Genomic DNA, 56,709 nt, shown 5'->3' on the forward strand with positions numbered 1-56,709 from the left:
CCGGTGAGGACGCGCTGCGCCGCTGGATCGCCGCCGCCGCGCTGGTCCGGCCGCAGGGTGACGGCGGGACGGTGGTCGTCGTCGCCGAACCGACCCTGCGGCCCGTGCAGGCCCTCGTCCGGTGGGACCCCGCAGGCCACGCCGTGCGGGAACTGTCGGAGCGGGCCGAGCTGGGCTTCCCCCCGGTGTCGCGGATGGCGGCGGTGGCGGGGACCGGGGAGGCGGTCGCCGCGTTCCTCGGCGCCGTCGCGCTGCCCCCCGAGGCGGAGCTGCTGGGCCCCGTCCCCCTGCCCGTCACCCCACCGGGCCGCGCCCGCCGCCCGGGAGCGCCCCCGCCCGGCGAGCACTGGGAGCGGGCCCTGATCCGGGTGCCCCCGGGGAAGGGCGCCGCGCTGGCGACGGCCCTGAAGGCCGCACAGGCGGCCCGGATGGCGGCGCGGGGCGGCGGGGGCGGCTCCGCTGCGGGCCGGGGCGGGAGCGGCGGCAGCGGTGGCGGCTCGGCCGGGGGCGGGGCGGCGGGGCCGGTGTGGGTGCGGATCGATCCACCGGACATCGGCTGAGGGGCCCGCTGGGGGTGGGGCGGGGGAGAGGGTGCCGCTGGGACGGCGGTGATGCTTTGCGGCCTGCGGCCTGCGGCCTGCGGCCTGGGGTGCGGAGTGGAGGGTGCTGCCGTGGGCCGTCCTCGCGCTGCCGGGGGAGGGGGCGCGGTCCCGTACCGGGTGGGTGTGGGGGGCTGGAGGCCGTGCGCGGGCGGAGTCGGCTCGCCCCCGGCGGCTCACTCCTGGCCGCTCATTCCTGTCGGCTTGTTCCCGGCGCGGCTCGCTCCCGTCGGGTCGGCCTCGGTAGTCGGGGCCGACCCGGACGTGGGGGGTGCGGGAGGTCAGCCGTTGCGGGGGCCGGGGAACGCGGTCGGTCTGGTCTCCTCGCGGAGCGACGGGCTGCCCGCCGTGGGCTGGGTCGGCATCGAGCGGGCGGCGGGGACCGTGGGGACGGTGCCCACGGCGACCGTACGGGCGGCGGCCGGTGCCTCGGTCGCGTGGTCGGCCTCCGGGGCGGCGGGGGCCGTGGTGCGGCGGGCGCCGTAGCGGCGGTGGACCGCCTGCTTGGTGACGCCGAGCGCGGAACCGACCGCGTCCCACGAGAAACCGAGCGAGCGGTCGAAGTCGACGGCCGCCGTGACCAGGGTCTCCACGCTGTCCCGCAGCTCCTGGGCGAGGCGGACCGTCGGCGCGGGGGCGCGGCCGTAGACGACGAAGCCCGTGGACGGGCCGGAGCGGCGCGGGCGGTAGACGTTGCCCAGCTGAGCGGTGAGGGTGCGCAGTGCGTCCACCTGCCGGCGGACCCGCTCGATGTCCCGCACCAGCAAGTGCAGGCTGGCGCGGGCCTGGGCGTCGTGGGTTGCGTGGTCGGCCATGAACAAGCCTCTCGGACCGGCGTCGGGGAGATGGTCAGCGGAACGGGGCGGACCGCGGTCGGCGCGGTCCGGTGTGGTCAACTCTTTCTTGACCAACGCGGGTTCGCGCCGCTGGTCACGGTGTGGGGGCGTATGGGCATATGCGTACGCCCCCCGGCCGGGGAGGGGCCGTCCCGGCGGCGGTCGTCGCCCGCCGCCAATAAACTGGTGCGTCGCCCGTCGTCCGCCGCTCCGAGAGGCCCGCCCCACCCATGAAGCTCGTCTTCGCCGGTACCCCCGAGGTCGCTGTTCCCGCCCTGGACGCCCTGCTCGCCTCCGGGCGGCACGAGGTGGCCGCCGTCGTCACGCGCCCCGACGCGCCGGCGGGCCGGGGACGACGGCTGGTCGCCTCTCCGGTCGCCCAGCGCGCCGAGGAGGCCGGCATCGAGGTGCTGCGGCCCGCCCGCCCCCGCGACCCGGAGTTCCTGGAGCGGCTGCGCGCGATCGCGCCGGACTGCTGCCCCGTCGTCGCCTACGGGGCCCTGCTGCCCAAGGTCGCCCTCGACATCCCCGCCCACGGCTGGGTCAACCTGCACTTCTCGCTGCTGCCCGCCTGGCGCGGCGCCGCGCCCGTGCAGCACGCCGTGATGGCCGGGGACGAGATCACCGGCGCCTCCACCTTCCTCATCGAGGAGGGCCTCGACTCCGGGCCGGTCTACGGCACCGTCACCGAGGTCGTCCGGCCCACCGACACCAGCGGCGACCTGCTGACCCGGCTCGCCTTCGCGGGCTCCGGGCTGCTCGCCGCCACCATGGACGGCATCGAGGACGGCACCCTCAAGGCCGTACCGCAGCCCGTCGACGGCGTCACCCTCGCCCCGAAGATCACCGTCGAGGACGCCCACGTCGACTGGTCCGCGCCCGCGCTCCGCGTCGACCGGGTGGTACGCGGCTGCACGCCCGCCCCCGGCGCCTGGACCGTCTTCCGCGACGAGCGGCTCAAGCTCATCCAGGTGCAGCCCGCCCCCGGCCGTGACGACCTCGCGCCGGGCGCCCTCGCCGTCGGCAAGAACAGCGTGCACGTCGGCACCGGGTCGTACGCCGTGGAGCTGCTCTGGGTGCAGGCGCAGGGCAAGAAGCCGATGCGCGCCGCCGACTGGGCGCGCGGGGCGCGCATCGCCGACGGGGACCGCGTCGGGACCTGACCCGCCCGCACCCGCCTCTCCGCCCGCCCCCGCCGTTCCCGGGCCCCGCCCGTCTGTCCGGCGGCACCGCCTCCCGCCGTACGCTGGAGGCCCCGTCACCCTGCCGCCCGCCGCCCTTCTCTCGTCTCCCCTTTCTCGCCTCCCTCTCTTCTCTTCCTTCTCTTCTCCTGTAATCCGGAGCACCTTTTCGTGAGTGACCAGCCCCGTCGTTCCCGTCCCGCAGGCAAGCCCTACCGACGGCCGCAGAAGGACCCCGTCCGCCTCCTCGCCTTCGAGGCGCTGCGGGCCGTCGACGAGCGGGACGCCTACGCCAACCTCGTGCTGCCGCCGCTGCTGCGCAAGGCGCGCGAGGGCGGGACCTTCGACACGCGGGACGCCGCCCTCGCCACCGAGCTGGTCTACGGCACGCTGCGGCGGCAGGGCACGTACGACGCGATCATCGCCGCCTGCGTGGACCGGCCGCTGCGCGAGGTCGACCCGCCGGTCCTCGACGTACTGGCCCTCGGCGCCCACCAGTTGCTCGGGACGCGCATCCCCACGCACGCCGCCGTGTCGGCCTCCGTCGACCTGGCCCGGGTGGTCCTCGGCGACGGACGCGCCAAGTTCGTCAACGCCGTGCTGCGCAAGATCTCCCGCCAGGACCTGGACGCCTGGGTCGCGGAGGTCGCCCCGCCGTACGACGAGGACCCCGAGGACCACCTCGCGGTCGTGCACTCCCACCCGCGCTGGGTCGTCTCCGCGCTGTGGGACTCCCTCGGCGGCGGACGCGAGGGCATCGAGGACCTGCTGGCGGCCGACAACGAGCGGCCCGAGGTCACCCTCGTCGCCCGGCCCGGCCGCGCCACCCCCGACGAGCTGCTGCGCGAGGAGGCCGCCGTCCCCGGCCGCTGGTCGCCGTACGCGGTCCGGCTCACCGAGGGCGGTGAGCCGGGGGCCGTGGACGCCGTACGGGAGGGGCGGGCCGGGGTGCAGGACGAGGGCAGCCAGCTCGTGGCGCTGGCCCTCGCGAACGCGCCCCTCGACGGGCCCGACCGGCACTGGCTCGACGGGTGCGCCGGGCCGGGCGGCAAGGCCGCGCTGCTGGCCGCCCTCGCCGCCGACCGCGGTGCCGTGCTGCTCGCCTCGGAGAAGCAGCCGCACCGGGCGGGCCTGGTGGCGAAGGCGCTCGACGGCAATCCGGGGCCGTACCAGGTCGTCGCCGCCGACGGGACGCGCCCGCCGTGGCGGCCCGGGACCTTCGACCGGGTGCTGATGGACGTGCCGTGCACCGGGCTCGGTGCCCTGCGGCGGCGGCCCGAGGCGCGCTGGCGGCGGAAGCCGAAGGACCTCGACGCCTTCGCGCCGCTCCAGCGCGGCCTGCTGCGGACCGCCCTGGAGTCGGTGCGCGTCGGCGGGATCGTCGGCTACGCCACCTGCTCACCGCACCTCGCCGAGACCCGCGCCGTCGTCGCCGACCTCCTCAAGCAGCACCCGGAGACCGAACTGGTCGACGCGCGCCCGCTGCTGCCGGGGGTCCCCGCCCTGGGCGAGGGTCCCGACGTCCAGCTCTGGCCGCATCTGCACGGGACGGACGCCATGTACCTGGCGCTCATCCGCCGGACGGGCTGACCCGAGGCCGCCCCCGGAGGCCTGCCCGGCCGTACGAGGCCCGCCGAGGCCCGTCCGGGGCGGGCTCGCCTCACCCGGGCCCGTCGCCGCCCGTCGTCGCCGGTTCCGGTGCGGCGGGGCGGTCCGGTGCGCGGGAGAGGCGGTGCGGCCACCACACCTTGGGGCCGACGTCCAGGAACAGCGACGTGACCAGCACCGACCGCACGATGAACGTGTCGATCAGGACGCCCAGCGCGACCGCGAAGCCGATCTCCGCGAAGGCCACCATGGGGAGCGTGCCGAGCGCCGCGAAGGTGCCCGCCAGCACCAGACCGGCCGAGGTGATGACCGCGCCGGTGGCCGACAGACCCGTCACCACGCCCGCGCGGGTGCCCTGTCTCCCCGCCTCCTCCCGGATACGGGTGGTCAGGAAGATGTTGTAGTCGATGCCCAGGGCGACCAGGAAGACGAAGACGAACAGCGGGAAGTCCGTCGCCTCGCCCGCGTAGTCGAAGACGTACCGGAACGCGAGCGCGCTGATGCCGAGGGCCGCCGCGAACGACAGGATCACCGTGCCCACCAGCAGCAGCGGCGCGATCAGCGCGCGCAGCAGGCCGCAGAGGATCAGCAGGACCACCACCAGCACCAGCGGGATGATCACCAGGTTGTCGCGGGTCGTCGCCGTGTCGGCGTCCAGCAGGGCCGCCGTGCCGCCGCCCACCTTCGCGTCCGCGTCCGGCACCGCGTGCACGGCGTCCCGCACCCGCTCGACGGTGTCCTTGGCCGCCGCGCTGTCGGAGGGGTCGGTCAGCGTCGCCTCGAACAGCGCCTTCCCGTCGTGGAACGGTCTGCTGCCCGGCGGCACGGTCAGCGAGTCGGGCACGACGCCCTCGGTGCCGGCGACCGTACGGCGCACCTCCGCCGCCCGCTCCCGGTCGGAGACGATGACGAGGGGATCGCCGCTGCCCGCCGGGAAGTACCGCTCGGACACCTCCTGGCCCTTGACCGAGTCGGGGGTGCCGGTGAAGGCGTCCGCGTTGCTGATGCCCTCGGCGCGCAGCTGGATCAGCCCGAGCGAGCACACCGCGAGGACGAGCGCCGTCGCCACCCACGTCGTCCTCGGCCGCCGCGCGATCCGGCGGCCCGTGCGGGCCCAGACGCCGCTGCCGGTCGGGTCCGCCGAGCCGACGTGCGGGATCACCGGCCAGAAGATCCACCGGCCGAAGATCACCAGCAGGGCCGGGAACAGCGTCATCATCGCCAGCAGCGCCACCGCCACGCCGATCGCGGCGACCGGGCCGAGACCGCTGGTGGAGTTCATCTCGGCCGCCAGCAGGACCAGCATGCTCAGCACGACCGTGGCGCCGGAGGCCAGCACGGCCGGGCCCGCCCGGTGCAGGGCGAGCGCCATCGCCTCGTGGCGGTCCTCGTGCCGGCGCAGCTCCTCCCGGTAACGGGCGACCAGCAGGAGGGCGTAGTCGGTCCCCGCGCCGAACACCAGCACCGTCAGGATGCCCGCGCTCTGCCCGTTCACCGTGAGGCCCGCGTGCTCGGCCAGGAAGTAGATGACCGCCTGCGCGGTGAACAGGGCGGCGATCACCCCGAGGAGCGGCACGATCAGGAGGGTCGGGCTGCGGTAGGTGATCAGCAGCATGACGATGACGACCGCCATCGCCGACAGCAGCAGCGTCGAGTCGATGCCCTCGAAGGCCTCGGCGAAGTCGGCCGAGGTGCCGCCGGGCCCGGTCACATGGACGGCCAGCCCCGCGCCGCCCTTCCCGACCACGTCCCGGATCGAGTCGACGGCCGGGCCGATCCGCTCCCAGCCCTTCTCGTCCATGGTGATCGGGACGTAGATCTGCGCGGCCCGCGGGTCGGCCGGGCGGTCGTAGACCGGGCCGCGCGTCTCGGCGCCGCGGATGCCGTGGTCGGTGAGGGTGCGCAGTGCGGCGGCGTCCTCGGTGATCCGCGCCCGGTCCGCGGCCGTGAGGCCGTCGTCGCGGGCGTAGACGATCACGGCCGGGATCTGCTCGGGCCGGAAGTCCTCGGACAGCTCCAGGACCTGGGTGGACTCGGCGGAACCCGGCAGCCAGGACGCCGCGTCGTTGTCCTGCGCGTCCGTCAGCTTCGACGCGAACGGCGCCGTCAGGAACAGCAGCACCAGCCACAGCGCCAGCACCACCCACTTCGCCCGCCGCCCGCACACCAGGTGCCCGATACCCCGGCCCGCCGCAACCGGAGCACCCTGGCCCGCCGGAACCGGAGCGCCCCGGTCCGCCCCGCCGGTCGGCTCACCGGGGCCGCCCGGACCGCCCCGGCCGCTCGGCGCGCCCGAGTCACTTCGCCCGCCCGGTCCGCCCGGTCCGCCCGGCTCGTCCGGTCCGTCGCCCTGTCCGCTCATGAGCACCCCCGAAGCCGTCGATCGGACCCTGTGTGAGCGTCCGGACGCAACCGGTGAGCGGCGCGGCCGGAGTCGTACGGTGTGCGCCGTGCCGCCGACGGTGTCCGTCGCCGACCGATGCCGCCAACCCCCCGAGGGCATGGCAGGCTTGGGTCATGGCCGCGCAGATCAACCCCAGCATCCTGTCCGCCGACTTCGCCCGCCTCGCGGACGAGGCGCGGGCGGTCGCCGGAGCCGACTGGCTCCACGTAGACGTGATGGACAACCATTTCGTCCCGAACCTCACGCTCGGTGTGCCGGTCGTGGAGTCGCTGGCCCGCGCGACGGACACCCCGCTGGACTGCCATCTGATGATCGAGGCCCCCGACCGCTGGGCCCCGCAGTACGTCGAGGCGGGTGCCTCGTCCGTCACCTTCCACGTCGAGGCCGCCGCCGCGCCGGTCCGGCTCGCCCGGGAGATCCGCGCGAAGGGCGCCCGTGCCTCCATGGCGCTCAGGCCCGCGACGCCGATCGAACCGTACGAGGACCTGCTGCCCGAGCTGGACATGCTGCTGATCATGACCGTCGAACCCGGCTTCGGCGGCCAGGCCTTTCTCGACATCATGCTCCCGAAGATCCGCCGCACCCGCGAGTTGATCAGCAAGCACGGCCTCCAGCTCTGGCTCCAGGTCGACGGCGGTGTCTCGGCGTCCACCATCGAGCGCTGCGCCGAGGCGGGCGCCGACGTCTTCGTGGCCGGATCGGCGGTCTACGGCGCCGACGACCCGGCCGGAGCGGTCCGGGCCCTGCGCTCCCAGGCGGACGCGGCCACCGCCCAGGCCTCCTGGGCGTGCGACCACTAGGGTCTGTCGTTTGGATCATGCCGGCTTCGGGCCTCAGTGCCTGGTGAGTGCCGGTGAGCGGGGTGTGGTGCGTGCAGCTGCAAGGCGGAGGAGGGCGTCGACGCGGAGCGTCGGCAACCGACGACAACGCCGCTGGGGGTGCCCCCTCTGGGGGAGGGCGTGCCACACCCCGCGGCCCAGGCGTGATCCAAACGACAGGCCCTAGGCCACGTCTCCATGAACGCCGCCCATCAGGGCTGATCAAGTACGCCGGATCTGCGAGGATGAACGGCGAGTCCAGAGTGCGAACAGCCCAGAGTGTGAACAGCAGTGAGGAGAGCGCCGTGTCGGGTATGTCGGCGGGCCGGTCAGCCATGCGGATGGGACCCGCTGAGCTGGTGCAGGCGGCGGCCATGGCCCGCCGCTTCTACCTGGAGGGGAAGTCCAAGATCCAGATCGCGGAGGAGTTCGGCGTCAGCCGCTTCAAGGTGGCCCGGGTCCTGGAGACCGCTCTCGAACGGGATCTCGTCCGCATCGAGATCCGCGTCCCCGCCGAGCTGGACGCCGAGCGCTCCGACGCGCTGCGCGCCCGCTACGGCCTGCGGCACGCCGTCGTCGTCGAGTCCCCGGCCGACGTCGAGGAGTCGCCCGACCCCGAGAACCTGGGGGAGGTGGCCGCCGACCTGCTGGGCGAACTCCTCAACGAGGGCGACGTCCTGGGCCTCGCCTGGGGCCGCTCCACCATCCACATGGCGGCGGCCCTCGACCGGCTGCCCCCGTGCACGGTGGTGCAGCTGACGGGCGTGTACGACGCCGGGACCGCCGAGCGCGGCTCCGTCGAGGCCGTCCGCCGGGCCGCGCAGGTCTCCGGCGGCGACGCCCACCCCATCTACGCGCCGATGCTGCTGCCGGACGCGGCCACCGCGACCGCGCTGCGGCACCAGACCGGGATCGCCCGCGCCTTCGAGTACTTCGACAAGGTCACGGTCGCCTGCGTCTCCATCGGCTCCTGGGAGCCGGGCATCTCGACGGTGCACGACATGCTCAGCGACGAGGAGCGCGCGCACTACGCCTCGCTCGGTGTCGCCGCCGAGATGTCGGCGCACCTCTTCGACGCCGACGGCCGCCGGGTCGGCCGCGACCTCGGAGAGCGCTGCATCACCGTCAAGGCCGACCAGTTGCGCCGCGTCCCCGAGGTCGTCGCCATCGCGGGCGGTTCCCGCAAGGCCGCCGCGATCGACGCGGTGCTGCGCTCCGGGCTGGTCACCAGCCTGGTGACCGACACCTCCGCCGCCGACGCCCTCATGGCGGCGGGCCCGGCCCCCCGGCCCGCCCTCAACCGGGCCGACCCGGACGGCAACTGACCGCCCACCGAGGCACCTCGCAGAGAACCGGTACAGACACAGGTACAGGCGGAGCAGGCACAGCGCAGGACGACGCAACGACAGAGCGACGGAACGGGCCGCGGGGCGACCGCGGCCCGTTCCCGTGTCCCGGCCGCGCCGCTGCGGTGCCGGTCGTTCGGACGTTCCTCCGAAGGCCCGGCACCGCTGCCTGGACGATCCTCCCGGATCGGGCACAGCGGCCTCCATGGGACAATGAAGTACGTGCTCTTCCCCCTGGCCGGCCGGTCCGGGGGTCACCTCTGAACGACTGGGATGTGCGGCACGTGCGTTTCCTCAACGACATCCAGCCCGCCTACGACCTGACGTACGACGACGTCTTCATGGTGCCGAGCCGCAGCTCGGTCGGGTCGCGGCAGGCCGTGGACCTCGGCTCGCCCGACGGCACGGGCACCACGATCCCGCTGGTCGTCGCCAACATGACCGCCGTCGCCGGGCGGCGGATGGCCGAGACCGTGGCGCGGCGCGGCGGCCTCGTGGTCATTCCCCAGGACATCCCGATCGACGTCGTCACCGACGTCATCTCCTGGGTGAAGAGCCGCCACCTCGTCCTGGACACCCCGATCGTGCTGGCCCCGCACCAGACCGTCGCCGACGCGCTGGCCCTGCTGCCCAAGCGCGCGCACAACGCGGGCGTCGTCGTCGACGAGGAGCGGCGGCCCGTCGGCGTCGTCACCGACACCGACCTCAACGGCGTCGACCGCTTCACCCAGCTCGCCGAGGTCATGTCCCGCGACGTGCTGCTGCTCGACGCGGACATCGACCCCCGCGAGGCCTTCAACACCCTCGACGCGGCGAACCGCCGCTACGCCCCCGCCGTGGACACCGACGGCCGCCTCGCGGGCATCCTCACCCGCAAGGGCGCCCTGCGTGCCACGCTCTACACCCCGGCCACCGACAGCCAGGGGCGGCTGCGGATCGCCGCCGCCGTCGGCATCAACGGCGACTTCGCCGACAAGGCCAAGCTGCTGCTCGACGCGGGCGTCGACACCCTCGTCATCGACACCGCCCACGGCCACCAGGAGTCGATGCTCCACGCGATCCGCCTGGTCCGCGACCTCGCCCCCGAGGTCCCGATCGTCGCCGGGAACATCGTCTCCGCCGAAGGCGTCCGCGACCTGATCGAGGCGGGCGCCGACATCATCAAGGTCGGCGTCGGCCCCGGCGCCATGTGCACCACCCGCATGATGACCGGCGTCGGCCGCCCGCAGTTCTCCGCCGTCCTGGAGTGCGCGGCCGAGGCCCGCAGGCACGGCAAGCACGTCTGGGCCGACGGCGGGGTCCGCCACCCCCGTGACGTCGCGATGGCGCTCGCCGCCGGCGCCTCCAACGTGATGGTCGGCTCCTGGCTCGCCGGGACCTACGAGTCGCCCGGCGACCTCCAGCAGGACGCGGGGGGCCGTCTCTACAAGGAGTCGTTCGGCATGGCGTCGGCGCGCGCGGTCCGCAACCGCACCGCCGAGGAGTCGGCGTACGACCGGGCCCGCAAGGCGCTCTTCGAGGAGGGCATCTCCACCTCCCGCATGTTCCTCGACCCGGCCCGGCCGGGCGTGGAGGACCTGATCGACTCGGTCATCGCGGGCGTCCGCTCCTCCTGCACCTACGCCGGTGCCGCCTCGCTGGAGGAGTTCGCCGAGAAGGCCGTCGTCGGCGTGCAGAGCGCCGCCGGATACGCCGAGGGCAAGCCGCTGCACGCCAGCTGGAGCTGACCGGGACTTTCCCGCACGCGGGGCCCGCGCACCGCCGTTACGCGGTGGTGCGCGGGCCCCGCGCGGTGGGGGTCCGGCACGGGCGCCGGGCGCGTGTTCTACTTCAGGGAGCGGCCGCCGCCGTACCCGCCCCGCACCACCGAAGTGAAGTGAACGACCCGCCGTGCTGAACCCGCTCGACGAACGCATCGTGCACGCCCTCGCCGAGGACGCCCGCCGCTCCTACGCGGACATCGGGCAGATCGTCGGCCTCTCCGCGCCCGCCGTGAAGCGGCGGGTGGACCGGCTGCGCGCCACCGGGGCCATCACCGGCTTCACCGTGCGCGTCGACCCGGCGGCCCTCGGCTGGAAGACCGAGGGCTTCGTCGAGATCCACTGCCGCCGCAACACCTCCCCGGAGACCATCCGGCGCGGCCTGGAGCGCTACCAGGAGGTCGTGGCCGCCTCCACCGTCACCGGCGAGGCCGACGCCGTCGCCCAGGTGTTCGCCGCCGACATGCGCCACTTCGAGCGGGTGCTGGAGCGCATCGCGGGGGAGCCGTTCGTGGAGCGGACCAAGTCCGTGCTCGTGCTCTCCCCGCTGCTGCGCCGCTTCTCCTCGGGCTCACCGACCTGACGTCCCGGCGGCCCCGGCCCGCCCGCCGCGTCACCCCGCCGTCTTGCGGGCCAGCGCGTTGTTGTCGATCGAGTTGTGCACGCTGAAGCTCACCGCGTCCGAGCGGTAGCGGTCGTCCGACCACTCCACCGGCCGCCCCTCGTACGTCGTCGTCACCCGCCGTACCCGCAGCAGCGGGCTGGTGCGCCGCACGTCCAGCAGCTCCGCGTCCTGGGCCCCCGCCGCCACCGCGTCGATGACGTGCTCGCCGTAGGCGAAGACCAGGCCCGTGTCGTCCAGCAGGCGCTGGGTGACCGAGGGGCAGTCCGGCTCGATCCGCTCGACGGCGGGGGCGATCCAGCCCGCGTACACCGTCCGCTCCAGCAGGACCGGCTCACTGTCCAGGCCACGCACCCGCAGCACATGCAACACCCGGTCGCCCTCCGAGAGTTGGAGACGCACCGCGTCCTCCGCGTCCGCCCGCCGGTGCTCCTGCGCGACCACCCGGCCGGTCGCCTCGCGGCCCATCGCCCGCGCCCACTGCGCGAAGCTGCGCAGCTCCGCGAAGCTCTGGCTGCGTCTGCTGGCCAGCACCACCCGGCGGGCGCCCTGCCGGGAGCCGATCAGGCCCTCCGCGGTGAGCGCGGCCACGGCCTGGCGGACCGTGCCGCGCGCGACGCCGTACCGGGCCGCCAGCTCCGTCTCGGCGGGCAGCAGGGCGCCGACCGCGTACTCCTCGCGGCCGATCGCCCGGCGCAGGGCGTCGGCGATCTCCTCGTGTCGCGCCGTCATGCTTCCCCTCTGAGTCGACTGCTGTGCACAGCGTAATCGGCACAGCCAGGGTAGACGACGGCCGGAGGTGCCTTGGGCCGACCGCGAATGTGCGGGAAAACTGGGGTTTCCGTTTCGGTGGAGTTCATGAACGCGTCATGCGCGCCCGGCGTACTGAGGCCAACTTGTTCAAACAAGTTTCCGCTTCTCCCGAGTGCCCCGCACCTGCCCTCGCACGCGTGCCACTCCCGCAGTCCTCCCGCAGCCCCGCGCCTCCCTTGGAGCAGTCGTGTCCGTGTCCCTGCCGAGAACCGCCGCCCTCGGTGTCGTCGCCGCCCTCGCCCTCAGCGCGTGCGGTGCCGCCCCCGACGATTCGGCCACCACCAGCAGCGGCGGCAAGAACGCCGCCACCGCCACCTCCGCCGCCGACTTCGGCGGCCTCGACGCCCTGGTGAAGGCCGCCAAGAAGGAGGGCACCCTCAACGCCATCGCGCTGCCCCGCGACTGGGCCAACTACGGCGCCCTCATCGACGGCTTCCAGAAGAAGTACGGCATCACGATCAAGGTCGAGAACCCCGACGGCTCCAGCCAGGACGAGATCAACGCCGTCACCTCCCGCAAGGGCCAGGACCGCGCGCCGGACGTCCTCGACCTCGGCAGCTCCTTCGCGCTCAGCGCCGCCCAGCAGGGCCTCCTCGCCCCTTACAAGGTGGCCGCGTTCGCCGACATCCCCGAGGCCCAGAAGGACGCCGAGGGCCGCTGGTTCAACGACTACGGCGGCTACATCTCCATCGGCTGCGACGCCAAGCGCGTCAAGGTCTGCCCCGCCACCTTCGCCGACCTGCTCAAGCCCGAGTACAAGGGCAAGGTCGCCCTCAACGGCAACCCCACCAAGTCCGGCTCCGCGTTCGGCGGCGTCTACGCGGCGGCCCTCGCCAACGGCGGCTCCTTCGACGACATCCAGCCCGGCCTCGACTTCTTCGCCCGGCTGAAGAAGAACGGCAACTACACGCCCGTCGAGTCCACCCCGGCCACCGTCGAGAAGGGCGAGACCCCGATCAGCATCGACTGGGACTACCTCAACGCCGGGTACGCCGAGGAGTTCGCCGCCAAGGGCGTCGACTGGAAGGTGACGGTCCCGGCCGACGGCCAGTTCTCCCAGTACTACTCCCAGGCCGTCAACAAGGACGCCCCGCACCCGGCCGCCGCCCGCCTGTGGCAGGAGTACCTCTACAGCGCCGAGGGCCAGAACCTCTGGCTCAAGGGCTACGCCCGCCCCGTCCTGCTGCCCGCCCTGGAGAAGGCCGGCACCGTCGACACCGCCGCCGCGGCCAAGCTGCCCCAGGTCTCCGGGACGCCGTCCTTCCCGACCGAGGAGCAGCAGAGCAAGGCCAAGACCGTCCTCGCGCAGGGCTGGGCGAAGGCCGTCTCCGGATGACGGCCACCGCCGTACGGGTCGACCCGGTGTCCGCCGCCGCTGTGCGGCGGCGGCGCCGGTCCCTCGGCTGGGTCGCCGTCGTCCCGCTCCTCGTCTTCACCGCCGTCGCCTTCGGCCTGCCCGCCGCCGCCATGCTCGACGGCGCGTTCACCGTCAAGGACCCGGCCACCGGCGCCACCTCGTACACCACGGACAACCTGACCGCCTCCCTCCAGGGCGCCTACCTCACCGCCCTGCTCGGCAGCGTCAAGCTGTCCGCCGTGTCCGCCGGACTCGGTGCCCTCCTCGGACTGCCCCTCGCGCAGGCCGTGGTGACCTCCCGGTTCCGCGCGCTGCGCGAGGCCGTGCTCACCGCGTCCGGCGTCCTCGCCAACTTCGGCGGGGTGCCGCTGGCCTTCGCCTTCGTCGCCACCCTCGGCAACGCCGGTGTCCTCACCCGGCACCTCGGCCTCGACGACACGGGCTGGGACCTCTACAGCTTCTGGGGACTGGTCATCGTCTACCTGTACTTCCTGATCCCGCTGATGGTCCTCACCATCACGCCCGCCCTGGAGGGGCTGCGCGTCCAGTGGCGGGAGGCCGCGCAGAACAACGGTGCCACCGGCGCGCAGTACTGGCGGCACGTCGCCCTGCCGGTGCTGCTGCCCTCCCTCCTCGGCGGCCTGGTCCTCCTCTTCGGCAGCGCCTTCGCCGCCTACGCCACCGCCGCCGCCATGGTCGGCAGCTCCATCCCGCTGGTCACCCTCCAGATCGCCGACGCGATCTCGGGCAACGTCCTCGTCGGCCAGGAGAACGTGGCGCTCGCCCTCAGCCTCGACATGGTCCTCGTCGCGGGCCTGGTCATGGCCGTCTACCTGCCCCTTCAGCGGAGGAGCGCGCGATGGCTCGCCTGACCCCCGGCCCCCGCGCCGCCGCCCGGCCCGCCCTGTGGCGGTGGGGCGTCCTCGCCCTCGCCGGGCTGTACTTCCTCGTCCCGCTGGGCGCGTCCGTGGTCTTCTCCGTCGACGTGCCCGGCCGGGGCGTCACCTTCGACGCCTACACCCGCATCCTCGGCACCGGCGGCTTCACCTCCAGCCTCGCCCTCTCGCTGGAACTGGCCGCCGCCACCATCGGCATCGTCCTGCTGCTGATGGTGCCCGCCATGGTCGCCCTGCGGCTCGGCGCGCCCCGGCTGCGGCCCGTGGTGGAGATCGTCTGCTCCCTGCCGCTGGTCGTCCCGCCGATCGCGTTCGTCGCCGGACTCGGCACCGTCCTGAAGTGGGGCCCCGAACACTTCTCCCGCACCCCGCTGTTCCAGACCTTCGTCGCCGTCCAGAACCCGGACTTCCCCTTCGTCCTCGTCCTGGCGTACGTCGTGATGGCGCTGCCGTTCGTGTACCGCGCCCTAGACGCCGGGCTGCGCGCCATGGACGTCCGCACCCTGGTGGAGGCGGCCCGCAGTTGCGGCGCGGGCTGGCCGCAGGCGCTCGTGCGGGCCGTGCTGCCCAACCTGCGCGGGGCGCTGCTCAACGCGTCCTTCCTCACCCTGGCGCTGGTCCTCGGCGAGTTCACCGTCGCCCAGTTGCTCGGCTTCCAGCCGTTCGCCGTGTGGATCGTCAACATCAGTGGTTCCCAGGCCCAGTTGTCCGTCGCCGTGTCCGTGCTCAGCCTGCTCGTGACCTGGCTCCTGCTCCTCGCGCTCGCCGGAGTCGGCGGCCGTACCCGTCCTACCTCCCGGGGATGAACCCATGACCGTGCCCACGATCGACAAGGCCGCGACGACGGCGGCCACGGTCGAATTCCGCGGCCTGCGCCGGGCGTTCGGCGCGACCGTCGCCCTCGACGGCCTCGACCTCACCGCCCGCCCCGGTGAACTCCTCGCCCTGCTCGGCCCGTCCGGCTGCGGCAAGACCACCGCCCTGCGGATGCTCGCCGGGTTCGAGCACCCCGACTCCGGCGAGGTCCTGCTCGACGGCGCGGACGTCACCCGCGTCCCCGCGCACCGCCGCGACGCCGGGATGGTCTTCCAGTCGTACAGCCTCTTCCCGCATCTCAGCGCGCTCGACAACGTGGCGTTCGGGATGCGGATGCGGAAGGTCGCCACCGCCGAACGGCGGTCCCGCGCGGCCGAGTTGCTGGACCTCGTCGGGCTCGGCGACCGGGGCGCCCAGTACCCGCACCAGCTCTCCGGCGGCCAGCAGCAGCGGGTCGCCCTGGCCCGCGCCCTCGCCCTGCGGCCCCGCGTGCTCCTGCTCGACGAGCCGCTGTCGGCGCTCGACGCCAAGGTGCGGCTCAGCCTCCGCGAGGAGATCCGCCGCCTCCAGCAGGAGCTGGGCATCACCACCCTGTTCGTCACCCACGACCAGGAGGAGGCCCTCTCCATGGCCGACCGGGTCGCCGTGCTGCGCGCCGGACGCCTCGAACAGTGCGCCGAACCCGCCGAGTTGTACGCCCGCCCCGCCACCCCCTTCGTCGCCGAGTTCGTCGGCACGATGAGCCGCGTCCCCGGCCGCACCGACGGCGACGAGGTCGAGGTCCTCGGACAGCGGCTCCCGGTCGACGGCCCGCTGCCCGGTGTCCGCGAGGTCGACGTCCTGGTCCGGCCCGAGGCGGTCGCCGTGCGCGCCGACACCGCCGGGGACGCCCGCGTCGTCGCCACCGCCTTCCTCGGCGCGTCCGTCCGGGTCACCGTCCGCCTCGCCGACGGCACCGAGGTCAAGGCCGACCTCCCCGCCCACGAGGCCGCCGCCCTCACCGCCGGGTCCCCGGTCACCGTGTCGCTGCCGCGGCGCCCGGTCCTGGTGGCGGAACGTGGCGGCGGACGCATCGGCTGACCCCCCACCCCCCCCAGCACCCCGACCCGTCGCCCCTTCTCCTCCCCCCCCCACGAAAGAGACCCTTGCCATGACCTCCCGACTCCCGCTCCAGGCCGTCCTGTTCGACATGGACGGCACGCTCGTCGACACCGAGCGGCTGTGGTGGGAGGCGGTGGAGCAGGTCGCCGGGCGGGCGCTCACCGAGGCCGACCGGCCCGACGTGCTCGGCCGCCCCGTCGAGCACACCGCGGACTGGCTCGCCGCCGCCACCGGCACCCCCGCCGGGGACCTCGCGGCGGCGCTGCACCGGCAGTTCGCCGACCGCGTCCGCACCGGCGCCGCCCCCCGCCCCGGCGCCCTGGAACTGCTCGACGCGCTCACCGCCGAGGGCGTCCCCACCGCCCTCGTCACCGCCTCCCCCCGCGCGGTCGCCGACACCGTCCTCGCCGCCCTCGGCACCCACCGCTTCGCCGTCTCGGTCACCGCCGACGACACCGGCCGCACCAAGCCCGACCCCGAGCCCTACCTCGCCGCCTGCCGTGCCCTCGGCGTCGACCCGGCCGCCTGCGTGGCCGTCGAGGACACCGAGACCGGCGTCGCCTCCGCCGAGGCCGCCGGATGCACCGTCCTCGCCGTGCCCTCCCTCGCGCCGATCCCCGCCGCCCCCGGCCGCGCCGTCCGCGCCGGGCTCGACGAGGTCACCGTCCCCGCGCTGCGCGCCCTGCTGCCGTACGCCCTGCGCGTGATGACCTGGAACCTCTGGCTCGGCGGGACCCCCGTCCACGACCACCGGGCGAAGCAGCTCAAGGTGATCACCGAGACCGGCGCCGACGTCATCGGCCTCCAGGAGACGCAGGGCACCGCCGCCCAGGAACTCGCCGCCGCCCTCGGCTGGCACCACCACCGCGCGGGCGAGAACCTCGGCATCCTCAGCCGCCACCCCCTCACCGCCCGCCTCGGCGACCCCGACCCCGGCTTCTACGGCGCCGCCGGGGCCCGCGTCGCCGTGGCCCCCGGTGTCGAGGCCGACGTATGGACCTCCCACCTGCACTTCACCCCGTACGGGCCCTACGAGGCCGCCTTCGACGGGCTGCCCGCCGAGACGCTGATCGCGCACGAGGAGGTGCGGCTCGGGCAGCTCCGGGACGCCCTCGCCCGCCTCGACCCCGAGCGGCCGGTCGTCCTCACCGGCGACTTCAACTGCCCCTCCCACCTGGACCGGACCGACGTGGACTGGCCGGTCACCCGCGCCGCCGAGGCCGCCGGACTGCGGGACTCCTTCCGCGAGGCGCACCCCGACCCGGTCCGCGAGCCCGGCCACACCTGGTCCCCGGTGCACGCCGCGCACGAGGACGGCAGCGGGCGGCCCGAACCGCAGGACCGCATCGACTTCGTCCTCCACCGCGGCCTGCGCGTCCTCGACTCGCGCACCCACGTCAGCGGCACCCCCCGCGCCTGGCCGGACGTGGCCGGCAACGACTGGCCGTCCGACCACGCCGCGGTGATCACCACCTTCGCGCTGGGCGGCGGGGACACGGCCGGGTGAGGAGCGGGCGCGGGACGCCCCGGCGAGTGCGGGAACCCCCTGGCCACCGTCGCCCCGGCTGCCTAGGATCGATGCCATGACCTGGCGACATTGATCTTCCCGGAGATCCCACGACACCACCGCCTCCCGAGGGCGGGGGCCGCCTCGGACGCCGTCCCCACGCCGTCCGATCCGCCCCTTCGGGAAGGCCCCATGTCTCTCTCACCCCCGCGTACGCCCGACGTCCCCGTCCGCCGCGTCCGACGGCTCACCGGCACGCTCTACGCGTACGCGTTCCTGGACGAGTTCGTCCTGCTCTACCCGCTGTACGCCCTGCTGTTCGCCGACACCGGGCTGTCCGTCTGGCAGATGTCCTCGCTGTTCGTCCTCTGGTCGGCGACCGGTGTCCTGCTGGAGGTGCCCTCCGGCGCCTGGGCGGACGCGTACTCCCGCCGGGCCCTCCTCGTGCTCGGCCCGCTGCTCGGCGCGGCCGGGTTCGCCCTGTGGGTGCTCGTCCCCTCGTACGCCGCCTTCGCGGCCGGCTTCGTCCTGTGGGGCGCGCGCGGGGCGCTCGGCTCCGGCGCGCTGGAGGCTCTGGTCTACGAGGAACTGGACCGGCTCGGCGCCGCCGACCGCTACGCCCGCCTCATGGGCCGCTCCCAGGCGGCCGGGCAGGTCGCCGTGATGGCGGCCATGGCCCTCGCCGGGCCCGTCTTCGCCGCCCACGGCTATCCGGCGGTCGGCGCGGCCAGCGTCCTGGCCTGCCTGCTCTGCGCCGCGACGGCGGCCCGCTTCCCCGAACACCGGACCACCGGGACCGGGGACGGGGCCGGGCGGGCGGCGGGGGAGGCCGGGGACGCGGCGGAGAAGGCCGGTCCGGAGGGCGGGGCGCCTGAGCGCTCGGGCTGGAGCGCAGCCCTGCGCGAAGGCCTCCGCGAGGCCCGCCGCGACCGGTCCGTGCGCCGCGCCCTGCTCCTCGTCCCGGCGGTGACGGCCGTCTTCGGCGCCCTCGACGAGTACACCCCGCTGCTCGCCCGCGAGACCGGTGTGTCCGACGCGACCGTCCCGTACCTGCTGGTGCTGCTCTGGGCCGGGGTCACCGCGGGCAGCCTGCTGGCCGGGCCCGCGGAGCGCCTGGGCCGCCGCGGGTACGCCGCCGTCCTCGCGCTCTCCGCCCTCGCCCTCGCCGTCGGCGCCACCACCGGCACCCCCGCGGGCCTCGCCCTCGTCGCCGTCGCCTTCGGCGGCTTCCAGCTCGCCACCGTGCTGGCCGACGTCCGGCTCCAGCACCGGATCGAGGGCACCGGCCGCGCCACCCTCACCTCCTTCGCGGGCCTCGGCACGGAGCTGGTCACCATCGGGGTGTACGGCGCCTACACGGTCCTCGCCACGGGCGGCGGCCACGGCACGGCGTTCGCCCTGAGCGCCGTTCCGTACCTGGTCACAGCGGTGCTGGTGGCCCGGCCGGAGCGGGACGGCGACGGCTGAGCCCCTCGGAGGGACGGGGCCGAGCCGTCTCGCGGGGCGTGGCGGGTCGGGGCGCGCAACGAATCGCCGCCCCGCCCCCGGCGCACGCAACGAACCGCCCACCCGCGCGCAACGGCTCCGCCTTGTCCGCCCCGGCCGGCCGCCCGTACCGTCTACGTGGCCCCCACACCCATCTCGGGCCGCCCCCGCACCCTGCTCGCACCCGCTGAGGACCCCGCATGCGCATCGCCCTGCTCCAGAGCTCCGGCCGCCCCGGCTCCGTCGCCGAGAACCTCAAGGTCCTCGACGAGGCCGCGGGCCGCGCCGCCGCCGCGGGGGCCGGGCTGATCGTCACCTCCGAGATGTTCCTCACCGGCTACGCCATCGGCGACGACGTCGCCCGCCTCGCCGAGCCCGCCGACGGCGACGCCGCCGACGCCGTCGCCGAGATCGCCGGACGGCACGGCCTCGCCGTCGTCTACGGCTACCCGGAGCGCGCGGGCGACGCCGTCTTCAACGCGGCACAGCTGATCTCCGCCGACGGGTCGCGGCTCACCGGGTACCGCAAGACGCACCTCTACGGCCCCTTCGAGCACCGGCACTTCACCCCCGGCGGCCGACTCGTCGTCCAGGCCGACCTCGACGGCCTCACCGTCGGCCTGCTGATCTGCTACGACGTCGAGTTCCCGGAGAACGTCCGCGCCCACGCCCTCGCCGGCACCGACCTGCTGGTGGTGCCCACCGCGCTGATGCACCCGTACCCCGTTGTCGCCGAGTCGCTGGTCCCGGTGCGCGCCCTGGAGAACGCGCTGTACGTCGCCTACGTCAACCGGGTCGGCGTGGAAGCGGAGTTCGACTTCCTGGGGCTCTCCGTGCTGGCCGGACCCGACGGGGTGGCCCGCGCCCGCGCCGGACGCGAGGAGGAACTGGTCCTCGCCGACGTCGACCCCGCCTTCCTGGCCGCCGCCCGCGAGGCCAGCCCCTACCTCACGGACCGCCGCCCCGCCCTGTACGGGCCCCTGGTCTGAACTCCCCCCGCTCTCCCGCTCGTTCTCGTCCCGCTAGGAGTCCGTACCCCATGACGTCCACCGTGCCCAACGCCGTCGAGCACGCCGACGCGCCGCAGCAGCCGCCGATCACCATGTTCGGCCCGGACTTCCCCTACGCCTACGACGACTTCCTCGCCCACCCGGCGGGCCTCGGCCAGGTCCCGGCGACCGAGCACGGCACCGAGGTCGCCGTCATCGGCGGCGGACTCTCCGGGATCGTCGCCGCGTACGAGCTGATGAAGATGGGCCTCAAGCCGGTCGTCTACGAGGCCGACCGGATCGGCGGACGCCTGCGCACCGTCGGCTTCGACGGCTGCGACCCCTCGCTGACCGCGGAGATGGGCGCGATGCGCTTCCCGCCGTCCTCCACCGCGCTCCAGCACTACATCGACCTGGTGGACCTGGAGACCCGGCCGTTCCCCAACCCCCTGGCGGAGACCACCCCTTCGACGGTCGTCGACCTCAAGGGCGAGTCCCACTACGCCGAGACGGTGGCCGACCTGCCGCAGGTCTACCGGGACGTGGCCGCCGCCTGGAACGCCTGCCTCGAAGAGGGCGCCGACTTCTCCGACATGAACCGGGCGATGCGCGAGCGGGACGTGCCGCGCATCCGGGAGATCTGGGCGCGGCTCGTCGAGAAGCTCGACAACCAGACCTTCTACGGCTTCCTCTGCGACTCCCCGTCGTTCAGGTCCTTCCGGCACCGGGAGATCTTCGGGCAGGTCGGCTTCGGCACCGGCGGCTGGGACACCGACTTCCCCAACTCCATCCTGGAGATCCTGCGGGTCGTCTACAGCGAGGCCGACGACCACCACCGCGGCATCGTCGGCGGCTCCCAGCAACTGCCGCTGCGGCTGTGGGAGCGGGCACCGCAGAAGATCGTGCACTGGGCGCAGGGCACCTCGCTGGCCGGTCTCCACCGGGGCGGCGAGCCCCGCCCGGCCGTGACCCGGCTGCACCGCACCGCGGGCAACCGGATCACCGTCACCGACGCCGACGGCGACATCCGCACCTTCGCGGCGGCGGTCTTCACCGCGCAGTCCTGGATGCTGCTGTCGAAGATCGCCTGCGACGACGCGCTGTTCCCGATCGACCACTGGACCGCCATCGAGCGCACCCACTACATGGAGTCCAGCAAGCTGTTCGTCCCCGTCGACCGGCCGTTCTGGCTCGACAAGGACGAGAGGACCGGCCGGGACGTCATGTCGATGACGCTCACCGACCGCATGACGCGCGGCACGTACCTCCTCGACGACGGCCCCGACCGGCCCGCCGTCATCTGCCTCTCCTACACGTGGTGCGACGACAGCCTGAAGTGGCTGCCGCTCTCCGCGAACGAGCGGATGGAGGTCATGCTGAAGTCGCTCGGCGAGATCTACCCGGACGTCGACATCCGCAGCCACGTCATCGGCAACCCGGTGACGGTCTCCTGGGAGAACGAGCCCTACTTCATGGGCGCGTTCAAGGCCAACCTCCCCGGCCACTACCGCTACCAGCGCCGCCTGTTCACCCACTTCATGCAGGACCGCCTCCCCGAGGACAAGCGCGGCATCTTCCTCGCGGGCGACGACATCTCCTGGACCGCCGGCTGGGCCGAGGGCGCCGTCCAGACCGCCCTGAACGCCGTCTGGGGCGTCATGCACCACCTCGGCGGCACCACCGACCCCACCAACCCGGGGCCTGGCGACGCCTACGAGGACATCGCGCCGGTCGAACTGCCCGACGACTGAGGCGGTCCGACGGTCCGCCGAACCCGCGCGGCCCGCTCGGTCAGCCCGTCCCGTACCCGGCGCGGGGAACGCTCCGCCACTCCGGCAGGGGGGTGAGCAGCATGCGGCCCGCGAAGCCGATCGCCGTGTCCAGGCGGGTGGTGAACTCGGCGGCCAGGTCGGGGAGATGGCGCAGCGCCCACAGGGCGCGGGCGGTGGACCAGCTGGCGTCGCGGGCGCGGTCCAGGGACCAGGCGCCCACCAGGTGGGTGAGGGGATCGGCGAGCTGGAGCAGGTCGGGGCCCGGCATCAGCTCCTCCCGCACCCGTTCCTCCAGCGCGGCCAGCAGATCGCCGACCCGGTCGAACTCGTCCTCCAGGTCGGCCGGCTGGCAGGCGAGGGCGGCGCAGGTGTCCACGACGGCGAGCGCCAGGTCGTGTCCGATGTGCGCGTTGATGCCCGCGAGCGCGAACTGCACCGGCCGTACGCCGGGATGGCCCCGCAGGTGGAACAGCGGGCGCCAGCAGGCGGGCGGGCGGCGGCCGGTGGCGTCCGCGTCCACGGCCGCGAGGTAGCGCTCGGCGAACCGTACGTCCAGGGTGGCCGCGGCCAGGGGATCGGTGAACTCCCCGCCGTCGATGCGCCGGTCGACCTCCTCGGTGACGGTGAGGTAGACGCGGTTGAAGACCGCGACCCCGTCCCCGGGCGGGAGGGCCGCGTCGAGGGCGCGCAGCCGGGCGATCACCCCGTCCACCGGCCCGTCGGACGGCCCGGACCCACCCGGTCCGCCGGGCCCGGAGCCGCCGGGGCGCGGGACGAACTGTTCCAAGTGCGGCATGCGGCAAGGGTCCCAGCCCTAGGCTGACCCGCGGGCCGACGGGCCCGCCGCTTCCCCGGAACGAGGGAACGGGTCCGTCGCGCGCGAGCACCCGAGGGGAGCGTGGTACGTGCGAGGCGTGCGCGAACGGCGTCCGGGCCGACGCGGCGGCATCACCGCCCTCGCCTCGGCCGCCGTCGTCCTGGCCGTCGGCGCGGGGCTGTCGGCCGGATGCGGGGCCTCCGGGGACTCCGGGGACGCCGACGAGTCCGGGGGCCGTCCCGACCGCCGGGCGGTCGGAGCGTCGCGGACGGCACCGTCACCCGCGGCGAGCAGCCCCCTCCCGTCCGCCCCGGTGTCCCCCTCGGCCCCGGCCACGCCCTCCGCTTCCCCCACGCCCACCCGCGCCCCCGCCCGGCTCTACCGCCACCCCGCGTCCCAGATCCGCGACTGGCTCCGGGCCCACCCGGACGACGCACGCCACGCGGTCCTCGCGTCCCGCATCGCGGACCACCCGACGGCCGTGTGGTTCACCGAGACCACGCCGGACGCCCGGGGTGCCGACGCCACCCTCACCGCACGCGTCCGGGCGGTGACCTCGGGCGCGGCCGCGCGGGACCGGGTCGCGGTCGTCGTGGCGTACGCCGTCCCGGACCGCGACTGCGGCGGTGCCTCCGACGGCGGGGCGCGGGACGTCGCCGCCTACGGCCGCTGGATCGACCGGTTCGCCGCCGGGCTCGGCCCCCGCGAGGTGATCGTGCTGCTGGAGCCGGACGCGCTCGCCCAGACGGACTGCCTCTCCGCCGACGCCCTGTCCGCCCGCCTCACCGCGCTGGCCCGCGCGGGCCGCGCCATCCGGGCCGCCGCGCCGAAGGCCCGCGTCTACTACGACGCGGGCCACTCCCACTGGAACCCCCCGGCCGCCCAGGCGGCCCTGCTGGCCCGCGCCGGGGCCCGCGAGGCGTCCGGGATCTTCAGCAACGTCTCCAACTTCCGCCGCACCGCGGACGAGATCGCCTACGACCGGCGGGTACTGGACGCCCTCGGCGGCCCGCCCGGCCTCGGCGCCGTCATCGACACCAGCCGCAACGGCAACGGCCCGCCCGCCGACGACGCCTGGTGCGACCCCGACGGGCGGCGCATCGGCCGCACCCCGACCCTCGACACCGGCGCACCCCGCATCGACGCCTACCTGTGGGTGAAACCGCCCGGCGAGTCCGACGGCTGCAAGGGCGAGGCGGGGACGTTCAGCCCGGCGTACGCCTACGAACTCGCGGGCGGAGCACGGCCGTAGCGCCTCCCTCGGGCCGAACGCCCGTACCGCCGCCCGCGACCGCGCCCCCGGCGGCAGGTCATCGTCCTTGCTCGCCGCCCGTGTCGTAGGCCGACGTGCCCTCGTCCAACAGGGGCCGCTGGTCCTTGAGATGGGGCGGGGCGAAGGCGCGCAGGGCGTGGTAGCCGACGATGACGACGAGGGTGCCCAGCGCGATCCCGCTCAGCGAGAACGTGTCGGTGAACGTCATGGTGACGTCGCCGACGCCGATGATGATGCCCGCCGCGGCCGGGACCAGGTTCAGCGGATTGCGCAGGTCCACCCAGGCGTTGAGCCAGATCTGCGCGCCGAGCAGGCCGATCATGCCGTACAGGATGACGGTGATGCCGCCGAGGACGCCGCCCGGGATCGCGGCGACCACCGCGCCGAACTTCGGGCAGAGGCCGAAGAGGAGCGCGAACCCAGCGGCGGCCCAGTAGGCGGCCGTGGAGTAGACGCGGGTCGCGGCCATCACGCCGATGTTCTCGGAGTACGTGGTGTTGGGCGGGCCGCCGACCGCCGTGGAGAGCACCGAGCCGATGCCGTCGGCGGAGATCGCGGTGCCGAGCTTGTCGTCGAGCGGGTCGCCGGTCATCTCGCCGACCGCCTTGACGTGACCGGCGTTCTCCGCGACGAGCGCGATCACCACCGGCAGCGCCACCAGGATCGCCGACCACTCGAACGTCGGCCCGTGGAAGTCGGGCAGCCCGATCCAGTCGGCGCGTCCGACGGCGGACAGGTCCAGCCGCCAGTGGTCGGTGACCTTGCCGCTCGCGTCGGCGGAGTGGATACGGCCGAAGATCCGGTCGAACGCCCAGGAGACCGCGTAGCCGAAGACCAGGCCGAGGAAGATCGCGATCCGGGACCAGAAGCCCCGCAGACAGACCACGGCCAGCGCCGTGAACGCCATGACGAGCAGGGCCGTCCACTGGTCCTGCGGCCAGTAGGTGGAGGCGGTGACCGGGGCCAGGTTGAAGCCGATCAGCATCACCACCGCGCCGGTCACGATCGGCGGCATCGCCGCGTGGATGATCCGCGCGCCGAACCGCTGCACGGCCACGCCCACCAGGAACAGCGCGACGCCGACGACCAGGACCGCCCCGGTGACGGTGGCGCTGGTGCCGCCCTGGGCGCGGATCACGGCCGCCACGCCCACGAAGGACAGCGAGCAGCCGAGGTAGCTGGGCACCCGGCCGCGGGTCGCCAGCAGGAAGATCACCGTGGCGACACCGGACATCATGATCGCCAGGTTGGGGTCCAGGCCCATGAGGACCGGTGCGACGAACGACGCCCCGAACATGGCCACCACGTGCTGGGCGCCGAGCCCGATCGTGCGGGGCCAGGTGAGCCGTTCGTCGGGGCGGACCACCGCGCCGGGGGCGGGCGTGCGCCCGTCACCGCCGTGGAGTGTCCAGCGGACGCCGAGATCCATGGTGCGGTTTCGCTTTCGTCGTACGGAGGGAGGGGCGGGGCCGTGCGCGGCGCCGTACCCCTCCGGCTGGAGCGGACCGGGCCATTCTCACGCGCGCGAAGAGGGGTGAGCGACCGCTTAGGATCGGGGTGGGTGTCCGATGCACCTTTCCGCCCCGTGCGGCCCGTCCCGACCCCCTGTTCCGTCCCGCCCCAGGAGCCCCGCCCGTGACCGCCGAAACCTCGACCACCGCCCCGAACGCCACCCCCACCACCCCCGCGACCACCACCCCCGCCGAAACCGCCGCGCCCGCGCCCGACCCCCTCGCCCACGGCCGCCTCATCCCCGTCACCGTCCACTTCGACGACCTCGACGCGCTCGGCCTGCTGCACAACGCCCGCTACCCGCTCATGGTCGAGCGCGCCTGGACCGAGCTGTGGCACGAGCACGGGGTGCGGTTCGAGGGCGACTGGGCGGCGGCCGGGGACGCCTGCAACGCCGTCCGCGAACTGCGTATCGGCTACGAGGCCCCGGTGACCGCGGTCGGCCGCTACGCCGTCCACCTCTGGCTGGAGCGGCTCGGCACCACCGGCCTCACCTACGGCTTCCGCTTCTGCTCGGCCGACGGCGCCCTCACCTACGCGCGGGGCACCCGCGTCCTGGTCCGGCTGGACCCGGCGACGATGCGCCCCGCGCCGTGGAGCGACGTCCTCAGGTCCGCGGGCCGGGCACTGCTGCGTCCCGCGGAGTGACCGCCGGGGCCGCCTTGGTCCGCTCCCCGCCGCGCAGCACGCCCGCGCACACCACCAGGCCGACGGTCAGCACCGTCACCACGCCGAACGACACCATCAGGCTCGTCGCCTGCGCCACCCCGCCGATCAGCCCCGGCGCGATCAGGCCCGAGGTGTACGTGATGGTGGCGACGCCCGCGATGGCCTGGCTCGGGTTGGGCCCGCTGCGCCCGGCCGCGGCGAAGCACAGCGGGACGACGACGGCGATGCCCAGCCCCATCAGGCCGAACCCGGCGATCGCCGCCGCGGCGTTCCCCGACACCACGATCAGCACCCCGCCGAGCGCGGCCAGCACCCCGCCCGCCCGCACGGTACGCACCGCGCCGAGCCGGTTCACCACCGCGTCGCCCACCAGCCGCGCCACCGCCATCGTCAGCATGAAGCCGGTGGTGCAGGCCGCGGCGAGCCCGGCCGAGGAGTCGAGTTCGTCGCGCAGGTAGACCGCCGACCAGTCCAGGCTCGCGCCCTCCGCGAACACCGCGCAGAAGCCGACCGCGCCGATCAGCAGCGCCGAGCGCGGCGGCAGCGTGAAGCGCGGCGGGGGCTCCTCGTCGGCCGTCGGCCGCAGATCCAGCACCCACTGGCAGGCCAGCAGCCCGAGCAGGGTCAGCGCCACCGACGCGCAGACGTGGTGCAGCCGCGCGTCCACCCCCAGGTGCGCCGCGAGCGTCCCGCCCGCCGAACCGGCCAGCGCGCCCGCGCTCCACATGCCGTGCAGACCGGACATGATCGACCGGTCGAGCCGGTGCTCGACCTCCACACCCAGCGCGTTCATCGCCACGTCCGACATGCCCGCGGTCGCGCCGTAGGCGAACATCGCCAGGCAGAGGGTGACCAGGTTCGGCGCGAGCGCGGGCAGCATCAGCGACAGCGTCCACAGCGCCAGCAGCCCGCGCAGGGCGCCGCGGCTGCCGAACCGGTGGGTGATCCGCCCGGCGAGGGGCATCGCGCAGGCCGCGCCGAACGCGGTGAAGGCCAGCGCCACGCCGAGCTGTCCGGCGCTCACCGAGGCGTGGTCCTGGATCCACGGCACCCGGGTGGCGAACGAGCCGGTGACCGCCCCGTGCACGGCGAACACGGCGGCCACGGCCACCCTGGCCCGCCGCACCTCCGTCGGTGCCAGTGCCACGTCGCTCATCCCCGGTCCCGTCCCCCTCCTCACAGCGCTGACGCCCGGCGGACACGCCGAGCGTACGCCGCTCGTCCGCGGCGTCGCCGTAAACTATCAGGAACCCTGCCTGATAAATAGTGGACGGATTTGCCGGACCCGCCCGGCCCCCATGGGAGGATTCCCCGCATGCCCGCATCCCCGAGCACGGCCCGCGTCCTCAACGACCGGCTCGCCCTGCGCCTCCTCCAGGACGAAGGCCCCCTGACGGCAGGCCAGTTGAAGCAGCTCACCGGGCTCTCCCGGCCCACCGTCGCCGACCTCGTCGAGCGGCTCACCGCGGCCGGGCTGATCGAGGTCGTGGGGGAGGCGGGGGAGCAGCGGCGCGGCCCCAACGCCAGGCTCTACGGGCTGGTCGCCGGACGCGCCCACCTGGCGGCCCTGGACGTGCGCACCGAGGGCGTCACCGTCCTCGTCTCCGACCTGGTGGGCGGGGTCCTCGCCGAGGCCGCCGTCCCGATCGGCGGCGACACCGGCACCGGGTCCGCGGTGGAGCAGGCGGTCACCCTGGTCGAGCGGGCCGCGAAGGAGGCGGGCGCGGACGGGCTGCACACCGTCGGCATCGGCGCGCCCGGCCTGATCGACCCCGCCTCCGGCGACCTGCGCGACTCCTCCGGGCTGCCCGCCTGGCACCGCCGCCTGGTGGCCACCCTCGCCGAACGGCTGCCCGGCGCCCGCGTCACCGTCGAGAACGAGACCAACCTCGCCGCCCTCGCCGAACAGCGGGAGGGCGCCGCCCGCGACCGCGACACCTTCGTCCTGCTCTGGCTGGGCCACGGCACCGGCGCCGCCGTCGTCCTGGACGGCGCCCTGCGCCGGGGCGCCTCCGGCGGCACCGGGGAGATCGGCTTCCTGCCGGTGCCGGGCACCACCGGCCTGCCCTCGGCCACCGACTGCGCGGGCGGCTTCCACTCCCTCGCGGGCTCGGCCGCCATCACGTCCCTGGCCCGCGCACACGGCCTCCCCGGAGCCCCCGCCCCCGAGGAGCCGGGGGAACCGGAGGCGGCGGGGGTGGTACGGGCCGCGCTGGCCTCGGCGCGGGAGGCGGTCGCCGCGGTGCCGGAGGCGGTGACCTCGGTGCCGGAGGCGGGGGAGTCGGCGGTCACAGCGGGCGGCGCGGGGGAGTCCGCGCCTTCGGCGGACGGCACCACGGACCCCACGGCCACACCCGCATCCGCCCCCGCCCCCGTCCCCGTACGGCAGGACGCCCCGGCCTCGCCGCCCGCCCCGGCCTCTCCGCCGCACGCCGCCGCCGATCGTTTCCTGGACGCCCTCGCGGACCGGATCGCCCTCGGGGCGGCCTCCGTGGTCGCCGTGCTGGACCCGGGGTGCGTGGTGCTCGGCGGCGAGGTCGGCCGGGCGGGCGGGCCGGACCTCGCCGCCCGCGTCGAACGGCGGCTGCGGCGGATGTCCCCGCTGCCCACCGAGGTGCGCCCCAGCGCGCTGGGCGGCGGCGCGGTCCTGCGCGGGGCGCTGCTCACCGCCCGCGAGTCCGCCCAGGACGACCTCTTCGGAGCCCCGGACGCCACCTGACGGGCCACTTGACGGGCCACCTGACGGGCCGGCGGAATCCGGCCCCGGCCCGCAGGCCCAGCCGCCCGGCCCCCTTCCCCCCGCTCAGCCCCGCCGCCGCGCCAGGTACTCCTCGAACGTCCCCTTCCCCACCGCCCGTTCGGGCGCCAGGTGGCCGCCCGCCCGGAAGGCGCGGTAGGCCTTGCCGAACAGAGGCACGTTCAGCACCGCGCGCCGCTTCCCGGTGGCCGTCAGGTAGGCGCGGGCCAGCGAGGCGAACGTACGGACCTCGGGTCCGCCCAGGTCCTCGACCCGTCCCGCGGGCGGGCCCGCCGCCAGCTCCGCGAGCCGGTCCGCGACCTCCGCCACCTCGACCGGCTGGTCGCTCACCCCGGCCGGGAGCAGCAGCACCGGCAGCTTCGCCAGCCCGTCGAACAGCTGGACGAGCAGATCGTGGAACTGGGTGGCGCGCAGCACGGTCCAGCCCAGCCCCGACCCCGCGACCAGGCCCTCGACGGCGTGCTTGGCGCGGTAGTAGCCGAACGGCACCCGGTCCACGCCGACGATCGAGATGTACACCAGGTGCGCCACCCCGGCCCGCCGCGCCGCGTCGATCAGGTGCCCGGCGGCCTCCTCGTCGCCGCCGCGCGGGCTGCTCGCGCAGTGCACCACCGTGTCCACGCCCGCGAGCGCCGTGTCCAGACCGGGCCCGCCCGCCCGCAGGTCGACGGCGTACGGCCGCGCGCTCCGGCTGAGGACCCGGACCTCGTGCCCGTCCGCCCGCAGCCGCTCGACGACGAGCCGCCCGAGGGTTCCGGTCCCGCCGGTCACCAGGATCGTGGTCATGCTGGTCAGCTCCTTCCGACACGGGACGCCCCTGTGCGGAACGCCCTCGTGAGCCTTGACCGGACAGCACCCCCGGAATGTGACACCCGGCCGCGGAACCGGCTGCCGGACCCGCGCGGCGGCCGTCAGCCCCGGGCGAGCTGACGCCGTACGAAGTCCAGCTTGTCGGGGTTCATCACGGCCCGCACCCGGGCGATGGCGTCGCCGTCGCAGCCGAAGGCGAGCACGCCGACCGGCTGGTCGCCCGCGTGGACGAGGAGCCCGGCGGCGCCGTTGACCTCGGTGATCGTGTACGTGAGGCCGTCGCCGCCCTTGCGGAGGGTGCCGAGGAGGAAGCGGACCACCTTGGCGCGGCCCACGACCGGCCGCAGGGCGGCGCTGACCCGGCCGCCACCGTCGCTCCACCAGGTGACGTCGTCGGCGAGGACCCGCTCCAGCGCGGTGAGGTCGCCGTCCCGGGCGGCGGCGACGAAGGACTCCACCAGCTCCCGCTGCCGCCGCGGCGCGGCCTCGAACCGCGCCTCGCCCTCCGCGAGCCGCGCCACCGCCCGCCGGTACAGCTGACGGCAGTTGGCCTCCCCGATCCCGAGCACGCCGGAGATCTCGCGGTGCCCGTAGGCGAAGGCCTCCCGCAGCACGTACACCGCCCGCTCGGTCGGCGTCAGCCGTTCCAGCAGCACCAGCAGGGCGTACGACACCCCGTCCCGCAGCTCGGCCGCCTCCTGGGGGCCGAGGGCGCCCTCGGCGGTGACGACCGGCTCGGGCAGCCAGGTCCCGGGGTAGCGCTCGCGGCGGGCCCGCGCCGAGGTCAGCCGGTTGAGGCAGAGCCGGGTGACGGCGGTGGCCAGCCAGGCGGCGGGCCGCTCGACGGCCGCCCGGTCGGTGCCGTCGAACCGCAGCCAGGTGTCCTGGACCGCGTCCTCCGCCTCATGGGCCGACCCCAGCATCCGGTAGGCGATACCGAACAGCCGGGGTCGGTGGATCTCGAACTCCTCGGCACGCGCGGTCGTCATGACCTCACCCTGTCAGAGCGGTGCGCGGGGCCGGGGAGGCCGGGGTGGAGAGGCCCGGCGGCGGGCAAGGGCCGTCGTCACCGCCGCCGGGCCGGTCTTGTGGTGCGGAGGGTGGATCAGCAGGCGCCGAGGTCCTGCCACACCCCCCACTCACCGGTGGTGCCGGGCTCCTCGCCCTTCGTCCACCACTTGGCCCGCCAGGTGTGCCCCTTGTGCGAGACGCGGGTGTCGCCGACGTACTCCGCGGTCGCGTTCCACGCCGGGGAGGCGCAGGTGCCGCTGCTGCCGGACGGGGAGGGCGACGGCGAGGCGCTGCCGGACGGGCTGGGGCTCGGGCTCGGGCCCGTGGACGTCGACGGGCTGGGGCTCGGGCTGCCGCCGGGCTCCACCACTGTCGTCCCGCGCGCCAGGTCCCCGGCGAGGGCGTACGTCTTGCCGCCGAAGGTCACCGTCCAGTTCGACGGGGTCGACACCGGCAGGTAGTAGACGAAGTCCAGCTCCACCGACGCGCCGGGCGCCAGCGTCTGCCAGGCGGGCAGCTTCAGGGAGACCCGGTTGTAGTCGCCCTTGAGGCCGCCGACGTTGTTCGCCGCCGTGTGGTCGCTGCGGATCACCGAAGTGCCCCAGCCGGACTGGTCCTTGGCGTTGCCGGGGGCCGAAGTGCCGTAGTCGAAGCGGAACTCGGAGCCGCCGGGCAGCGTGGTCGAGGTGTTGTTGGTGATCTTCAGCTTCGGGCTGATCGGGTAGTTGGAGTCGCCGAGCGGGAACTGGCCGAACTCCACGTCGATCTTCAGCGCCTCGGTCGGCAGGTCGATCGTGGACCGCTTCGCGCCGTACGGCGAGGCGGACTTGAACTTGTCGTACATCAGCGAGGTCAGCGTCGAGCCGGGCTCGTACTGGCCCTTGGCCGCGTTCCAGCCGTAGTCACCGGCAAGCTCCCAGACCATCGTGCCGCCGATGCCCTTGTTCACCACGTAGTCCGCCTTGGCGGCCACCGACTGCTCGTCCTCGGTCGACAGGAACACCTTCTTCTCGGCGTTCCACAGCCACGGCGCGACCAGCGTGGAGTCGTACTTGCGGGCATAGGTGCCGGTCAGCCTGGTCCCGGCCGGGAAGCCGTACTGCGTGACGTAGTCGCCGACGACGCCCTTCTCCAGGTTCTTGGCGTGCCACATCGGGTTGGACCCGGCGGGCGACTCCTTGCCCGCGGTGTCCAGGTCGTGCCAGAGGTTGTCTATGCCGACGGCGCCGTCACCGCACTTGGTCAGCCCCGCCCCGGCCGGGCAGGTGGTGGTCGCCGCCTTGCCCCACAGACCGTCGGTGCCGCCGGTGACGTTCTTGAACCCCCGTGTGTAGTAGGGGAGTCCGATGTTGATCCGGCCGGCCGGCATCGAGCCGCGGAAGTAGTGGTAGGACCAGTCGGTGTTGAGGTAGCCGGTGCCGCCGTACTGCGAGGTCGTGTAGACGCCCGCCGAGGCGAGTTCGGCGTCCTTGCCGTCGTCGAAGAGCGAGGCGTTCGGGCCGACGTACTCGTTCCAGGCGCCGTGCAGGTCGTACGACATGATGTTGACGTAGTCCAGGTACTTCTGGACCTGGAACGTCTCCATGCCGCGCAGCAGATAGCCCGACGAGGGCGCCGCCACCGACAGCAGGTAGTGCTTGCCGTCCGCCGCGCCCGCGCGGTCCAGCTTCTCGCGGAGGGTCTTCATCAGGGCGGCGTAGCCCTTGACCAGACCGGCCCGGCGGGCGTTGGAGAGGGACCAGTCGAGCGGGTTGCCCGCGTCCTTCATCGTCGTCGGGTACTCGTAGTCGATGTCGACGCCGTTGAAGCCGTACTTGCGGATGAAGTCGACCGAGGAGTTCGCGAAGGTGTCGATGCCCGCCTGGTTGACGGAGCCGTCCGCGTTGGTGGCCATCGAGTAGAAGCCGCCCGAGTTCACGCGGGTGCCGTCGGCGGCGAAGTAGCCGCCCGTCTCGGCCCAACCGCCCACCGAGATCAGCGTCTTGACGTTCGGGTGCTGCTTCTTGAACTTGTTGAGCAGGTTGAAGTGGCCCTGGTAGGAGAAGGACGGGTCCATCTCCGCGCCCGCCACGCCCGGCCAGGTCATCCCGGTGGCCGCGTTGGTCGCGCCGTCCGCGCCCACCGACAGCTTGTTGCCGCCGTCGACGTGCGCGAAGGCGTAGTTGAGGTGGGTGACCTTGTCCCAGGGGATGTCCTTGGCGAGGTAGGCGGGGGTGCCGTCCTTGCCGGTGCGCCAGCCGGTGAAGTAGCCGATCACCCGGCGCTGGTGGTCCGCGCCCATCTTCTCCCGGCCCGCCGTGTCGTAGACCGAGCAGTAGGGGACGTCGACGCCGGGCGTCTGGTAGAGGCCGTCGGGGCGACAGGACCCCTGGTCGGCGGCGTTGGAGACGGTGGCGGGCAGTCCGGCGAGCAGCAGACCCGCGACCGCTCCGGCGGCGGCGAGCAGGGCCGGTCTCGCCCGGCCTCGTGAAGGGGACAGCACAGACAGCACAGTCGGTTCCTCTCCGCGGAAGTTGCGCAGAACATAAAGAGGACTAGACCACTGCGTCAATAGGTATGGACCAATTTCGGGGCGCGGGCCCGGTGGAGGGCAAGGCGGGCGCCCCGGAAGGGAGTTGGGGGCGGTCTCGACCGGCACGTCCCGCTCCGCCCGAGAAGTCCACGCACGCGGCCTGTGAGCCAGCCCACAGACTTCGCCCGCGTGGACGCCTTGCGGGCGTGGCACACTGGCCCTGTACCAACAGCAGCGCACTCCGGGGTCGGTGAAAGTCCGAACCGGCGGTTACAGTCCGCGACCCGGTCGCTTCCAGCGACCGGTTGACCAGGTGAAATTCCTGGACCGACGGTTAAAGTCCGGATGGGAGGCAGTGCGCGGCGGGCGGGCATTCGTGCGCGCCGCCGTATATGTACTCGTCCGTGGACGAGTCTGTCCGGCGTCGCTCCCGGTGTCGACGTCCGCTCTCTCTGTCGTCCTCGACAGGCCCCGGAGTCCGTGCCCCCATGAGGCAGGAGGACCCGGGAAGTGTTCACCGGAATCGTCGAAGAGCTGGGTGAGGTCACCGCCGTCGAGAACCTCGGCGACGCCTCCCGCTTCAGGCTGCGCGGCCCCGTCGTCACCGACGGAGCGAAGCACGGCGACTCCATCGCCGTGAACGGGGTCTGTCTCACCGTCGTGGAGCACGAGGGCGACGAGTTCACCGCCGACGTCATGGCGGAGACCCTCAAGCGCTCCAGCCTCGGCGCCCTCGCCGTCGGCTCCCGCGTCAACCTCGAACGGCCCACCGCCGTCGGCGACCGCCTCGGCGGCCACATCGTGCAGGGCCACGTCGACGGCACCGGACACGTCCTCGCCCGGCAGCCCTCCGAGCACTGGGAGATCGTGACGGTCTCCCTCCCCGCCGACCTCTCCCGCTACGTGGTCGAGAAGGGCTCCATCACGGTCGACGGCATCAGCCTCACCGTCGTCGAGGCCGCCGCCGACCACTTCACCGTCAGCCTCATCCCCACCACCCTCGCCCTCACCACCCTCGGCCTCAAGCAGCCCGGCGACCCGGTCAACCTGGAGGTCGACATCGTCGCCAAGTACGTCGAGCGGCTCCTCGCGAACACCGGGGCCCACTCCGGCGCGGCGGGCACCGCCGACGGCACGGACACCGGGGGAGCGGGCCGGTGAACTCCCTCAACACCGAGGCCTTCACCCTCTTCGGCCAGCACATCCTCTGGTCGGACGCGATCGGCAACAGCTTCGGCCTCGTCGCCCTCGCCCTCGGCCGGCGCCGCTCCCTGTGGAGCTGGCCCGTCCAGTTCCTCTCCGGCCTCATCCTCTTCGGCGCCTTCTACGGCAACCTCACCGGCAGCGCGGGCAAGCAGGCCGTCGTCATGGTCGTCGCGCTCTACGGCTGGTGGCGGTGGAACCGCGACCGGGGCACCTCCGCCGACGGCCACATCGCGCCCCGCTTCGCCACCTGGCGCGAGCGCGCCGCCATGATCGCCGCCGCCGCGGCGGGCACCGTCGCCGTGGCCCTCCTCTTCAAGGCCTACCCGCACCTCTCCTGGGACCCCTGGCCCGACGCCTACATCTTCGTCGGCACCGTCGTCGCCATGTACGCCCAGGCCCGGGGCATGGTCGAGTTCTGGTTCGCCTGGCTCCTCGTCGACCTCGTCGGCGTCCCCCTCAACTTCGCCAACGGCTACGCCTTCTCCGGCTTCGTCTACGTCATCTACGGCGCGCTCGTCCTGTGGGGCATGCGCGACTGGTGGCTGCGCTCCCGCAGGGGTCCGCGGCCCGCTCTGGAAGGAGCGCCCGCATGAGCACCGCACCCGCCCTGTACCGCACCGACGGCACCCACGGCACCCACGACGGTGGCGGCGGCGCCGAGGACCTCCGCCTCGACCCCGTCGAGCAGGCCATCGCCGACATCGCCGCCGGCCGCCCGATCGTGGTCGTCGACGACGAGGACCGCGAGAACGAGGGCGACCTCGTCATCGCCGCCGAGAAGGCCACCCCCGAGATCATCGCGTTCATGATGAGCGAGTGCCGCGGCCTGATCTGCGCCCCCATGGAGGGCGAGGAACTCGACCGGCTCCGCCTGCCGCAGATGGTCGACGACAACACCGAGTCTATGAAGACCGCGTTCACCGTCTCCGTCGACGCCTCCGCCGCGCACGGCGTCACCACCGGCATCTCCGCCGCCGACCGCGCCACCACCCTGCGCCTCCTCGCGGGCGGCACCGCCGAACCCGGCGACCTGGTCCGCCCCGGCCACGTCTTCCCGCTGCGCGCCCGGCCCGGCGGCGTCCTCGTCCGCGACGGGCACACCGAGGCCGCCGTCGACCTGGCCCGCCTGGCGGGACTGCGGCCCGCGGGTGCCATCGTGGAGATCGCGGGCGAGGACGGCCGGATGCTCCGGCTGCCCGAACTGGTGCCCTTCGCCCGCAAGCACGGCCTGACGATCATCTCCATCGAGGACCTGATCGCCTACCGCCGCACCGCCGAGCCCACTGTCCGCCGCGAGGCCGAGGTCCGCCTGCCCACCGCGCACGGCACCTTCACCGCGTACGGCTACCGCTCCACCGCCGACGGCGTCGAGCACGTCGCCCTCGTGCACGGCGACATCGGCGACGGCGAGGACGTCCTCGTCCGGCTGCACTCCGAATGCCTCACCGGCGACGTCTTCGGCTCCGCCCGCTGCGACTGCGGCCCCCAGCTCGACGCCGCCCTCGACCGCATCCAGACCGAGGGCCGGGGCGTGGTGGTCTACCTGCGCGGACACGAGGGCCGCGGCATCGGCCTGCTGTCCAAGCTGCGCGCCTACGAACTCCAGGAGCGCGGCCGGGACACCCTCGACGCCAACCTCGAACTCGGCCTGCCCGCCGACGCCCGCGACTACGGGGCGGGCGCCCAGATCCTCGACGACCTCGGCGTGCGCGGCGTCCGCCTCATGACCAACAACCCCGAGAAGTCCGACGCCCTCGTCCGGCACGGCCTGCGGGTCACCGCCCGCGAGCCGATGCCCGTCCAGGCCGACGAGCACAACATCCGCTACCTGCGCACCAAGCGCGACCGCATGGGCCACGACCTGCCCTGGCTGGACCCGGTCCCCGTGTCCCCCTGCGGCACCCAGTAGGACCCCGCGCGCCACCAGCGCGACCCGTAACCCGTACGACCCGCACGACCAGTACGACCCGCACGAGAAACGCACGAAGGAGAGACGTGAGCGGCAAGGGTGCACCGGAACTGTCCGTACGCGACGTGGGCGACCTCAGGGTCGCCGTCATCGCGGCGCAGTGGCACGAGAAGGTCATGGACGGACTGGTCGACGGCGCCCTGCGCGCCCTGCACGACCTCGGCATCGACGAGCCGACCCTGCTCCGGGTCCCCGGCAGCTGGGAACTCCCCGTCGTCGCCAAGGTCCTCGCGGGCCGCGGCTACGACGCGATCGTCGCCCTCGGCGTCGTCATCCGCGGCGGCACCCCCCACTTCGAGTTCGTCTGCCAGGGCGTCACCCAGGGCCTCACCCAGGTCTCGGTGGAGACCGGCGTCCCCGTCGGCTTCGGCGTCCTCACCTGCGACACCGAGGAGCAGGCCCTCGACCGCGCCGGGATCGAGGGCTCCCGCGAGGACAAGGGACACGAGGCGGTGACCGCCGCCGTCGCCACCGCGGCCACGCTCCGCTCAGTATCCGAACCGTGGCGTTAGCCCGGCCGGGACTACGCGTAAAGTGGGCGCCATCATGTCCAAGAAGACGTTCGAGGAGCTGTTCACCGAGCTCCAGCAGAAGGCCGCCACCGGCGACCCCGCCACCTCCCGCACCGCCGAACTCGTGGGCAAGGGCGTCCACGCCATCGGCAAGAAGGTCGTCGAGGAGGCCGCCGAGGTCTGGATGGCCGCCGAGTACGAGGGCAAGGACGCCGCGGCCGAGGAGATCTCCCAGCTGCTGTACCACGTCCAGGTGATGATGGTCGCCCGCGGCATCACCCTGGACGACGTCTACGCCCACCTGTAAGCCGCACCCCGACCGCCCCCGCACCGCCACCACGCGAAGGAAGCCGACCTCATGCTGCGCATCGCCCTCCCCAACAAGGGTTCCCTGTCCGGACCTGCGGGGGAGATGCTGCATGAGGCCGGCTACCGGCAGCGCCGCGAGTCCAAGGAACTGCGCACCGTCGACCCGGACAACGAGGTGGAGTTCTTCTACCTCCGCCCCCGCGACATCGCCATCTACGTCTCCTCCGGCCGCCTCGACATCGGCATCACCGGCCGCGACCTGCTCGTCGACTCCGGCGCCGACGCCGAGGAGATCCTCCCCCTCGGCTTCGCCCGCTCGACCTTCCGCTTCGCCGCCAAGCCCGGCACCGCCGCCTCCGTGACCGACCTCAAGGGCCGCACCGTCGCCACCTCCTACGAGGGGATCGTCGCCGGACACCTCGCCGAGCACGGCATCGACGCCTCCGTCGTCCACCTCGACGGCGCCGTGGAGACCGCGATCGAACTCGGTGTCGCCGAGGTCATCGCGGACGTCGTCGAGACCGGTACCTCGCTGCGCAACGCGGGCCTGGAGATCTTCGGCGACCCGATCATGACCTCCGAGGCCGTCGTCATCCGCCGCACCGGCGCCGACGGCGACGAACCCAAGGTCCAGCAGTTCCTGCGCCGCCTCCAGGGCGTCCTCGTCGCCCGCACCTACGTGATGATGGACTACGACTGCCGGGTCGAGCAGCTGGAGAAGGCCGTCGCGCTCACCCCCGGCCTGGAGTCCCCGACCGTCTCCCCCCTGCACAACGAGGGCTGGGTCGCCGTCCGCGCCATGGTCCCCACCAAGGACGCCCAGCGCATCATGGACGACCTGTACGACATCGGCGCACGGGCCATCCTGACCACGGCCATCCACGCCTGCCGCCTCTGAGGAACCCCGCGACCATGTCCGACCAGAGCCCGTCCCTCCCCGTCGTCCTGCGGCCGGGCCGCACCCGCGCGGTGCTGCTCACGGCCGGGGTGGCGATCTTCCTCGTCATCTCGGCCATCGCCCTCGCCCTGGACAGCCTCGGCCCCGGCGAACGGCTCAGCTTCATCGTCACCGGCGGCCTCATCCTCTGGGTGCTGGCCACCCTCGCCCGGGTCCGCGTCCTCGCCGACGAGGCGGGCGTCACCGTGGTGAACATCGCCACCAGGCGGCGCCTCGCCTGGGCGGAGATCCTCCGGGTGAACCTCCGACCGGGCGACCCCTGGGTCTTCCTCGACCTCAGCGACGGCACCAGCCTGCCCGCCCTCGGCATCCAGCCCGGCATCGACAAGCAGCAGGCCATCGCCCAGGCACGCACCCTGCGCACCCTCGTCGAGGCCCGCTCCGCACACCCCGCCGAGCCGGACCGCGGCTGACACTCGCGGCCGTCGGCCCTGCCGCATCCGGCCCCCTCTTGATTAATCTGGTGACGGAAGGCGCGTTCCCGGCGCCTCCACCCCTGGCGCGCCCTGCCCGGCGCACAGGGGTTCCTGCTACCCGAGGAGTGACTCCCTCCGGCGATGGACGGTTCGTCCTGTAGTACCTGCGCCGCCCCCTCCCACCCCGAGGCGGCGGCATCATGACCATCCCCCTGCTGCTCCTGGCGGCCGCGTTCCTGCTGATCCTGGCCAACGGCTTCTTCGTGGCCGCCGAGTTCGGCCTCGTCACCGTGGACCGCCCGGACGCCGAGAAGGCCGCCGCCGACGGCGACCGCCGCGCCCGTACGGTCGTCGCCTCGCTGAAGGAACTCTCCTTCCAGCTCTCCGGCACCCAGCTCGGCATCACCCTCACCTCCCTCGTCGTCGGCATGCTCGCCGAGCCCGCGCTCGCCGCGCTCCTCGACGGACCCGTCACCGCGCTCGGTGTCCCCGAGGGCGCCGTGTCCGGCGTGGCCGTCGTCATCGGCATGCTGCTGGCCGCCGCCGTGCAGATGGTCGTCGGCGAACTCGTGCCGAAGAACTGGGCGGTCTCCCGGCCGCTCCAGGTCGCGCGGTTCGTCGCCGGACCGCAGCACGCCTTCGCCCGGCTCTTCCGGCCGGTCATCTCCGCCCTCAACGCCGTCGCCAACCGCCTGGTGCGCGCCCTCGGCGTCGAGCCCACCGACGAGCTGGCCTCCGCCCGCACCCCCGGTGAACTCGTCTCCCTGGCCCGCCACTCCGCGCAGGCCGGCACCCTCGAACAGGACACGGCCGACCTGTTCGTGCGCACCCTGTCCCTGGCCGGGCTGACCGCGCAGCACGTCATGACGCCGCGCGTGAAGGTCAGCGCCCTCCAGGCGTCGGCCACCGCCGAGGACGTGGTCAACCTGACCCGCGCCACCGGCCTGTCCCGCTTCCCCGTCTACCGCGAGAAGATCGACGAGATCGTCGGCATGGTCCACCTCAAGGACGCCCTGGCCGTCCCCGTCCACGAACGGCTGCGCACCCCGCTCGACCGGATCTCCCGCCCCGCCCTGCTGGTCCCCGAGACCCTGCCGGTCCGGCCGCTGCTGGCCCGGCTGCGCAGCGAGCAGCCCATCGCCGTCGTCGTCGACGAGTACGGCGGCACGGCCGGGGTGGTCACCCTGGAGGACATCGTGGAGGAGATCGTCGGCGAGGTCCGCGACGAGCACGACGGCCTCGACACCCCCGAACTGGCCGCCGCCCCGCCCGAGGACGGCCGCCCCGCCTGGGACGTCGACGGCAGCTGCCGCGTCGACACCCTCAGCCGGATAGGACTCACCGCCCCCGAGGGGCCGTACGAGACGGTCGCCGGACTCGTGGCCGACCTGCTCGGCCGCATCCCCGCCGTCGGCGACCGCGCCGACCTGCCCGGCTGGCGGCTGTCCGTCCGCCGGGTCGGCCACTACCGCGCCGAACGCGTCCGGATCGTCCGGACCGGGACGGTCGTGGAGGTCGCCCGGTGAGCCTCCTCCAACTCGCCTTCGCGGTCCTCCTCGTGCTCGCCAACGGCTTCTTCGTCGGCGCCGAGTTCGCCCTCGTCTCCGTCCGCCGCAGCCAGATCGAACCGCTCGGCACCGCCCGCGCCCGCCAGGTCCTGCACGGCCTGGAGCGCCTGCCGCAGATGATGGCCGCCGCCCAGTTCGGCATCACCCTGTGCTCCCTCACCCTGGGCGCGGTCGCCGAACCGACGGTGGCGCACCTGCTGGAGCCGGTCTTCGCGGGCATGCACGTCCCGCACGGCATGGTCCACCCGCTGGGCTACGTCATCGCCCTGGCCGCGGTCGTCTTCTTCCACCTCGTGATCGGCGAGATGGTCCCGAAGAACCTCGCCATGGCCGCCCCGGAGAAGGCCGCGCTGTGGCTCAGCCCCGGCCTGGTCGCCTTCGCCCGGCTGTGCCGCCCGGTCACCGTCGCCCTCGGCGCCTGCGCCCAGGGCATCCTGCGCCTCTTCCGCGTCGAGCCCAAGGACGAGGTCGAGGCCGTCTTCACCAGCGAGCAGCTCAACCGGCTGGTGGAGGACTCCGGCCAGGCCGGACTGCTCGACCCCGAGGAGCAGGAACGGCTGGAGGACGCCCTGGAGCTGGGCTCCCGCCCGGTCACCGACGTCCTGCTCAAGCGGGAGTCGCTGGTGACGGTGCCGCCGTCGGTCACTCCGGGCCAGATCGTCGAACTGACCGCCCGCACCGGCTACTCCCGCTTCCCGGTCACCGCGGGCAAGGGCGCCTTCATGGGCTATCTGCACGTCAAGGACGTCCTCGAACTGGAGGAGTCCGACCGCGCGGTGCCCCAGCAGGTCTGGCGCCCGATGACCACCCTGCGCTCCGAACTGCCCCTGGACGACGCCCTGACGGTGATGCGCCGCGCGGCCACCCACCTCGCCCAGGTCGCCGACGCCTCCGGCCGGGTCCTCGGCCTGGTCGCCCTGGAGGACGTCCTGGAACTGCTGGTGGGCGAGGTCACCGACCCCGCCCACCGCGAGCCGCCGCCGCAGCTCCCCGTGCAGGAACTCAAGGTCGGCGGCCAGGCCACGTCGGAGCAGGCCATGGCCACCTGAGTCACCGCTCGACGGCACGACCGGCGGTCCGGGGCACGCTCCCGGACCGCCGTCGCCGTACCGGCCCGCGCGCGGGAGAGGGCGTCAGCCCGCCGCCGGGTCCTGCGGTCCGCGGCCCGACAGGACCTCGCCGTACGCCTGCATCAGGTCCGGCAGCCGCAGGGTCGCCAGGTCGTCGCGGGACAGGGCGCCCGGGTAGACCGACAGCCGCAGATCGCGGTAGGCGCAGCTCTTCTCGTACAGCGTGCGCAGGAAGCGGCCGTTGCCGAGTTCGTCGATCCACCCCTGGTCCACCACGTGCCCGGCGATCGAGCGCAGCTCGTCCAGCGCCTCCTCGTCCCACGCGTCCCCGTTCTCCGCCGCGAGGACCTCGCCGATCGAGGTCAGCTCCAGCGGGCGGTACGACGGGAAGTCGACGCGCGTCGTGAAGCGGGACGACAGCCCGGGGTTGGCCGTGAGCAGCCGGTCCATGCCCTCCGGGTAGCCCGCCAGGATCACCACCAGGTGGTCCCGGTTGTCCTCGGCCCGCTTCAGCAGGACCTGGAGGGCCTCGTCGCCGTAGGCGTCGCCCTTGCCGTAGCCGGTGTTGGACAGGGAGTACGCCTCGTCCACGAAGAGCACCCCGCCGAGCGCGGAGTCGATCAGCTCGTTGGCCTTCACGGCCGTCTGGCCCAGGTACTCGCCGACCAGGTCGGCCCGCTGCGCCTCCACGAGGTGGTCGCCGCCGAGCAGGCCGAGGGCGTAGAAGACGCGGCCCAGGATGCGGGCCACCGTCGTCTTGCCGGTGCCGGACGGGCCGGAGAAGACGAAGTGCCGCTTCGGCGGCTGTACCGGCAGCCCCTGCCCGGCCCGCAGCCGCGCCATGTTCAGCTGCGCCGACAACGCCTTGACCTGCCGTTTCACCGGTTCCAGGCCGACCATCCGCTCCAGCTCGCTCAGTGCCTCCTCCAGCAGCGCCGGATCGGTCGGGCCCGCGGGCAGCACCGACGGCACGACCGTCCGCGCCCGCACCACCCGCTCGTCCGGCCTGCTTCCGGTCGGCAGCGGACCCACCGGCGGCAGCTCGGAGGGCTCGCCGAGCCGCAGGTCCCGGCTCTCGGTGCCGAACAGCGGGTCCAGGGTGTCGGGGCCGTCGCCGACGTCCTGACCGACCCCGGTCAGGGTGATCGCGGCGAGGTCGGCCGCGCCGTCGTAGTCGTCGTAGCCGTCGCCCTCGGAGATCGCGGCGAGCCGCGCGGAGGTGTCCATGAAGGCCGGGTCGACGCGGTGCACGGCCCGGTAGAGGGGGAGCGCGGCGGCGGACCGGCCGGTGCCCTCGTGCGCCCGCGCCAGCCAGTACCGCAGCTCCTTGCGCTGCGGCTGCTCGCTGCGGCAGCGCATCAGCGCGGTGGCCAGCAGGGGTTCGGCCTGCCCGTACATCTCCAGCCGCACGCGGGCCATCCCGCCGAAGAGTCCGGCCTCGATGCCGAGCAGCGGGTCGTCCACCAGCGGGTCGGTGTGCCGGACCAACTGCTCCCAGTCCTTGACCAGATAGGCGCGGCAGGCGTGCAGGAAGCGGACCTGGTGGTCGGTGTCGACGGGCGGGAGACCGGCGAGCGCCCGGTCCAGCTCGGGTACGTGCCGTCCGTCCAGCCAGTGCGAGGCGTGCGCGAGCAGCAGGTCACGGGGGCTCTCCAGCACCGGCTGCACCCACCAGCCCAGCCAGTACCAGGAGTTGAGGGTGCGCTGGTGGCGGGTGCGCTGCTCGCCGAAGCGGTCGCGGTGACGGAACATCCGCAGCAGCGCGGTCGTCGTGTCCACGCGCAGCGCGTGCAGCCCGAGCCAGCCGTCGGCCATGCCGGGATCGATCCGCACCGCGGTGCGGAACTCCTCCTCCGCCTGCGGGTAGGCGCCCATCGTGTATGCGTCCACGCCCCTGAGCCAGGCGAGGTCGGCCGGGGCCTCGGGGCCCCGCGTGCCGAAGTCCATCTCGTCCCCCACCAACCGTGCCCCCGTCGGTATGCCGCCGGGCCGGCGCCCGTCGGCTGCCTTGGTCGAACCGCTGTGCTGCGGACCGGAGTTGCGAGGTGCGCGCAGCAGTCGCCCGTAGGTCGCACCGAAGGCATCGTACCTGCGGAGGAGGGGCCCGCCGTAGGGTGCGGTACCGGCCGACGGGCGGTCCGGGAGCGCGAGGGGCGCATCACGCGCGGTGACCCTGGGTGAGCAAATGACGCCTCACGGCGTCCACTTGGGGAGGCGGGAGGGGCGCGAGGGCAGAACGAAGCCCCCGATCACGGGGGAACAACCGGGGGCTTCGTGTCTGCGGGGCGGCCGCGAAAGCCGCACATCGGAAACGTAAGTCCTGTACGGGCCCTCGGTCAAGCCGAGTTGAGGCAGTTGGCGGACTTCCGGCACCGGCGCCTTCACAGGTTCACCACATCGCGGTGGACCCCTCACGGTCGGTGACCGGGCGGTGTGCTCAGCGCGTTCTCCCGGGCCCCGGGAGCATCGCGTACCCCTCGGCCACCTGCCGCACCAGCAGGTCCGCGTACGGCCGCGACGGGTCCTCGGCGAAATGCCGCCCCTCGGCCAGGACCCAGCCGTCCCAGAACTCCCGCTGTTCCGCCCCGTCCCGTGCCCGGCCCCGCGCCCAGGCCTCGTCGCGGGCCAGGTCCATCCAGAGCAGGTGCGCCAGGTGCGGTCGCAGCGCGCGGCGGCCCGCGCCCACGCCCTCGACCAGGACCACCGGGTCCGGTGCCAGCGTCCGGACCGCCGGTCCGAAGCGGCGGGTCCGCCAGTCGTACGTCGTGTAGTGGGCGGTCGTGCCCCGGCCGAGCGGTTCCACCACCTGGGTCAGCAGGCGGTCGGTCCAGGTGAACAGGTCCGCGTGGCTCGCGAGGTCGTCGAGGCGGAGCACCGGAGCGCCGCCGAGGGCCTCGGCGAGCCGTCCGGCGAACGTGGACTTCCCGGAACCGGCGTGCCCGTCGACCCCCACCAGACGGACCGGCCCGCAGGACGGGGGGAGGCTGCTGAGCCGGGCGGCGAGCTGGCGGATGGCGGTTCCAGGTGGTGGCGGACGGACGGAGGACCGCGTCAGTGTAGTGCGGGCGCGGCACCCGGCCGGGTCCGCCCGGGGGCCCGCACCCGTGTTCCCCGGCGTGGCACGGGCGGCGGTGCTGGCAGCTCCGGCCCCCTGCGGCCATAGTGGGCCCGCACCGCACCACCGCCCGGCCCGCCCGCCCCGACGCCGACATCCAGGGGGTCCTCCGCCCATGAGCAGCGCCGCACAGCCGTCCCGCCCCGCGACCGGTCCCACCCCTGACCGGCCCACCCGCCGGTCCGTCCTCACCGCCGCCGTCGCGGTCGCCGCGGTGACGGCGGGCGCGGTCCCGGCGGTGGCCGCGGGAGCGGCGGACGCGGGTGACCCGGCGGACACCGGCGAGCCCGGCCCCGGCCCGGCGGTGCACCGCGTCCCGGCGCCGACGGCCGAGTACCGGTCCTGGACCACGCACGCCGACTGGACCTCCGGCACCGCCCGCGGCACCCTCGTCACGGCGGGGGACCGGCCCGGTCTGACCCTGGGCACCCCGCTGGGCACCGTCGACCTCACCGACCCGCACACCGGCACCACCGCCTCCTGGGAGTACGCGACCTGGACCGCCCCGGTCCAACGCCTCGGCGTCCCCGCGACCGAGCTGGTGCCGTCCTGGAACGCCGCCACCCCGGCGGGCACCTGGCTCCAGGCCGAACTGCGCGGCACCTACACCGACGGCACGGACACGCCCTGGTACGTCATGGGCCGCTGGGCCGCCGGTGACCAGGACATCCGGCGGGCCTCGGTCGACGGCCAGAGCGACGGCCGCAGCACGGTCTGGACGGACACCCTCGCCGTGGACGACGCCGCCTCGGGCCTGCGCGTCGCGGCGTACCGGCTGCGGCTCACCCTCTACCGCAGGCCCGGCAGCGGGGCCACGCCGACCGTGTGGCGGGTGGGTGCGATGGGCTCGGACGTCCCGGACCGCTTCACCGTCCCGGCCACCGTGCCCGGCGCCGCCCGCGAACTCGCGGTCCCGCGCTACTCGCAGGAGATCCACGTCGGCCAGTACCCCGAGTACGACAACGGCGGCGAGGCCTGGTGCAGCCCCACCTCCACGCAGATGATCGCCGAGTACTGGGGCGGCCGGCTCACCCCGGACCAACTCGCCTGGGTCGACCCGGACTTCACCGACCCGCAGATCTGCCACGCGGCCCGGTACACCTACGACCACGAGTACGCCGGATGCGGGAACTGGCCGTTCGGCGTCGCCTACGCGGCGGCGTTCGCCGGTCTCCAGGGAGTCGTGACCCGGCTCCCCTCGCTCACCGACGCCGAGCGCCTGATCGCCGCCGGGATTCCCCTCATCACCTCGCAGTCCTTCGTCAAGGGCGAACTGACCGGCGCGGGCTACGGCACCGCCGGGCACCTCATGACGGTGATCGGCTTCACACCGGACGGCGACGTGATCGCCAACGACCCGGCCGCGCCGAGCAACGCCGAGGTGCGCCGCGTCTACCGGCGGCGGGAGTTCGAGAACGTGTGGCTGAGAACGAAGCGTCTCGACGCCTCCGGCCGGACCCTCTCCGGCTCGGGCGGCGTCTGCTACCTCCTCTTCCCGGCCCGTCCGACGGCGGCCCAGTGCACGGCCCTCGCGGCGGTCGGCGTGCGCTGACCGCCCCGGAAGCACCCCGCCGGGGACCGATCCCGAAGGCCTGGGCCGGTCCCCGCGGTGTGAGCAACCTCTCGGCCGCAAAAGCCCTACGGGGTGGCAAGGTGGACGGATCGGCCGTGGGGAACGCGCTTCCACCGGCCGTTCCCCCGCCCGCTACCCCCGGTGAGCCACCATGACCGCGCACTCCGCCGCCACCCCGTCCGCCCCCGCCGCCGCCCGCACCCGCACGGGCGGTCCCGGCGAGAGCGGACCGAAGATCGTCGAACACGTCCTGGGCTGGACCCTCGTGGTGGTCGTCGCCATGCTGGTGACCCAGCTCGGCCTCGTCTGACGCCGTCGGTTTCCGGACAGTCCAGTGGGCGGGACCGCTGTGACCTGACCCACCTTCGACCTGACATACTGACGCCGTCCCGCCGGGCCGTTGGAGACCAGGTCGACCTTGAACATCAGTCAGCAGCGTGACGGCGCCCGTCCCCGGGCGCGCGGCACCGAGCGCTCACTGGCGCGTCGCGCAGAACTCATTTCCATCGGACGGAAGTTGTTCGCCGACACGTCCTACGACGCGTTGTCGATGGACGACATCGCCCGCCAGGCGCAGGTCGCCAAGGGCCTGATCTACTACTACTTCCAGTCCAAACGCGGCTACTACCTGGCGATCATCGAGGACTCCGTCGCCGACCTGGTCTCCTTCGCGGCGAGCGGCCTCGAACTGCCCCAGGTCGACCGCGCACACCGCACGATCGACAGCTACCTGCGCTACGCCGAGCACCACCAGGCCGCCTACCGCACGATCGTCAGCGGCGGAGTCGGCTTCGACACCGAGGTGCACGCCATCCGCGACGGCGTCCGCGAGGCGATCGTCGCCACCATCGCCGAGGGCGCCTACGGCCACAGCGACATCCCCTCGCTGCCCCGGATGGGACTCCTCGCCTGGGTGTGCAGCGTCGAGGGGGCCACCCTCGACTGGATCGCCCACCCGGAACTCACCCGCGAGACCATGCGCGACCTCCTGGTGAAGACCCTGGGCGGCGCCCTGCGCGCCATCGAGGAACTCGAACCGTCCTTCCGCGCCCCGGTCCCGGCCCGCCGCGACGCCTGAACCGCACGCCCCGTGAGGCGTACGGCTCCGGCCGGTGACCGCCCTCGGGGCGAAGGCTCGTGGTCCTCCGCCCCAAGTGCCCTCGCGGGTCCGGCTACTTGATGGCCTTGATCAGCTCACCGTTGGCCGTGTCCCCGCTCAGCTCCCAGAAGAAGGTCCCGCCGAGACCCTGCTGGTTCTTGTAGGCCATCTTCGTCGCGATGGTCGCCGGGGTGTCGTAACTCCACCAGTTGTTGCCGCACTTGGCGTACGCGGTGCCTCCCACGGTGCCCGTCGCCGGGCACTTGGTCTTCAGCACCTTGTAGTCCTCGATGCCCGCCTCGTACGTTCCGGCCGCCGGGCCGGTCGCGGTGCCGCCGGGCGCCGCCTGCGTCACGCCGGTCCAGCCGCGGCCGTAGAAGCCGAGCCCGAGCAGCAGCTTCGAGCCCGGGACGCCGAGGCTCTTGAGCTTGGCGATGGTCGCCGAGGTGTAGGTGTTCGCCTTGGGGATGCCCGCGTAGGAGTTCAGCGGGGAGTGCGGGGCCGTCGGCCCGGTCACGTCCCAGGCGCCGAAGTAGTCGTAGGTCATCGGGTTGTACCAGTCGACGTACGAGGCGGCGCCCGCGTAGTCGGCCGCGTCGATCTTGCCGCCCGCCGTGGCGTCGGCCGTGATGGCCGCCGTGACCAGGTTCCGGGTGCCGAACTTGGCGCGCAGCGCCTGCATCACGTTCTTGAAGGCCGCCCGCCCGCTGGTGTCACAGGTCGCCCCGCACGCGTTCGGGTACTCCCAGTCGATGTCGATGCCGTCGAAGACGTCGGCCCACTTGGAGTTCTCGACCAGGTCGTAGCAGGACTGCGCGAAGGCCGCCGGGTTGCGGGACGCCTCGCCGAACCCGCTCGACCAGGTCCAACCACCGAAGGACCACAGGACCTTGAGGTTCGGGTGCTTCTTCTTCAGCTCCCGCAACTGGTTGAAGTTGCCGCGCAGCGGCTGGTCCCAGGTGTCGGCGACGCCGTCCACCGACTCGGCCGCGGTGTGCGTGCGCTCGGTCGCCGCGTAGGCGTCGCCCATCGCGCACTTGCCGCCGGTGACGTTGCCGAACGCGTAGTTGATGTGCGTCAGCTTCGCCGCCGAACCCGACGTCTCGATGTTCTTGACCAGGTACTTCCGGTCGTAGGTGCCCCATTCCGTGAAGTAGCCGAGGACCTTCGAACCGGCGGCGGCCCGGGTGGACGCGTCCGCCGCGGAGGCCGGATCGGCGGCGGCGCTGCCCGCGCCCGCGAGCAGTCCGGCGCCGAGCACCGCCGTACAGGCGGCGGCGACCAGGGCCCGGAAACGGGGCCTGCGGTGGGGAGTTTGCATCGGTGTCACCTCGTGGGGGAGAGGGAAACGCGCGCCGATCGGCGGGATCGCGGTGGCGCAGTGCCGAGAGCGTAGGAGGACTAGACCAGTTCGGTCAATGGTGCGGACCAATCCCGCCCGATCTCGTCCGGAGTCCTCCCGGTCACCGCTCGACGCACGCATCTCTCCCGGTCAACGCCCCTCACTGTCACGGGTGTTGGGAATCCCGTGCAGGGGCACCCCGCTGCCGCCGAACTGTCCGGGGCGCACCGCCGGCGCCGCGAGCCGCACCCACTCCGGGTCCTGGCGACCCGGCAGGGTCCGCCCGCCGTCGGCCCAACTGCGCATCAGGGCACGGTAGATGGGCGGGTCCGGGGCGGGCGGGGGCGCGGTCGGCTGAACCGATTCTGCACAGCCGGGGACGAAGAGTTGGCGGTGACGACCGGCCGCGGTGCGAGTGGAGGTCATACCGGGGCAACGCGAGCACGCCCGGCCGGGTCACGCCCGGCACGGTCGGGCGTGCGTTCGGGATGTCCCCGGGGCGCGCGCGGCGGACGCGGTGGAGGCGTCGCGCGCCACCCCGCACACCCGGCACCGGCGCGCGCACGCCGAACCGCGCCATGGCCGTCGGTCCGCCATGACGCGGCAGCGATACGGGAGTTGGCCGGTGCGACCGCTCAGGCGGCGGCCTGGCCGCGCAGCGCCGGTACGCGCATCGGGCGCGAACCCGGGCCCCCGACGTGCGAGAAGGGCTGGGTGCGCCAGTCGAGACCCTGAGGGAGCGTCAGCAGCAGGGCCGTGTCCTGCTCCTGGGGCTCGACCGACTCGTCCGCCGGACGCGCGTCGGACGCGGCGCGCCCGGTACCGGCGCAGACCGTCAGACCGAACGGGTTCCACGGCGAGGCGCACAGCGCGTGCTCCGGCAGGGACTCCTCGTCCGCCAGGAGCGCGATGGGCTGCGCGCAGTCCGGGCAGATCACCCGGTACATCTCGAAGGTGTCGTACGCGTCGAACTCGTCGGCGTCGTCGCCGGGGAAGCCGTCGGGTTCGACGCCCTCCGGCTCGGACTCGACAAGGGTGGGCTGGAACCGCTTGGGCGCGGTGCGACCAGGTCGCTTGAGACTCTGCATGGGATTCTCCCCCTCGGGCTGGGCCGTTCAGGCACTGCGGCCTCGACCACAGCAAGCACTTCCCAGCCGCTCTCGGCGGTAATCACGAGAGCATCACGAAGCCTCCGCATGGGTTGTGGTCTTCGTCACACACTCTCCGCGAAGGGGGTCACCCCGGCGACCTGCCTGTATGACCCACGCACCGCCTTCCGCCACATCACGAACCGGTATGGCCTGCGCTGCATAGGTATACGAAGAGATCAACGGCCCTGTAAGTTCTTGCGTCATGGAGGAGCTGGACCGACAGATCGTGCAGCTGCTCGTCAAGGACGGGCGGATGAGTTACACCGACCTGGGCAAGGCCACGGGCCTGTCCACCTCGGCCGTGCACCAGCGGGTGCGCCGACTGGAACAGCGCGGCGTCATCCGCGGCTACGCGGCCGTCGTCGACTCCGAGGCGGTCGGACTGCCGATGACCGCCTTCATCTCGGTGAAACCGTTCGACCCGAGCGCCCCCGACGACATCGCCGACCGGCTCGCCGGGGTGCCCGAGATCGAGGCCTGCCACAGCGTGGCGGGCGACGAGAACTACATCCTCAAGGTCCGCGTCGCCACCCCGCACGAGCTGGAGGAACTGCTCGGCCGCCTCCGCGCCCTGGCCGGGGTCTCGACCCGGACCACGGTCGTCCTCTCCACGCCGTACGAGGCCCGCCCGCCGCGCATCTGAGGCCCGCCCGCACCCCGCCCACGGGGTCCGCGTGCGGCACGGGCCGGGGGAGGCGCGAGACTGTTCCCCATGAACGCGCGCAGCCCCGAGCCGAAGACCGTCCTGCTCCGCCGAGGAGAGGTCCACAGCCCCGCCGACCCCTTCGCGACCGCGATGGTCGTCGAGCGCGGCCAGGTCGCCTGGGTCGGCTCCGAGGGCGCCGCGGACGCCTTCGCCGACGGCGTCGACGACGTCGTCGACCTCGACGGCGCGCTGGTCACCCCGGCCTTCACCGACGCGCACGTCCACACCACCTCCACCGGTCTCGCCCTGACCGGCCTCGACCTGTCGGCGGCCCCCTCGCTGGAGGCGGCCCTCACCCGCGTCCGCGAGTTCGCCGCCGCCCGCCCGCACGACCGGGTCCTCCTCGGGCACGGCTGGGACGCCGCCCGCTGGCCCGGCGGCCGTCCGCCGACGCGGGCCGAACTCGACGCGGCGACCGGCGGACGGCCCCTCTACCTCTCCCGTATTGACGTCCACTCGGCGGTCGTCACCACGGCCCTGCTCGACCTCGTCCCCGCCCTCGCCGCCGCCCTCCCGCCCGGCACCGACGGACCGCTGACCGCCGACGCCCACCACACCGTGCGCGCCGCCGCCTTCGCGGCCGTGACGCCCGCCGCGCGCGCCGAGGCCCAGCGCGCCGCCCTGGCGCACGCCGCCTCCCTCGGCATCGGCTCGGTCCACGAGTGCGGCGGCCCCGAGATCTCCTCCGAGAACGACTTCACCGGCCTGCTCCGGCTCGCCGCCGAGGAGCCCGGCCCGCGCGTCGTCGGCTACTGGGCCGAGCAGGACGTCGACAAGGCCCGCGAACTGGGCGCACGCGGCGCGGCGGGCGACCTCTTCGTGGACGGCGCTCTCGGCTCGCACACCGCCTGCCTGCACGACCCGTACACCGACGCGCCCCACACCGGCACCGCCTACCTGGACGCCGCCGCCGTCGCCGCGCACGTCATCGCCTGCACGGAGGCGGGCCTCCAGGCGGGCTTCCACGCCATCGGCGACGCCGCTGTCACCACGGTCGTCGAGGGTGTCCGCACCGCCGCCGACAAGCTCGGCCTCGCCGCGGTCCGCGCCGCCCGCCACCGCGTCGAGCACGCCGAGATGCTCACCCCCGAGACGATCGCCGCCTTCGCCGAGCTGGGCCTGACCGCCTCCGTCCAGCCCGCCTTCGACGCCCTGTGGGGCGGCGAGGACGGCATGTACGCCCAGCGGCTCGGCGCGGAGCGCGCCCGCGCCCTGAACCCGTTCGCGGCCCTCCTCAAGGCGGGCGTCCCGCTCGCCCTCGGCTCCGACAGCCCGGTCACCCCCCTCGACCCCTGGGGCACCGTCCGCGCCGCCGCCTTCCACCGCACCCCCGAGCACCGCGTCTCCGTCCGCGCCGCCTTCACCGCGCACACCCGGGGCGGCTGGCGGGCCGTCGGCCGCGACGACGCCGGGGTCCTGGTCCCGGGCGCCCCCGCCGACTACGCCGTCTGGCGCACCGGCGCCCTGGTCGTCCAGGCCCCCGACGACCGGGTGGCCCGCTGGTCCACCGACCCCCGCTCCGGCACCCCCGGCCTCCCCGACCTCACCCCCGGCGGCGCACTGCCGGTCTGCCTGCGCACCGTGGTCGCCGGACGGGCCGTCTACGTACGGCCGGGCGAGTGACCCACCGGGGCCCGCGGGCCAAGATCACCCGTCCGCGCGCCCGGACCGTGACCGGGCGTACTCCCCGCTGACCAGCGCGTTACCGAAAGAACCCCAGGTCACGCGAGTGTTGACACACGACGGCGGGGGGCCGGTAGGTTCGGCCGGGTCCACCACCGGACGCCCCGCCGGGGAACGTCCGCGCACGCGCCGAGGCGCCGCTGGGTCAGGACGGTGCGCCCCACGGGCGCACCGCCACCGGGAACCAGGCCCAGCGACGGTGCCGCGCGACGGAACGTTCCGGCCGACCGGGGCGGTGCGACCCGGGTGGGGCCCGGACGCTCAGTAGACAACGGCCTTCGGTCGATCCGCAGCCAGCGGGTCCCGGGCCGGCCCGAAGGGCGCCGGGCCCCCCTCCGCAGCACCACCGACCCCGCTGTCCCCGCGCACATACAAGCCGAAAAGTGAACTCTTACCCCGCTCTTCGGAAAAGGACACCACCATACGAACGTCCCGTCACGTCGGTGCAGGCGGCGGCCACTATGGTGGTGCCCTGCGTACGCACACGAAGGGACAGCAGTGAACGACGGCGAGGCGACTCTCGCGGCACCGAAGCGTGAGAGGCAGTTCGGTCCGCTCGGCACGGCATTGGTGATCATCCCGACCTACAACGAGGCGGAGAACATCAAGGCCATCGTCGGACGGGTCCGCGAGGCTGTCCCCGAGGCCCACGTCCTCGTGGCCGACGACAACAGCCCCGACGGCACCGGCAAGCTCGCCGACGAACTCGCCGCCCACGACGACCACGTCCAGGTCCTCCACCGCCAGGGCAAGGAAGGCCTCGGCGCGGCCTACCTGGCGGGCTTCCGCTGGGGCATGGAGCACGGCTACGGCGTCCTCGTCGAGATGGACGCCGACGGCTCCCACCAGCCCGAGGAACTGCCCCGGCTGCTCACCGCCCTCAAGGGCGCCGACCTGGTGCTGGGCTCCCGCTGGGTCCCGGGCGGCCGCGTCGTGAACTGGCCCCGCTCCCGCGAGATCATCTCGCGCGGCGGCAGCCTCTACTCCCGGCTGGCGCTGGACCTCCCGCTGCGCGACATCACCGGCGGCTACCGCGCGTTCCGCCGCGAGACCCTCGAAGGCCTCGGCCTCGACGAGGTCGCCTCCCAGGGCTACTGCTTCCAGGTCGACCTCGCCCGCCGCGCGGTCAAGGCCGGGTACCACGTGGTCGAGGTCCCCATCACCTTTGTCGAGCGCGAGCTGGGCGACTCCAAGATGAGCCGGGACATCCTCGTGGAGGCCCTGTGGCGGGTCACCGCCTGGGGCGTGGGGGAGCGGGTCGGCAAGGTCGCGGGCCGCACCTCCCGCCAGGACCATCCGTAGGCCCCCTCCGCTTATCCCGTTCTGAGCCCGCCCCAGGCACACTGGAACCATGACCACTGGCGCCCGGACCTCCGCCCACCCCACGCAGCCCGCCCGACCCCGCCGCTCCCGTCTGCGGACGTTCCTGCCGCTGGGTCTGGCGGCGTGGCTGGTGCTGGAGATCTGGCTGCTGACCGTGGTCGCGGGCGCGGCCGGCGGGCTCACGGTCTTCCTGCTCCTGGTCGCCGGGCTCGTCCTGGGCTCGGTGGTGATCAAACGGGCGGGCCGCCGCGCCTTCCGCAACCTCAACGAGGCACTTCAGCGCGGCACACCCCCCACCCGGGGCGGCAACGGCCTGATGATGCTCGGCGGCCTCCTGCTGATGATCCCCGGCCTGATCTCCGACGCCGCGGGCCTGCTCCTGCTGCTCCCCCCGGTCCAGAAGGCCGTACGCCGCCGCACGGAACGCACCCTCGAACGCAGACTCCGCACCACCGCCCCCGGCCCCCTGAGCGACGCCTTCCAGCAGGCCCGCATGCGCCACCCCGACGGCAAGGTGGTCCAGGGCGAGGTCATCCACCAGGACGACCACCCCCACCCGAACCCCCAGACGCCACCGCTGACGCAGTAGTCACACGGCACCTCCAGGCGGGCCCGTTTCCGCCCGACGGGGGTTCTTCCCAGCCCGTCCGGCGTTTGAGGACGAGGCCCGTCCAGGGCCGAAGGGGGGCGGCGGGGGCACAGCCCCCGCACACCAGCCCCCACGCACCCGCACAGCAAAGACCGAGGGCGCCGCACGAACATTCCGTGCGGCGCCCTCGGTCATCTGCGGCGCGTGGTGAACTACGGCCAATCCGCGGAGCGCTACGCGCTCTTGCGGCTGTCCCGAGGATGCACCGCAAGGTTCATCGCCCCGGACCGGAGCACGGCCAGCCGCTCCTCCAGAACCTCTTCCAGTTCCTCGCGGGTACGCCGCTCCATCAGCATGTCCCAGTGCGTACGCGCGGGCTTGGCCTTCTTCTCCTCAGGGCCGTCGCCGTCCACGAGGAGTGCAGGTGCTCCGCAGACCTTGCACTCCCACTCCGGCGGGATCTCCGCCTCGACCGAGAAGGGCATCTCGAAACGGTGCCCCTTCTCGCATGCGTACTCCACGGCCTGGCGCGGGGCCAGGTCGATACCGCGGTCAGTCTCGTAGCTGGTCACCACGAGGCGCGTGCCGCGAAGAGCTCGCTCACTCATGAATCGTGCCTCCCGGGCTTGTCGCCCACAGGACAGGTGTCGCTGTCGTCGTCATCCGGTCAACGTCCGGTCGGCGGTAAAGATTCCCGTTCCGTGCAAGATACGGGTCGTGTGTCGCCGTCGTAGCCGCAGCCCTTGTCAACCAGTGCAGTACCCACCGGCGCCCGGTTTGTCACATCTGAAAGGAGATGTCACCCAGCGTTTCGGCATCTTTGACGCGCAGTAACGGTACGCCTGGCAGGCCAAACGCGTACACTACCGCCCTTTCGCCTTCAGTGCTAAATCCTTTCGGGTACGGGATTTCCCGCGTCGGCGATCGCCTGGCGCACCGAGACCCGCGCCAGCAGCACGAACCCGGCCGCGAAGAACACCACGAGCGAGATGATCGCGTCCCGGTAGCTCCCGGTGAGCTGGTAGGTGAGCCCGAACAGCAGCGGGCCCAGCCAGCTCGTGCCCCGGTCGCTCAGCTCGTACGCGGAGAAGTACTCGGCCTCCTTGCCGGGCGGCACCAGGTGGGAGAAGAGGGAGCGGGACAGGGCCTGGCTGCCGCCGAGGACGAGGCCGATCGCGGCGGCGAGCAGGAAGAAGCCCACCGGCACCTCCGCCGGCAGGAAGTACCCGATCGCCAGCGTGAGCGTCCACGCCACCAGCGAGCCGAGGATGGTCCGCTTCGTGCCGTAGATCCGGGCCAGGCGGCCCATCGCGAGCGCGCCCGCGACGGCCAGCACCTGCACCAGGAGGATCGCGGCGATCAGCGTCGACTGGCCGAGGCCGAGTTCCTCGGAGCCGTAGACGGAGGCCTGGGAGATCACGGTCTGGATGCCGTCGTTGTAGAGGAGGTAGGCGAGGAGGAACGCCAGGGTGCGCGGGTGGCGCCGCATGTCGCGGAAGGTCGCCACCAACTGCCGTATCCCCGGGCTGGTGGCCGGGCCCTCCTTCGCCGCCGCCGGGCGGTCGCGCAGCCGGGCCAGCGGGATCAGGGTGAAGGCGCCCCACCACAGGCCCGCCGAGGCCAGACAGATCCGTACCGCCGTGGTCTCCGAGACGCCGAAGGTGTCGTGGGCGAGGTAGAGGACCAGGTTCGCGACGAGGACCAGAGCGCCCGCCGCGTAGCCGAACGCCCAGCCGCGGGAGGACACCGCGTCGCGTTCCTCGGGCGTCGCGATCTGCGGGAGGTAGGAGTTGTAGAGCATCATGCCGACCGACATCGCCGCGTTGGCGATCACCAGCAGCGCCCCGCCCAGCAGATACCGCTCGCCGGAGAGGAAGAACATGCCGGTCGTAGCGGCGGCGCCGGTGTAGGCGGCGGCCGCGAGGAGCGGCTTCTTGCGGCCCGTCCGGTCGGCGGCGGCGCCCACCAGCGGCATCACCACCACGGCGACGATCACCGACAGGGAGACCGTGTACGCGAAGAACGACCCCGCGCGCACCGGGACGCCCAGCGGGTGCACGTACCCGTCGGAGTCCGCCGCGGCCTTGGCGACCGTCGTCAGGTATGGGCCCAGGAACACCGTGACCACGCTCGTCGAGTAGACGGAGCAGGCCCAGTCGTAGAAGTACCAGCCGCGCTGTTCGCGCCGCCGCCCGGCGGCGTCGTCGGACGCCTCCGTCCGCACGGTGTCGATGCCCACCCGTGCCCTCACTTCCCCGCCGAAGAAGATGCCGCCGCGCGGGCCCCCGGCCCGGTGGGGGACCGGGTCAGACCCAGACGCCCCGTTCCTCCATGACCTCGCGCAACGTGTCGATGTGATCGGTCATGATGCCATCCACCCCGAGGTCCAGGAGCCGGTGTATCCGCTCCGGTTCGTTGATCGTCCAGACATGCACCTGGAGCCCGCGCGCGTGGGCGGCCCGCACGAAGCGGCGGTCCACGACGGGGACCCCGGACTGGCTCTCCGGGACCTGCGCGGCGACCGCCGACCGGCGCGCCGCCACGGGCACGCCCCAGGAGCGCAGCCGCAGGCCGAGGACACCGCGTACGCCGTAGGAGGTGGCCAGGCGCGGGCCGGCCAGCCGCTGCGCGCGCGCCACGCGCGCCTCGGAGAAGGAACCGACGCACACCCGGTCCCAGGCGTCGGCGCGGCCGATCAGGTCGAGCAGGGGGTGCAGGGCGGGCTCGGCCTTGATGTCGACGTTCCAGCGCACCTCGGGGAAGGTCTCCAGGAGTTCCTCGAAGAGCGGCACCGACTCCTCGCCGCGCACCCGCGCCCGCGCCACGTCCGCCCACGGCAGGTCGGCGA

At 73.7% G+C, this 56,709-nt stretch carries 51 protein-coding genes and 1 riboswitch (2 of these 52 cut by a window edge); of the genes, 34 read left to right on the forward strand and 17 right to left on the reverse strand.

Annotated elements, in window-relative coordinates:
* On the forward strand, nt 1-560 hold the 3' portion of the coding sequence (locus ACIQPQ_RS18710) for a primosomal protein N' (RefSeq protein ID WP_401305095.1). It extends 1,669 nt beyond the left edge of the window; 560 of the gene's 2,229 nt are visible here — the last part of the coding sequence; its start codon lies beyond the left edge, outside the window; its stop codon occupies nt 558-560.
* 320 nt (nt 561-880) lie between these two features.
* On the opposite strand, the gene ACIQPQ_RS18715 is transcribed toward ACIQPQ_RS18710, so the two are convergent.
* A complete protein-coding gene (locus ACIQPQ_RS18715) occupies nt 881-1,414 on the reverse strand; it encodes a hypothetical protein (protein ID WP_401305097.1) in 534 nt (177 codons plus the stop codon).
* Nucleotides 1,415-1,665: 251 nt separating this feature from the next.
* On the opposite strand from ACIQPQ_RS18715, the gene fmt reads away from it, so the two are divergent.
* Together fmt and ACIQPQ_RS18725 are read left to right on the forward strand one after the other, a co-directional pair.
* Nucleotides 1,666-2,598, forward strand: a complete 933-nt coding sequence (gene fmt, locus ACIQPQ_RS18720; RefSeq protein ID WP_401305098.1) for a methionyl-tRNA formyltransferase — start codon at nt 1,666-1,668, stop codon at nt 2,596-2,598.
* A gap of 189 nt (nt 2,599-2,787) precedes the next feature.
* Nucleotides 2,788-4,206: an RsmB/NOP family class I SAM-dependent RNA methyltransferase gene (locus ACIQPQ_RS18725; RefSeq protein ID WP_401305100.1), complete on the forward strand. Its 1,419-nt coding sequence runs from the start codon at nt 2,788-2,790 to the stop codon at nt 4,204-4,206.
* A 70-nt stretch (nt 4,207-4,276) separates the two neighbouring features.
* Here the strand turns inward: ACIQPQ_RS18725 and ACIQPQ_RS18730 are convergent, their stop codons facing one another.
* Complete coding sequence (locus tag ACIQPQ_RS18730; protein ID WP_401305101.1) at nt 4,277-6,586, reverse strand: MMPL family transporter; 2,310 nt, start codon at nt 6,584-6,586, stop codon at nt 4,277-4,279.
* Between the two features lie 155 nt (nt 6,587-6,741).
* Here ACIQPQ_RS18730 and rpe point away from each other — a divergent pair, with 155 nt between their 5' ends.
* The 4 genes from rpe to ACIQPQ_RS18750 all read left to right on the forward strand — a co-directional run bounded on the left by rpe (nt 6,742) and on the right by ACIQPQ_RS18750 (nt 11,135).
* On the forward strand, nt 6,742-7,428 hold the full coding sequence (gene rpe, locus ACIQPQ_RS18735) for a ribulose-phosphate 3-epimerase (protein ID WP_401305103.1): 687 nt from the start codon (nt 6,742-6,744) through the stop codon (nt 7,426-7,428).
* Between the two features lie 299 nt (nt 7,429-7,727).
* Nucleotides 7,728-8,771, forward strand: a complete 1,044-nt coding sequence (locus ACIQPQ_RS18740) for a sugar-binding transcriptional regulator (RefSeq protein ID WP_401305105.1) — start codon at nt 7,728-7,730, stop codon at nt 8,769-8,771.
* Nucleotides 8,772-9,076: 305 nt separating this feature from the next.
* A complete protein-coding gene (locus tag ACIQPQ_RS18745; protein WP_401305106.1) occupies nt 9,077-10,519 on the forward strand; it encodes a GuaB1 family IMP dehydrogenase-related protein in 1,443 nt (480 codons plus the stop codon).
* Between the two features lie 163 nt (nt 10,520-10,682).
* A complete protein-coding gene (locus tag ACIQPQ_RS18750) occupies nt 10,683-11,135 on the forward strand; it encodes an Lrp/AsnC family transcriptional regulator (RefSeq protein ID WP_383772641.1) in 453 nt (150 codons plus the stop codon).
* A gap of 30 nt (nt 11,136-11,165) precedes the next feature.
* Here the strand turns inward: ACIQPQ_RS18750 and ACIQPQ_RS18755 are convergent, their stop codons facing one another.
* Nucleotides 11,166-11,906: a GntR family transcriptional regulator gene (locus ACIQPQ_RS18755; protein ID WP_401305109.1), complete on the reverse strand. Its 741-nt coding sequence runs from the start codon at nt 11,904-11,906 to the stop codon at nt 11,166-11,168.
* 268 nt (nt 11,907-12,174) lie between these two features.
* On the opposite strand from ACIQPQ_RS18755, the gene ACIQPQ_RS18760 reads away from it, so the two are divergent.
* The 8 genes from ACIQPQ_RS18760 (at nt 12,175) to ACIQPQ_RS18795 (ending at nt 21,889) form a co-directional block, all read left to right on the forward strand.
* Nucleotides 12,175-13,323: an ABC transporter substrate-binding protein gene (locus ACIQPQ_RS18760; RefSeq protein ID WP_401305111.1), complete on the forward strand. Its 1,149-nt coding sequence runs from the start codon at nt 12,175-12,177 to the stop codon at nt 13,321-13,323.
* Nucleotides 13,320-14,216: an ABC transporter permease gene (locus tag ACIQPQ_RS18765; RefSeq protein WP_401305113.1), complete on the forward strand. Its 897-nt coding sequence runs from the start codon at nt 13,320-13,322 to the stop codon at nt 14,214-14,216. Before ACIQPQ_RS18760 ends, ACIQPQ_RS18765 begins: the two co-directional genes overlap by 4 nt.
* The gene (locus ACIQPQ_RS18770; RefSeq protein WP_401305115.1) at nt 14,204-15,046 is read left to right on the forward strand and encodes an ABC transporter permease; all 843 of its coding nucleotides are present in this window, start codon (nt 14,204-14,206) and stop codon (nt 15,044-15,046) included. The genes ACIQPQ_RS18765 and ACIQPQ_RS18770 overlap by 13 nt, the downstream gene beginning before the upstream one ends.
* 4 nt (nt 15,047-15,050) lie before the next feature.
* A complete protein-coding gene (locus ACIQPQ_RS18775) occupies nt 15,051-16,136 on the forward strand; it encodes an ABC transporter ATP-binding protein (RefSeq protein ID WP_401305117.1) in 1,086 nt (361 codons plus the stop codon).
* 70 nt (nt 16,137-16,206) lie between these two features.
* On the forward strand, nt 16,207-17,664 hold the full coding sequence (locus ACIQPQ_RS18780; RefSeq protein ID WP_401305119.1) for an HAD-IA family hydrolase: 1,458 nt from the start codon (nt 16,207-16,209) through the stop codon (nt 17,662-17,664).
* Nucleotides 17,665-17,856: 192 nt separating this feature from the next.
* Nucleotides 17,857-19,131: an MFS transporter gene (locus ACIQPQ_RS18785; protein WP_401305121.1), complete on the forward strand. Its 1,275-nt coding sequence runs from the start codon at nt 17,857-17,859 to the stop codon at nt 19,129-19,131.
* Between the two features lie 218 nt (nt 19,132-19,349).
* Nucleotides 19,350-20,138, forward strand: a complete 789-nt coding sequence (locus ACIQPQ_RS18790; RefSeq protein ID WP_401305123.1) for a carbon-nitrogen hydrolase family protein — start codon at nt 19,350-19,352, stop codon at nt 20,136-20,138.
* 50 nt (nt 20,139-20,188) lie between these two features.
* The gene (locus ACIQPQ_RS18795; protein ID WP_401305125.1) at nt 20,189-21,889 is read left to right on the forward strand and encodes a flavin monoamine oxidase family protein; all 1,701 of its coding nucleotides are present in this window, start codon (nt 20,189-20,191) and stop codon (nt 21,887-21,889) included.
* A 40-nt stretch (nt 21,890-21,929) separates the two neighbouring features.
* Here the strand turns inward: ACIQPQ_RS18795 and ACIQPQ_RS18800 are convergent, their stop codons facing one another.
* On the reverse strand, nt 21,930-22,622 hold the full coding sequence (locus tag ACIQPQ_RS18800) for a DUF5995 family protein (protein ID WP_401305249.1): 693 nt from the start codon (nt 22,620-22,622) through the stop codon (nt 21,930-21,932).
* A 202-nt stretch (nt 22,623-22,824) separates the two neighbouring features.
* On the opposite strand from ACIQPQ_RS18800, the gene ACIQPQ_RS18805 reads away from it, so the two are divergent.
* On the forward strand, nt 22,825-23,979 hold the full coding sequence (locus ACIQPQ_RS18805) for a glycoside hydrolase family 6 protein (protein ID WP_401305126.1): 1,155 nt from the start codon (nt 22,825-22,827) through the stop codon (nt 23,977-23,979).
* 58 nt (nt 23,980-24,037) lie between these two features.
* Here the strand turns inward: ACIQPQ_RS18805 and ACIQPQ_RS18810 are convergent, their stop codons facing one another.
* The gene (locus ACIQPQ_RS18810; RefSeq protein ID WP_401305128.1) at nt 24,038-25,429 is read right to left on the reverse strand and encodes a uracil-xanthine permease family protein; all 1,392 of its coding nucleotides are present in this window, start codon (nt 25,427-25,429) and stop codon (nt 24,038-24,040) included.
* Between the two features lie 320 nt (nt 25,430-25,749).
* Here ACIQPQ_RS18810 and ACIQPQ_RS18815 point away from each other — a divergent pair, with 320 nt between their 5' ends.
* Complete coding sequence (locus ACIQPQ_RS18815) at nt 25,750-26,160, forward strand: acyl-CoA thioesterase (RefSeq protein ID WP_401305251.1); 411 nt, start codon at nt 25,750-25,752, stop codon at nt 26,158-26,160.
* Here ACIQPQ_RS18815 and ACIQPQ_RS18820 read toward each other — a convergent pair.
* Nucleotides 26,120-27,337, reverse strand: coding sequence for an MFS transporter (locus ACIQPQ_RS18820; protein WP_401305130.1), 1,218 nt, complete (start codon nt 27,335-27,337; stop codon nt 26,120-26,122). The genes ACIQPQ_RS18815 and ACIQPQ_RS18820 overlap by 41 nt on opposite strands.
* 159 nt (nt 27,338-27,496) lie before the next feature.
* On the opposite strand from ACIQPQ_RS18820, the gene ACIQPQ_RS18825 reads away from it, so the two are divergent.
* On the forward strand, nt 27,497-28,900 hold the full coding sequence (locus ACIQPQ_RS18825) for an ROK family transcriptional regulator (protein ID WP_401305131.1): 1,404 nt from the start codon (nt 27,497-27,499) through the stop codon (nt 28,898-28,900).
* A gap of 84 nt (nt 28,901-28,984) precedes the next feature.
* Here ACIQPQ_RS18825 and ACIQPQ_RS18830 read toward each other — a convergent pair whose 3' ends face one another.
* From ACIQPQ_RS18830 to ACIQPQ_RS18840, 3 genes are all read right to left on the reverse strand, one after another.
* Entirely contained in the window at nt 28,985-29,725 is a 741-nt protein-coding gene (locus ACIQPQ_RS18830) for an SDR family oxidoreductase (protein ID WP_401305133.1), read from the reverse strand.
* A 125-nt stretch (nt 29,726-29,850) separates the two neighbouring features.
* Nucleotides 29,851-30,738, reverse strand: coding sequence for an RNA polymerase sigma-70 factor (locus tag ACIQPQ_RS18835; RefSeq protein WP_401305135.1), 888 nt, complete (start codon nt 30,736-30,738; stop codon nt 29,851-29,853).
* Between the two features lie 116 nt (nt 30,739-30,854).
* A complete protein-coding gene (locus ACIQPQ_RS18840) occupies nt 30,855-33,242 on the reverse strand; it encodes a chitinase C-terminal domain-containing protein (protein WP_401305253.1) in 2,388 nt (795 codons plus the stop codon).
* A 262-nt stretch (nt 33,243-33,504) separates the two neighbouring features.
* Nucleotides 33,505-33,635, forward strand: a riboswitch (FMN riboswitch).
* Between the two features lie 147 nt (nt 33,636-33,782).
* On the opposite strand from ACIQPQ_RS18840, the gene ACIQPQ_RS18845 reads away from it, so the two are divergent.
* From ACIQPQ_RS18845 to ACIQPQ_RS18885, 9 genes are all read left to right on the forward strand, one after another.
* On the forward strand, nt 33,783-34,433 hold the full coding sequence (locus ACIQPQ_RS18845; protein WP_401305136.1) for a riboflavin synthase: 651 nt from the start codon (nt 33,783-33,785) through the stop codon (nt 34,431-34,433).
* The gene (locus ACIQPQ_RS18850) at nt 34,430-35,071 is read left to right on the forward strand and encodes a nicotinamide riboside transporter PnuC (protein ID WP_401305138.1); all 642 of its coding nucleotides are present in this window, start codon (nt 34,430-34,432) and stop codon (nt 35,069-35,071) included. Before ACIQPQ_RS18845 ends, ACIQPQ_RS18850 begins: the two co-directional genes overlap by 4 nt.
* On the forward strand, nt 35,068-36,387 hold the full coding sequence (locus tag ACIQPQ_RS18855; protein WP_401305140.1) for a bifunctional 3,4-dihydroxy-2-butanone-4-phosphate synthase/GTP cyclohydrolase II: 1,320 nt from the start codon (nt 35,068-35,070) through the stop codon (nt 36,385-36,387). The genes ACIQPQ_RS18850 and ACIQPQ_RS18855 overlap by 4 nt, the downstream gene beginning before the upstream one ends.
* A gap of 86 nt (nt 36,388-36,473) precedes the next feature.
* Nucleotides 36,474-36,959, forward strand: coding sequence for a 6,7-dimethyl-8-ribityllumazine synthase (ribH, locus tag ACIQPQ_RS18860; protein WP_383772681.1), 486 nt, complete (start codon nt 36,474-36,476; stop codon nt 36,957-36,959).
* A 34-nt stretch (nt 36,960-36,993) separates the two neighbouring features.
* Nucleotides 36,994-37,266, forward strand: a complete 273-nt coding sequence (locus ACIQPQ_RS18865) for a phosphoribosyl-ATP diphosphatase (protein WP_383772683.1) — start codon at nt 36,994-36,996, stop codon at nt 37,264-37,266.
* A 51-nt stretch (nt 37,267-37,317) separates the two neighbouring features.
* Nucleotides 37,318-38,166, forward strand: coding sequence for an ATP phosphoribosyltransferase (gene hisG / locus ACIQPQ_RS18870; protein ID WP_401305143.1), 849 nt, complete (start codon nt 37,318-37,320; stop codon nt 38,164-38,166).
* 14 nt (nt 38,167-38,180) lie between these two features.
* Nucleotides 38,181-38,639, forward strand: coding sequence for a PH domain-containing protein (locus ACIQPQ_RS18875; RefSeq protein WP_383772687.1), 459 nt, complete (start codon nt 38,181-38,183; stop codon nt 38,637-38,639).
* Between the two features lie 203 nt (nt 38,640-38,842).
* On the forward strand, nt 38,843-40,168 hold the full coding sequence (locus ACIQPQ_RS18880; protein WP_401305145.1) for a hemolysin family protein: 1,326 nt from the start codon (nt 38,843-38,845) through the stop codon (nt 40,166-40,168).
* Nucleotides 40,165-41,259, forward strand: coding sequence for a hemolysin family protein (locus tag ACIQPQ_RS18885; protein ID WP_401305147.1), 1,095 nt, complete (start codon nt 40,165-40,167; stop codon nt 41,257-41,259). The genes ACIQPQ_RS18880 and ACIQPQ_RS18885 overlap by 4 nt, the downstream gene beginning before the upstream one ends.
* An 84-nt stretch (nt 41,260-41,343) precedes the next feature.
* Here ACIQPQ_RS18885 and ACIQPQ_RS18890 read toward each other — a convergent pair whose 3' ends face one another.
* Together ACIQPQ_RS18890 and ACIQPQ_RS18895 are read right to left on the reverse strand one after the other, a co-directional pair.
* Nucleotides 41,344-43,227 carry an AAA family ATPase gene (locus ACIQPQ_RS18890; RefSeq protein WP_401305148.1) on the reverse strand — a complete coding sequence of 628 codons (1,884 nt, stop codon included), beginning with the start codon at nt 43,225-43,227 and terminating at the stop codon, nt 41,344-41,346.
* Between the two features lie 490 nt (nt 43,228-43,717).
* On the reverse strand, nt 43,718-44,293 hold the full coding sequence (locus ACIQPQ_RS18895; protein ID WP_401305254.1) for a uridine kinase: 576 nt from the start codon (nt 44,291-44,293) through the stop codon (nt 43,718-43,720).
* 217 nt (nt 44,294-44,510) lie between these two features.
* Between ACIQPQ_RS18895 and ACIQPQ_RS18900 the strand changes: the two genes are divergently transcribed.
* The 3 genes from ACIQPQ_RS18900 (at nt 44,511) to ACIQPQ_RS18910 (ending at nt 47,046) form a co-directional block, all read left to right on the forward strand.
* The gene (locus ACIQPQ_RS18900) at nt 44,511-45,947 is read left to right on the forward strand and encodes a peptidase C39 family protein (RefSeq protein ID WP_401305150.1); all 1,437 of its coding nucleotides are present in this window, start codon (nt 44,511-44,513) and stop codon (nt 45,945-45,947) included.
* Nucleotides 45,948-46,119: 172 nt separating this feature from the next.
* A complete protein-coding gene (locus tag ACIQPQ_RS18905) occupies nt 46,120-46,278 on the forward strand; it encodes an SCO1431 family membrane protein (RefSeq protein WP_383772697.1) in 159 nt (52 codons plus the stop codon).
* A gap of 108 nt (nt 46,279-46,386) precedes the next feature.
* Nucleotides 46,387-47,046, forward strand: coding sequence for a TetR/AcrR family transcriptional regulator (locus ACIQPQ_RS18910; RefSeq protein ID WP_401305152.1), 660 nt, complete (start codon nt 46,387-46,389; stop codon nt 47,044-47,046).
* Between the two features lie 94 nt (nt 47,047-47,140).
* Here ACIQPQ_RS18910 and ACIQPQ_RS18915 read toward each other — a convergent pair whose 3' ends face one another.
* The 3 genes from ACIQPQ_RS18915 to ACIQPQ_RS18925 all read right to left on the reverse strand — a co-directional run bounded on the left by ACIQPQ_RS18915 (nt 47,141) and on the right by ACIQPQ_RS18925 (nt 49,497).
* The gene (locus ACIQPQ_RS18915; protein ID WP_401305153.1) at nt 47,141-48,388 is read right to left on the reverse strand and encodes a glycoside hydrolase family 18 protein; all 1,248 of its coding nucleotides are present in this window, start codon (nt 48,386-48,388) and stop codon (nt 47,141-47,143) included.
* A 171-nt stretch (nt 48,389-48,559) separates the two neighbouring features.
* Nucleotides 48,560-48,715, reverse strand: coding sequence for a hypothetical protein (locus ACIQPQ_RS18920; RefSeq protein ID WP_401305155.1), 156 nt, complete (start codon nt 48,713-48,715; stop codon nt 48,560-48,562).
* A 329-nt stretch (nt 48,716-49,044) separates the two neighbouring features.
* Complete coding sequence (locus ACIQPQ_RS18925; RefSeq protein WP_383772705.1) at nt 49,045-49,497, reverse strand: hypothetical protein; 453 nt, start codon at nt 49,495-49,497, stop codon at nt 49,045-49,047.
* Nucleotides 49,498-49,762: 265 nt separating this feature from the next.
* Between ACIQPQ_RS18925 and ACIQPQ_RS18930 the strand changes: the two genes are divergently transcribed.
* From ACIQPQ_RS18930 to fxsA, 4 genes are all read left to right on the forward strand, one after another.
* A complete protein-coding gene (locus ACIQPQ_RS18930) occupies nt 49,763-50,203 on the forward strand; it encodes an Lrp/AsnC family transcriptional regulator (protein WP_383772707.1) in 441 nt (146 codons plus the stop codon).
* Between the two features lie 69 nt (nt 50,204-50,272).
* Nucleotides 50,273-51,889: an amidohydrolase gene (locus tag ACIQPQ_RS18935; protein WP_401305157.1), complete on the forward strand. Its 1,617-nt coding sequence runs from the start codon at nt 50,273-50,275 to the stop codon at nt 51,887-51,889.
* Nucleotides 51,890-52,447: 558 nt separating this feature from the next.
* A complete protein-coding gene (locus tag ACIQPQ_RS18940) occupies nt 52,448-53,251 on the forward strand; it encodes a polyprenol monophosphomannose synthase (RefSeq protein ID WP_383772711.1) in 804 nt (267 codons plus the stop codon).
* Nucleotides 53,252-53,300: 49 nt separating this feature from the next.
* Nucleotides 53,301-53,861, forward strand: a complete 561-nt coding sequence (fxsA, locus tag ACIQPQ_RS18945) for an FxsA family membrane protein (RefSeq protein ID WP_401305160.1) — start codon at nt 53,301-53,303, stop codon at nt 53,859-53,861.
* 233 nt (nt 53,862-54,094) lie between these two features.
* On the opposite strand, the gene ACIQPQ_RS18950 is transcribed toward fxsA, so the two are convergent.
* The 3 genes from ACIQPQ_RS18950 to ACIQPQ_RS18960 all read right to left on the reverse strand — a co-directional run.
* A complete protein-coding gene (locus ACIQPQ_RS18950; protein WP_020128921.1) occupies nt 54,095-54,469 on the reverse strand; it encodes an RNA polymerase-binding protein RbpA in 375 nt (124 codons plus the stop codon).
* Between the two features lie 278 nt (nt 54,470-54,747).
* Complete coding sequence (locus ACIQPQ_RS18955) at nt 54,748-56,100, reverse strand: MFS transporter (RefSeq protein WP_401305162.1); 1,353 nt, start codon at nt 56,098-56,100, stop codon at nt 54,748-54,750.
* A 67-nt stretch (nt 56,101-56,167) separates the two neighbouring features.
* Nucleotides 56,168-56,709, reverse strand: partial view of a glycerophosphodiester phosphodiesterase gene (locus tag ACIQPQ_RS18960; RefSeq protein WP_401305164.1) — the 3' portion only. The gene runs 226 nt beyond the window's last position; 542 of the gene's 768 nt are visible here — the last part of the coding sequence; its start codon lies beyond the right edge, outside the window; its stop codon occupies nt 56,168-56,170.

The sequence above is a fragment of the Streptomyces sp. NPDC091281 genome (assembly GCF_044757425.1).
In the GTDB taxonomy this organism is placed as follows: Bacteria; Actinomycetota; Actinomycetes; order Streptomycetales; family Streptomycetaceae; genus Streptomyces.

Coding starts and splice junctions, on each gene's coding strand:
- ACIQPQ_RS18715 (WP_401305097.1), bottom strand. CDS start 1,414: ATGGCCGACCACGCAACCCACGACGCCCAGGCCCGCGCCAGCCTGCAC.
- fmt (WP_401305098.1), top strand. CDS start 1,666: ATGAAGCTCGTCTTCGCCGGTACCCCCGAGGTCGCTGTTCCCGCCCTG.
- ACIQPQ_RS18730 (WP_401305101.1), bottom strand. CDS start 6,586: ATGAGCGGACAGGGCGACGGACCGGACGAGCCGGGCGGACCGGGCGGA.
- rpe (WP_401305103.1), top strand. CDS start 6,742: ATGGCCGCGCAGATCAACCCCAGCATCCTGTCCGCCGACTTCGCCCGC.
- ACIQPQ_RS18755 (WP_401305109.1), bottom strand. CDS start 11,906: ATGACGGCGCGACACGAGGAGATCGCCGACGCCCTGCGCCGGGCGATC.
- ACIQPQ_RS18765 (WP_401305113.1), top strand. CDS start 13,320: ATGACGGCCACCGCCGTACGGGTCGACCCGGTGTCCGCCGCCGCTGTG.
- ACIQPQ_RS18770 (WP_401305115.1), top strand. CDS start 14,204: ATGGCTCGCCTGACCCCCGGCCCCCGCGCCGCCGCCCGGCCCGCCCTG.
- ACIQPQ_RS18775 (WP_401305117.1), top strand. CDS start 15,051: ATGACCGTGCCCACGATCGACAAGGCCGCGACGACGGCGGCCACGGTC.
- ACIQPQ_RS18780 (WP_401305119.1), top strand. CDS start 16,207: ATGACCTCCCGACTCCCGCTCCAGGCCGTCCTGTTCGACATGGACGGC.
- ACIQPQ_RS18785 (WP_401305121.1), top strand. CDS start 17,857: ATGTCTCTCTCACCCCCGCGTACGCCCGACGTCCCCGTCCGCCGCGTC.
- ACIQPQ_RS18790 (WP_401305123.1), top strand. CDS start 19,350: ATGCGCATCGCCCTGCTCCAGAGCTCCGGCCGCCCCGGCTCCGTCGCC.
- ACIQPQ_RS18795 (WP_401305125.1), top strand. CDS start 20,189: ATGACGTCCACCGTGCCCAACGCCGTCGAGCACGCCGACGCGCCGCAG.
- ACIQPQ_RS18810 (WP_401305128.1), bottom strand. CDS start 25,429: ATGGATCTCGGCGTCCGCTGGACACTCCACGGCGGTGACGGGCGCACG.
- ACIQPQ_RS18820 (WP_401305130.1), bottom strand. CDS start 27,337: ATGAGCGACGTGGCACTGGCACCGACGGAGGTGCGGCGGGCCAGGGTG.
- ACIQPQ_RS18825 (WP_401305131.1), top strand. CDS start 27,497: ATGCCCGCATCCCCGAGCACGGCCCGCGTCCTCAACGACCGGCTCGCC.
- ACIQPQ_RS18830 (WP_401305133.1), bottom strand. CDS start 29,725: ATGACCACGATCCTGGTGACCGGCGGGACCGGAACCCTCGGGCGGCTC.
- ACIQPQ_RS18835 (WP_401305135.1), bottom strand. CDS start 30,738: ATGACGACCGCGCGTGCCGAGGAGTTCGAGATCCACCGACCCCGGCTG.
- ACIQPQ_RS18855 (WP_401305140.1), top strand. CDS start 35,068: ATGAGCACCGCACCCGCCCTGTACCGCACCGACGGCACCCACGGCACC.
- ACIQPQ_RS18865 (WP_383772683.1), top strand. CDS start 36,994: ATGTCCAAGAAGACGTTCGAGGAGCTGTTCACCGAGCTCCAGCAGAAG.
- hisG (WP_401305143.1), top strand. CDS start 37,318: ATGCTGCGCATCGCCCTCCCCAACAAGGGTTCCCTGTCCGGACCTGCG.
- ACIQPQ_RS18875 (WP_383772687.1), top strand. CDS start 38,181: ATGTCCGACCAGAGCCCGTCCCTCCCCGTCGTCCTGCGGCCGGGCCGC.
- ACIQPQ_RS18880 (WP_401305145.1), top strand. CDS start 38,843: ATGACCATCCCCCTGCTGCTCCTGGCGGCCGCGTTCCTGCTGATCCTG.
- ACIQPQ_RS18890 (WP_401305148.1), bottom strand. CDS start 43,227: ATGGACTTCGGCACGCGGGGCCCCGAGGCCCCGGCCGACCTCGCCTGG.
- ACIQPQ_RS18900 (WP_401305150.1), top strand. CDS start 44,511: ATGAGCAGCGCCGCACAGCCGTCCCGCCCCGCGACCGGTCCCACCCCT.
- ACIQPQ_RS18905 (WP_383772697.1), top strand. CDS start 46,120: ATGACCGCGCACTCCGCCGCCACCCCGTCCGCCCCCGCCGCCGCCCGC.
- ACIQPQ_RS18915 (WP_401305153.1), bottom strand. CDS start 48,388: ATGCAAACTCCCCACCGCAGGCCCCGTTTCCGGGCCCTGGTCGCCGCC.
- ACIQPQ_RS18920 (WP_401305155.1), bottom strand. CDS start 48,715: ATGCGCAGTTGGGCCGACGGCGGGCGGACCCTGCCGGGTCGCCAGGAC.
- ACIQPQ_RS18925 (WP_383772705.1), bottom strand. CDS start 49,497: ATGCAGAGTCTCAAGCGACCTGGTCGCACCGCGCCCAAGCGGTTCCAG.
- ACIQPQ_RS18930 (WP_383772707.1), top strand. CDS start 49,763: ATGGAGGAGCTGGACCGACAGATCGTGCAGCTGCTCGTCAAGGACGGG.
- ACIQPQ_RS18935 (WP_401305157.1), top strand. CDS start 50,273: ATGAACGCGCGCAGCCCCGAGCCGAAGACCGTCCTGCTCCGCCGAGGA.
- fxsA (WP_401305160.1), top strand. CDS start 53,301: ATGACCACTGGCGCCCGGACCTCCGCCCACCCCACGCAGCCCGCCCGA.
- ACIQPQ_RS18950 (WP_020128921.1), bottom strand. CDS start 54,469: ATGAGTGAGCGAGCTCTTCGCGGCACGCGCCTCGTGGTGACCAGCTAC.